General features: G+C 72.0%; 49 protein-coding genes and 2 tRNA genes (1 of these 51 only partly in view). 12 read left to right on the top strand and 39 right to left on the bottom strand.

Annotated features, from left to right (window positions below; all coding sequences use genetic code 11):
* Positions 1-678: 678 nt before the first annotated feature.
* The 9 genes from ACVUH9_RS14695 to ACVUH9_RS14655 form a co-directional block, all read right to left on the bottom strand.
* Entirely contained in the window at positions 679-3,741 is a 3,063-nt protein-coding gene (locus ACVUH9_RS14695; protein WP_475758174.1) for a hypothetical protein, read from the bottom strand.
* 61 nt (positions 3,742-3,802) lie between these two features.
* Positions 3,803-6,232 carry a TolB family protein gene (locus ACVUH9_RS14690; RefSeq protein WP_475758169.1) on the bottom strand — a complete coding sequence of 810 codons (2,430 nt, stop codon included), beginning with the start codon at positions 6,230-6,232 and terminating at the stop codon, positions 3,803-3,805.
* Positions 6,233-6,355: 123 nt separating this feature from the next.
* On the bottom strand, positions 6,356-6,913 hold the full coding sequence (locus ACVUH9_RS14685; RefSeq protein ID WP_475758167.1) for a hypothetical protein: 558 nt from the start codon (positions 6,911-6,913) through the stop codon (positions 6,356-6,358).
* Positions 6,914-7,064: 151 nt separating this feature from the next.
* Positions 7,065-7,625: a hypothetical protein gene (locus ACVUH9_RS14680; protein WP_475758165.1), complete on the bottom strand. Its 561-nt coding sequence runs from the start codon at positions 7,623-7,625 to the stop codon at positions 7,065-7,067.
* A gap of 675 nt (positions 7,626-8,300) precedes the next feature.
* On the bottom strand, positions 8,301-9,644 hold the full coding sequence (locus ACVUH9_RS14675; RefSeq protein ID WP_475758163.1) for a sulfate adenylyltransferase subunit 1: 1,344 nt from the start codon (positions 9,642-9,644) through the stop codon (positions 8,301-8,303).
* Positions 9,645-9,684: 40 nt separating this feature from the next.
* A complete protein-coding gene (cysD, locus tag ACVUH9_RS14670; RefSeq protein ID WP_475758162.1) occupies positions 9,685-10,626 on the bottom strand; it encodes a sulfate adenylyltransferase subunit CysD in 942 nt (313 codons plus the stop codon).
* Positions 10,623-11,318: a phosphoadenylyl-sulfate reductase gene (locus ACVUH9_RS14665; protein WP_475758160.1), complete on the bottom strand. Its 696-nt coding sequence runs from the start codon at positions 11,316-11,318 to the stop codon at positions 10,623-10,625. The genes cysD and ACVUH9_RS14665 overlap by 4 nt, the downstream gene beginning before the upstream one ends.
* An 89-nt stretch (positions 11,319-11,407) precedes the next feature.
* Positions 11,408-13,132, bottom strand: coding sequence for a nitrite/sulfite reductase (locus tag ACVUH9_RS14660; protein ID WP_475758158.1), 1,725 nt, complete (start codon positions 13,130-13,132; stop codon positions 11,408-11,410).
* Between the two features lie 251 nt (positions 13,133-13,383).
* Entirely contained in the window at positions 13,384-13,617 is a 234-nt protein-coding gene (locus tag ACVUH9_RS14655; RefSeq protein WP_475758156.1) for a DUF8022 family protein, read from the bottom strand.
* 159 nt (positions 13,618-13,776) lie between these two features.
* On the opposite strand from ACVUH9_RS14655, the gene ACVUH9_RS14650 reads away from it, so the two are divergent.
* Both ACVUH9_RS14650 and ACVUH9_RS14645 read left to right on the top strand, forming a co-directional pair.
* A complete protein-coding gene (locus ACVUH9_RS14650) occupies positions 13,777-14,874 on the top strand; it encodes a glycosyltransferase family protein (protein WP_475758154.1) in 1,098 nt (365 codons plus the stop codon).
* 74 nt (positions 14,875-14,948) lie between these two features.
* Positions 14,949-15,902 carry an ornithine cyclodeaminase family protein gene (locus ACVUH9_RS14645; RefSeq protein ID WP_475758152.1) on the top strand — a complete coding sequence of 318 codons (954 nt, stop codon included), beginning with the start codon at positions 14,949-14,951 and terminating at the stop codon, positions 15,900-15,902.
* Between the two features lie 63 nt (positions 15,903-15,965).
* On the opposite strand, the gene metX is transcribed toward ACVUH9_RS14645, so the two are convergent.
* Together metX and ACVUH9_RS14635 are read right to left on the bottom strand one after the other, a co-directional pair.
* The gene (gene metX / locus ACVUH9_RS14640; protein WP_475758150.1) at positions 15,966-17,147 is read right to left on the bottom strand and encodes a homoserine O-acetyltransferase MetX; all 1,182 of its coding nucleotides are present in this window, start codon (positions 17,145-17,147) and stop codon (positions 15,966-15,968) included.
* Positions 17,148-17,297: 150 nt separating this feature from the next.
* A complete protein-coding gene (locus ACVUH9_RS14635; RefSeq protein WP_475758148.1) occupies positions 17,298-18,596 on the bottom strand; it encodes an O-acetylhomoserine aminocarboxypropyltransferase/cysteine synthase family protein in 1,299 nt (432 codons plus the stop codon).
* Positions 18,597-19,153: 557 nt separating this feature from the next.
* On the opposite strand from ACVUH9_RS14635, the gene ACVUH9_RS14630 reads away from it, so the two are divergent.
* Positions 19,154-20,095: a type IV toxin-antitoxin system AbiEi family antitoxin domain-containing protein gene (locus ACVUH9_RS14630; RefSeq protein WP_475758146.1), complete on the top strand. Its 942-nt coding sequence runs from the start codon at positions 19,154-19,156 to the stop codon at positions 20,093-20,095.
* Between the two features lie 156 nt (positions 20,096-20,251).
* On the opposite strand, the gene ACVUH9_RS14625 is transcribed toward ACVUH9_RS14630, so the two are convergent.
* The 4 genes from ACVUH9_RS14625 to ACVUH9_RS14610 all read right to left on the bottom strand — a co-directional run bounded on the left by ACVUH9_RS14625 (position 20,252) and on the right by ACVUH9_RS14610 (position 24,745).
* Entirely contained in the window at positions 20,252-21,826 is a 1,575-nt protein-coding gene (locus tag ACVUH9_RS14625) for an acyl-CoA carboxylase subunit beta (protein WP_475758144.1), read from the bottom strand.
* 230 nt (positions 21,827-22,056) lie between these two features.
* The gene (locus ACVUH9_RS14620) at positions 22,057-22,524 is read right to left on the bottom strand and encodes a DUF2269 family protein (protein WP_475758142.1); all 468 of its coding nucleotides are present in this window, start codon (positions 22,522-22,524) and stop codon (positions 22,057-22,059) included.
* A 32-nt stretch (positions 22,525-22,556) separates the two neighbouring features.
* Positions 22,557-24,179: a hypothetical protein gene (locus ACVUH9_RS14615; RefSeq protein WP_475758140.1), complete on the bottom strand. Its 1,623-nt coding sequence runs from the start codon at positions 24,177-24,179 to the stop codon at positions 22,557-22,559.
* Between the two features lie 29 nt (positions 24,180-24,208).
* Positions 24,209-24,745 (bottom strand): ferritin, encoded by a 537-nt coding sequence (locus ACVUH9_RS14610; protein ID WP_475758138.1) that lies wholly within the window; start codon positions 24,743-24,745, stop codon positions 24,209-24,211.
* Between the two features lie 431 nt (positions 24,746-25,176).
* Between ACVUH9_RS14610 and ACVUH9_RS14605 the strand changes: the two genes are divergently transcribed.
* From ACVUH9_RS14605 to ACVUH9_RS14595, 3 genes are all read left to right on the top strand, one after another.
* Positions 25,177-25,353, top strand: a complete 177-nt coding sequence (locus tag ACVUH9_RS14605; protein WP_475758136.1) for a hypothetical protein — start codon at positions 25,177-25,179, stop codon at positions 25,351-25,353.
* 139 nt (positions 25,354-25,492) lie between these two features.
* Positions 25,493-26,440 carry a UDP-glucuronic acid decarboxylase family protein gene (locus tag ACVUH9_RS14600; protein ID WP_475758135.1) on the top strand — a complete coding sequence of 316 codons (948 nt, stop codon included), beginning with the start codon at positions 25,493-25,495 and terminating at the stop codon, positions 26,438-26,440.
* Between the two features lie 159 nt (positions 26,441-26,599).
* Positions 26,600-28,108: a sugar transferase gene (locus ACVUH9_RS14595; protein WP_475758133.1), complete on the top strand. Its 1,509-nt coding sequence runs from the start codon at positions 26,600-26,602 to the stop codon at positions 28,106-28,108.
* 587 nt (positions 28,109-28,695) lie between these two features.
* Here ACVUH9_RS14595 and ACVUH9_RS14590 read toward each other — a convergent pair.
* The 11 genes from ACVUH9_RS14590 to ahbA form a co-directional block, all read right to left on the bottom strand.
* A tRNA-Lys gene (locus ACVUH9_RS14590) sits at positions 28,696-28,769 on the bottom strand.
* Between the two features lie 83 nt (positions 28,770-28,852).
* Positions 28,853-29,593 (bottom strand): hypothetical protein, encoded by a 741-nt coding sequence (locus tag ACVUH9_RS14585; RefSeq protein WP_475758131.1) that lies wholly within the window; start codon positions 29,591-29,593, stop codon positions 28,853-28,855.
* A gap of 69 nt (positions 29,594-29,662) precedes the next feature.
* A complete protein-coding gene (tatC, locus tag ACVUH9_RS14580) occupies positions 29,663-31,174 on the bottom strand; it encodes a twin-arginine translocase subunit TatC (RefSeq protein ID WP_475758129.1) in 1,512 nt (503 codons plus the stop codon).
* Positions 31,175-31,180: 6 nt separating this feature from the next.
* The gene (locus ACVUH9_RS14575) at positions 31,181-31,477 is read right to left on the bottom strand and encodes a Sec-independent protein translocase subunit TatA/TatB (protein WP_475758127.1); all 297 of its coding nucleotides are present in this window, start codon (positions 31,475-31,477) and stop codon (positions 31,181-31,183) included.
* Positions 31,478-31,688: 211 nt separating this feature from the next.
* The gene (locus ACVUH9_RS14570) at positions 31,689-32,663 is read right to left on the bottom strand and encodes a polyprenyl synthetase family protein (RefSeq protein ID WP_475758125.1); all 975 of its coding nucleotides are present in this window, start codon (positions 32,661-32,663) and stop codon (positions 31,689-31,691) included.
* Between the two features lie 55 nt (positions 32,664-32,718).
* Positions 32,719-33,546: a c-type cytochrome gene (locus ACVUH9_RS14565; RefSeq protein WP_475758123.1), complete on the bottom strand. Its 828-nt coding sequence runs from the start codon at positions 33,544-33,546 to the stop codon at positions 32,719-32,721.
* Positions 33,543-34,340 carry a cytochrome b gene (locus ACVUH9_RS14560; protein WP_475758121.1) on the bottom strand — a complete coding sequence of 266 codons (798 nt, stop codon included), beginning with the start codon at positions 34,338-34,340 and terminating at the stop codon, positions 33,543-33,545. The genes ACVUH9_RS14565 and ACVUH9_RS14560 overlap by 4 nt, the downstream gene beginning before the upstream one ends.
* 14 nt (positions 34,341-34,354) lie before the next feature.
* On the bottom strand, positions 34,355-35,041 hold the full coding sequence (locus tag ACVUH9_RS14555) for a Rieske (2Fe-2S) protein (protein ID WP_475758119.1): 687 nt from the start codon (positions 35,039-35,041) through the stop codon (positions 34,355-34,357).
* Positions 35,042-35,164: 123 nt separating this feature from the next.
* Entirely contained in the window at positions 35,165-35,752 is a 588-nt protein-coding gene (locus tag ACVUH9_RS14550) for a hypothetical protein (RefSeq protein ID WP_475758117.1), read from the bottom strand.
* A gap of 40 nt (positions 35,753-35,792) precedes the next feature.
* The gene (gene hemL, locus ACVUH9_RS14545) at positions 35,793-37,076 is read right to left on the bottom strand and encodes a glutamate-1-semialdehyde 2,1-aminomutase (protein ID WP_475758115.1); all 1,284 of its coding nucleotides are present in this window, start codon (positions 37,074-37,076) and stop codon (positions 35,793-35,795) included.
* 206 nt (positions 37,077-37,282) lie between these two features.
* Complete coding sequence (gene ahbA / locus ACVUH9_RS14540) at positions 37,283-38,374, bottom strand: siroheme decarboxylase subunit alpha (protein ID WP_475758114.1); 1,092 nt, start codon at positions 38,372-38,374, stop codon at positions 37,283-37,285.
* A gap of 326 nt (positions 38,375-38,700) precedes the next feature.
* Here ahbA and ACVUH9_RS14535 point away from each other — a divergent pair, with 326 nt between their 5' ends.
* Positions 38,701-39,840: a LuxR C-terminal-related transcriptional regulator gene (locus ACVUH9_RS14535; protein WP_475758112.1), complete on the top strand. Its 1,140-nt coding sequence runs from the start codon at positions 38,701-38,703 to the stop codon at positions 39,838-39,840.
* Between the two features lie 6 nt (positions 39,841-39,846).
* Here the strand turns inward: ACVUH9_RS14535 and hemB are convergent, their stop codons facing one another.
* From hemB to ACVUH9_RS14520, 3 genes are all read right to left on the bottom strand, one after another.
* On the bottom strand, positions 39,847-40,824 hold the full coding sequence (hemB, locus tag ACVUH9_RS14530; protein ID WP_475758110.1) for a porphobilinogen synthase: 978 nt from the start codon (positions 40,822-40,824) through the stop codon (positions 39,847-39,849).
* A gap of 144 nt (positions 40,825-40,968) precedes the next feature.
* Positions 40,969-42,354, bottom strand: coding sequence for an ABC transporter permease (locus ACVUH9_RS14525; protein ID WP_475758108.1), 1,386 nt, complete (start codon positions 42,352-42,354; stop codon positions 40,969-40,971).
* On the bottom strand, positions 42,351-43,073 hold the full coding sequence (locus tag ACVUH9_RS14520) for an ABC transporter ATP-binding protein (RefSeq protein WP_475758106.1): 723 nt from the start codon (positions 43,071-43,073) through the stop codon (positions 42,351-42,353). Before ACVUH9_RS14520 ends, ACVUH9_RS14525 begins: the two co-directional genes overlap by 4 nt.
* A gap of 53 nt (positions 43,074-43,126) precedes the next feature.
* Between ACVUH9_RS14520 and ACVUH9_RS14515 the strand changes: the two genes are divergently transcribed.
* Together ACVUH9_RS14515 and ACVUH9_RS14510 are read left to right on the top strand one after the other, a co-directional pair.
* On the top strand, positions 43,127-43,591 hold the full coding sequence (locus ACVUH9_RS14515; protein WP_475758104.1) for a hypothetical protein: 465 nt from the start codon (positions 43,127-43,129) through the stop codon (positions 43,589-43,591).
* A 22-nt stretch (positions 43,592-43,613) separates the two neighbouring features.
* The gene (locus tag ACVUH9_RS14510; RefSeq protein WP_475758102.1) at positions 43,614-44,417 is read left to right on the top strand and encodes a TIGR00282 family metallophosphoesterase; all 804 of its coding nucleotides are present in this window, start codon (positions 43,614-43,616) and stop codon (positions 44,415-44,417) included.
* 58 nt (positions 44,418-44,475) lie between these two features.
* On the opposite strand, the gene ACVUH9_RS14505 is transcribed toward ACVUH9_RS14510, so the two are convergent.
* The 4 genes from ACVUH9_RS14505 to ACVUH9_RS14490 form a co-directional block, all read right to left on the bottom strand.
* Complete coding sequence (locus ACVUH9_RS14505) at positions 44,476-46,350, bottom strand: hypothetical protein (protein ID WP_475758100.1); 1,875 nt, start codon at positions 46,348-46,350, stop codon at positions 44,476-44,478.
* Between the two features lie 62 nt (positions 46,351-46,412).
* A complete protein-coding gene (locus ACVUH9_RS14500; protein WP_475758098.1) occupies positions 46,413-46,880 on the bottom strand; it encodes a GtrA family protein in 468 nt (155 codons plus the stop codon).
* Positions 46,877-48,388 carry an alkaline phosphatase family protein gene (locus ACVUH9_RS14495; protein ID WP_475758096.1) on the bottom strand — a complete coding sequence of 504 codons (1,512 nt, stop codon included), beginning with the start codon at positions 48,386-48,388 and terminating at the stop codon, positions 46,877-46,879. The genes ACVUH9_RS14500 and ACVUH9_RS14495 overlap by 4 nt, the downstream gene beginning before the upstream one ends.
* 23 nt (positions 48,389-48,411) lie before the next feature.
* Complete coding sequence (locus ACVUH9_RS14490; RefSeq protein WP_475758094.1) at positions 48,412-48,987, bottom strand: DUF4126 family protein; 576 nt, start codon at positions 48,985-48,987, stop codon at positions 48,412-48,414.
* A 200-nt stretch (positions 48,988-49,187) separates the two neighbouring features.
* Here ACVUH9_RS14490 and ACVUH9_RS14485 point away from each other — a divergent pair, with 200 nt between their 5' ends.
* Positions 49,188-50,525 carry an aminotransferase-like domain-containing protein gene (locus tag ACVUH9_RS14485; protein ID WP_475758092.1) on the top strand — a complete coding sequence of 446 codons (1,338 nt, stop codon included), beginning with the start codon at positions 49,188-49,190 and terminating at the stop codon, positions 50,523-50,525.
* Positions 50,525-51,466, top strand: a complete 942-nt coding sequence (locus tag ACVUH9_RS14480) for a D-alanine--D-alanine ligase family protein (protein WP_475758090.1) — start codon at positions 50,525-50,527, stop codon at positions 51,464-51,466. The genes ACVUH9_RS14485 and ACVUH9_RS14480 overlap by 1 nt, the downstream gene beginning before the upstream one ends.
* Positions 51,467-51,488: 22 nt before the next feature.
* Here the strand turns inward: ACVUH9_RS14480 and ACVUH9_RS14475 are convergent, their stop codons facing one another.
* The 4 genes from ACVUH9_RS14475 to ACVUH9_RS14460 form a co-directional block, all read right to left on the bottom strand.
* Positions 51,489-51,968 (bottom strand): bifunctional nuclease family protein, encoded by a 480-nt coding sequence (locus tag ACVUH9_RS14475; RefSeq protein ID WP_475758088.1) that lies wholly within the window; start codon positions 51,966-51,968, stop codon positions 51,489-51,491.
* A 239-nt stretch (positions 51,969-52,207) separates the two neighbouring features.
* Positions 52,208-52,281, bottom strand: a tRNA-Ile gene (locus tag ACVUH9_RS14470).
* A 190-nt stretch (positions 52,282-52,471) separates the two neighbouring features.
* On the bottom strand, positions 52,472-53,320 hold the full coding sequence (locus ACVUH9_RS14465) for a ParB/RepB/Spo0J family partition protein (protein ID WP_475758086.1): 849 nt from the start codon (positions 53,318-53,320) through the stop codon (positions 52,472-52,474).
* A gap of 16 nt (positions 53,321-53,336) precedes the next feature.
* Positions 53,337-54,095 (bottom strand): ParA family protein, encoded by a 759-nt coding sequence (locus ACVUH9_RS14460; protein ID WP_475758085.1) that lies wholly within the window; start codon positions 54,093-54,095, stop codon positions 53,337-53,339.
* A gap of 998 nt (positions 54,096-55,093) precedes the next feature.
* On the opposite strand from ACVUH9_RS14460, the gene ACVUH9_RS14455 reads away from it, so the two are divergent.
* Entirely contained in the window at positions 55,094-55,519 is a 426-nt protein-coding gene (locus ACVUH9_RS14455; RefSeq protein ID WP_475758083.1) for a protein-tyrosine phosphatase family protein, read from the top strand.
* 274 nt (positions 55,520-55,793) lie between these two features.
* On the opposite strand, the gene ACVUH9_RS14450 is transcribed toward ACVUH9_RS14455, so the two are convergent.
* Both ACVUH9_RS14450 and ACVUH9_RS14445 read right to left on the bottom strand, forming a co-directional pair.
* The gene (locus ACVUH9_RS14450; protein WP_475758081.1) at positions 55,794-56,516 is read right to left on the bottom strand and encodes a 16S rRNA (guanine(527)-N(7))-methyltransferase RsmG; all 723 of its coding nucleotides are present in this window, start codon (positions 56,514-56,516) and stop codon (positions 55,794-55,796) included.
* Positions 56,513-56,980, bottom strand: partial view of a Jag family protein gene (locus ACVUH9_RS14445; RefSeq protein WP_475758079.1) — the 3' portion only. The gene runs 12 nt beyond the window's last position; 468 of the gene's 480 nt are visible here — the last part of the coding sequence; its start codon lies off the right edge, out of view — the gene reads right to left on this strand; its stop codon occupies positions 56,513-56,515. The genes ACVUH9_RS14450 and ACVUH9_RS14445 overlap by 4 nt, the downstream gene beginning before the upstream one ends.

Here is a 56,980-nt window from a genome sequence, read left to right as displayed (position 1 = left end):
GCATCACCTTCGACCAGCGAGCTACCGCCGCGGGCCAGACCCCGTCGACCGCATGGCGTATATCCGGCTTGCAGACGCGGTATACAAGACGCGCTGTGAGGATCGCCTTCTTGCGCGAACGGCCTGATCCAGAGACGCACCGGGACGCCACGCCCCCGCCGGGCCAACCGACCGTTCGGCAGGAGCTCTGGTGCGGACGGCGCCCGGGTCAGGTCGCGGCGAGCCGCTACTCCACGCCGACAGCTCCCGCGTGAACAGCGTTCACCCTCCCGTCCGAGCCGTCCGACCCGCCCCAGCAATCGTTCGTCGAGCGAAGGAGATCGGTGGTGCGCAACCCCGAGAGCCAAGGACCGCCGTGACTGGCGGAGGTCGGTCTTCGCCCCCGCGCGTCTCGCACGACGACCTTGACACTTGCCGTACGCGTGTCCGGCTACACCCCGACGCAGGCCGGGAGGGCGCAGAGCCGGCGAGGCGCTCCCGACCGCAGCGATTCGCGTGGCAATCCCGGCAGCGCGACCGCCGCCGGGCCTCCGGTACGCAAAACGGGGCCGGAGCGCAAACCTCGCGCTCCGGCCCCGTTGGTCCCGCGGTGACTCGAGCCCTGTGGGCCCTGAGTTTCCTACCCGCCGCTACGACAGCGCCCCGGTCCAGGGCAGCGCGTAGCGGCGGGAACTGCGGCTAGCGCCGGGCGCGCGCCTTCTTCACCGTCACCGTGCGCGTGATCTTCTGCGCCGCCTTCGCCCCCTTAGGCGTGAAGGACGCCGTCAGGCGGATGCGGACGGCGCGGCCGCGGGCGACGTCACGACGGGCGCTCGCGGTCAGGCGGGCCCCGATCGAGGCGACCGTCGCGCTGCTGATGTTGCGGCTCGAACGGCTGACGCCCTTGCCGGTGAGGGTCAGGCGGCCCGGGCCGTTCAGACCCGAGATGCGGAGGGCCGTACGGCTGGGCGTCTGGGTCGTCTTGACGACCCGCATCGCGCAGGAGTCGGCACCGATCGCGATGCTCCGGCGGACTCGCGCACCGTTCTGGCCGTCGAACGTGACCCCGGCCGCCCGGCTGACGTCACAGACGTTCGCCGTTGCACCCAGGATCCCGTGCTTGCCGCCGTCGATCTCCAGCCGGAAGGCCGCGATCGGGGCGTCCGGCACCGAGCGGAACGTCGTCGTCAGACGACGCGCCGTGACGTCGCTGTCGGCCCAGAGGTCGAGCGGCACGCCCTGCCCCTCGAGCTTCAGCCACAGCTTCGGCAGCGTCTTGATCGTCTTGCCCGTCTCCGACAGACGCGTGCCCTCGACGAAGTACACCGGGCCGCTCAGCGGCTGGTGCAGCGCCGGGGTGCGCGCCGTAGCGCGGCCGACGATCGAGGACTCCGGGCAGGCTCGTGCTGCGGCCTGGGCCGGGGTGCACAGTCCCTGAGCGTTGTCGGCCTCGAGGGCCACCGCCAGCGGCAGGTCGACCTTGACGCCCTTCAGGCCGGCCTGGCCGAAGGTCTGCGAGAGCTCGGCGACGACACCGGGGTGCCCACCCTTCTTCATCTCGGACTTGCCGGTGAAGCTCATCTTCAGGGTCGGATCGAGCTTGAGGCTCGAGCAGCCCTGCGCCTGGTAGCGCGACGCCACGTTGACCGCGGTGCCGGCCGTGCTGGTCAGCGTCCCGCCGATCGACTGCGGAGCGCAGCTCGTCGCGTTGAACATGAAGTTCGGGCGATCGAGGGCGATGTTGATCGTGCGGATCTTCAGCGGGATCCCGCCGAGGATCGTCGGCAGCGGATCGGCCGGAGCCGCGACCTTCGCGTTCGCCGCATCGACGTTCAGCGGCGAGCGGACCACGACCAGGCCGAGGTCGATCGGGCCGGCCTTGGCCCGGACCACGATCGAGAGCGAGAACGGGGCGCCCTTGTACGGGCCGCCCATGTAGACCGCACCGCCGAGGCTGTACGGGTTCGCGCCGGGACCGGCCGAGACCGTGGTCGACCCAACGCGGGACTCCTCACCGCAGCTGCCAGCCGCAGCCTGCGCCTCGGCGCAGAGCGGGACCGTGCTCAGCGTCGCCAGCAGACCCGACGGCAGCGCCAGCGAGATCGCCTTGAGCTCCTGGTCCGCGTCGGTCCGGCTGACCGTCATCGTGAAGGGCGAGAACGCGCCCGCCATCGGGTTGACCGTGCCGGCCGAGAAGGTCGGCGCGAACGCGCCGGTCGGGCAGGCCTGGTCGATCGTGAAGTCGCTCGTCCGCGTCACCTGCTGCCCCGCCCACGACTTCAGGGTGGTGCTGGAGGTCTTCGTCCCACAGCTGGTCGGGTTGACGAGCGGCGCGCGAGCCCCGCCCTTGAGCTGGACCCGCATCCGGCTGAACGGCATCTGCGGGGTGTCGAGGAAGCGCGTCGTCAGCTGGCCCGTCTCCGGGTTCGCCGTGATCGCGCCGCGGAGCTTGATCCGCACGCCCTGACCCTCCGCGACCATGAACATCCGGTACATGTCGCCGGACATCGGGTCGTTCGACTCCTGCGTCCCGAGGTAGACCGAGCCGGTGAGGGGCTCGGACAGCAGCGGGGTGTCGATCGTCAGCGAGCCGATCCGGGAGCTCCCGGGGCAGCTCTCCTCGGCATCGGACCTGAGGCCGAGCTGCGCGTCGGTGCAGGCACCGAGGCCGTCCGCGGCCGACGGCGAGATCGCCATGCCCTCGGGCAGCGCGACCTCGACGTTCTTCAGCGGCGGCGTCGCGAGGCTCTCGGGAACGTCGCTGAACGGCACGCCGATGTCGACCGACAGGCCGGCCGGCGCTCCCGCACGCTGGTTGTCCGGCTCGACGTCGACCGTCGGCTCGAAGGGCAGCCGGTCGCAGCCGGTCGTACCCGGGGCGCCGTCGTAAGCGTCGCGAGAGACACGGTCATGCTGCCACGGCGTGACCGCGATGTCGGTGACCGGGTTCGGTCCGTCGCAGCGGGACGGGTTGGTCAGCAGGGCGCGCCGCGGAGCGTCCACCGTGCAATTGGTCTCGCCGGTTTCGAGGCACATGCCGCGCTCGGCGTTATGGCGCGGATCTGCAGGAACGCCCCAGAGCGTCAGCGACGTGTCAAGAATCGGAAGCGCGTTCGACACGTAGTTCAAGCGAGCGCTCATCCGGTAGCCGCCATCGGAAGCTGCGGCGTTGGTCACGCCGCCGCTGACGATCACCGCGGTGGTCGAGACCGTGAAGCCGAACTCCGCGGGCTTCCCGGGGGCGGGGGTCAGGTTGTACAGCGGCCGCGTGAGCGGAAGCCCGGGGCCCCCGAACATCACGGTGGGAATCACGACCCCAATCTGGGTGTTGCTCGGGCACGGCCGCGTCGCGTCGACGATCGACTCGAACAGCGTGCCGCGATCGCAGGTCGGGGTCGCCTTCGGGTTCACCACCATGCCGGGCGGGAGGTCGACATCGATCTGCCGGACGTTGCCCTCCGGGGTCAGGTCTCCGGTATCGCTCTCGGTCGAGTTGAACGCCAGACGGGTGGTCAGGTACGACGGGTGCGAGCCTGCCTGCGTCGCCGGGTCACCCGGGTTCGCGTTGTGGATGAAGTTCGGATCGACGGTGTTCGACGCGACCGCGTCGAAGCTCCCCGGCACCAGGCCGAAGTTGTCGCCGAACGCTGCCGAGGCCGTCGGCGCGCCGACGAGGCCGGCGGCCAACAGGCCGACGAGCATCGTCGCCCAGCGGCCGCCGCGCTGGCTGCGCCTGCGCCCCATCTGCTCTGCGTTGGTCACGTGCGTCTTCCTCTGCGTGGTGCGGTCGCCACCGACCGCCTGAACGTTCACGAAGGGCATCTCAGGCCCCCCGACCGTTGCGAGCGGCGGAGCGGACGATGGTCTCCGTCCGCGTCACCGACCGCGTCACCTGCGAACTGGCCGCCCGGAAGCGAATCCGCAGGCGCTTCCCCTGCGCGAGCTGCTTCCGCGCGGTGCTCGACAGCCGCACTGCGAGGTTGACCGTCACCGGACCTGTCTGGCGAACCGTTCGGGTCGCGGTCGCCACAGTCCGTTGGTGCCCACCGATGGATGCGGTAGCCCGAACGCTGACCTTGCCGCCACCGACGAGCTTGATCGGCAGCTGCACTCGGCTCCCGCTAGCCAGGCGGCGACGCACGCTGCTCGACAGCGCCCCGACCTTCAGCGACGCCTTGGGAGCAGCCTTCTCCTCCTTCTCCGGAGGGAGATTTCCGCCAGCCTCACCGGTGCTGCCCGAACCGAGCAACGTCGGCGGGTCGCTCTGCCGGCCCTGGCAGGCGTCGCCCGTGCACGGCGCCGCGCCCGGGTCGGGTTCCGCGAACCCTCCCCCGACCCGTGCCGTGTAGACGTCGATGCTCTCGTCGACATCGGCCGGGACGAGCCTGGCTCGGCTGCTGAAGAACACATCGTCGCCCGAGGGCGTCGTACCGAACAGGAAGGCATGGCCACGATCACGGCCGCTGCTGATCATCGAGAGCTTGCCGTCCTCGAGCATGTAGACGTTGCTCTGCCCGTTGCTGGCGCCCGGCAGGACCGCGTCCCTGGTGTAGAAGAACACTCGGCGCCCGTCGGCGCTCATCGTCCGCGACCGGAACGGAGCGGGATTGCCGAGGCTCAGGGTCGACGCGTAGGGCGCGGCCAGGTTCGCGGCGAAGCTCGGCTTGGAGCCGTCGGGGCGGCAGGAGACGCAGGAGACAACGTCGTCGGCGGCGCTGTACTTGTAGATCACGTCCTTGCCGTCGTTGTCGTAGTCGGCGAGGACGGGGGCCCTCGAGCTGAACGCCAACGTCTGTCCGTCGGGCGTCACCTGGACGTCCTCTGGAGACGGACCGACTGCTGCGACGTAGGCACCGGTGTACTTGGCGATGTAGTGCGCTTCGCCACCCCGGAGGAGATACAGGTTGTCCGGGCCATCGTTGCTCTGGCTCGCGTCGTTGAGTCGACGACGGGTCGAGACGTAGACCGATTTCCCGTCGTCCGAGACTCCGACGACCCTACGGACCGCCGGTGCCTGGTCGCCCGCCAGGGACTGCGGCGTGAGGTTCTTCAGTTGCCCCGTCCCGACGTCGAACATGTAGAGGTCACCTTCCGTCGGGGAGGTTCCGTACGCGCCCGAGGAGTACGTGTTCGCGTCAGGGGTCAGCGAAGCAGCGCTCGTGAAGAAGACCTTCGAGCCGTCCGCCGACATCGCCTGGTAAGCGGCCATCCGGTCGTGGTCGCCCGAGCTCCCGCCCTGGGAAGCGGAGGCCTGAACCGGAGCGCCCCCGTCGGCCGTCACGTAGACCTGCGGGATGTTCGTCAGCGGCGCCGAGTAGGCGATCCGGCGACCGTCCGCGCTGATCGACCGCTGGTTGGGAAGACCATTCATGTTGCCCGAGGTCGGCCCGGCAGCTCCCATTCCGGCGTCCGCGTCCGGCGCGACAAGGCGCAGAACCCCGTTGTTCCACGCGTAGAGGTTCCCGTTCCCGTCCACCGGATCCCCCGGCAACAGCGCATCGCGGGCGACGAAGACCCCCTGGGACAGGTCGTCCGATACGCCTCGCACCAACGGCACCAGGGCACTGGGGGCGAAGATCGGACCGTACATCTCGGCCATGACGCCCAGGTTCGGCGTCAGCAGGGTATCCACGCCTCCCTTACGAACGAACACGTTGGCCTGCCCGGTATGGGTGCCTTCCGCCAACGGCTGATTCGATACGAGCACCGTGTCCGAGAGGTCTGCGGTAGCCGCCATCACCTCGCCCGTGCCCAGGGCGGCAGCCGGGCTGCCCACGGCTCGCGGCGTCACCGACGTCGTCTGCCAACCGTCGGTGCCACGAACCGCCTTGTAACTCGTGTACCCGAACGAACCGATCGACGTCGCTCCCGCGAAGCCTCCCGCAGCAACGAACAAGGCCCCTGAACCGTCTGGCCTGACCTGGAAGCCCGTACTCCCGACTTGGGTCTTCCCGTTCGAGAACAGCACCGGCTGGGCGACATCCACGCCGTTCTTCTCAGGCGGCGAAACCATCTCCAGCGCGCGGCCGTTGGGCAGTCCCGGCGCGCCGGCCTGCGGAAGCGGCCCTGGGGTCGCGGCCACTGCCGTGCTCGCCAGCCCGATGCCCGCAACCCCAGCTACGCCGAGCGCTGCGGCGGCCCGCAGCAGACGCTGCCGCGAGCGGCGCCCTCCCACAGACTCACCGTCGCCAACGGCGCGTGCGCCGTTGCTACGCCCCCCACCAAACCCTCGTGTCATGCGCTGCTCCTTCACGTTGCTCTCTCCCCTGTCAACCGCGACCACCTCAGCGGCCGTCGCGTCCTACATCGCGCTTACGGCGGCGAGAAGACCAGGCATACCCACCCGGTCGTGGTCACCGCCCCGCCGCCCTCTCGGTCAGGTGACCGTCACTCCCGGCACCGAGAAGTTTGCAGAGACCGTGCTGGCGGTGCCGATCCCGGGACAAAATCCGGTCGTCGAAATCCGTAGCGGCTGGTTTACCAGTTGCAGCGACGACGGGCTGCCGTTCGCCCACGTAGCGCCAATCGTTGTCGGCGCCGTCGGGGCGAACGTGACCGTGCAGAGGCCGCTCAGGTAAGAGATGTGGATTCCCGCCATGGGGAACGCGATCGTTGCCGTGCCGCTGGCCCCGAACTCGACGTTCCAAGGTGCCGGCGAGGTGACGTTGTAGTGCCCGAGCGCTGAGCTGCAGGTCGTGAACGCCGGCGCCGCCAGGGTGAGACTCGCAGCGGAGCCCCCAGCCGGCGTCACCCCCGTCGACGTTACCGCGTTGCAGGTCAACGTCTGGGTACCCATCACGAACTGCCAGTTGATCGCCGTCGCGGTGAACGCGGTACTCGGCGGACTCACGCTGAGCGCCGAGGCGGTGCTCGCCCCTAGCGCTGCCGCCAGGATCGTCGCCGTGGTCGCTGCGGCCATCATGCTCTTGCGCAAGATTGTCCTGTCATCTCGAATGGTCTCTCGCCCCGACGACATGCCCGCCGGGACCCGTTTGTCGCGGAAGACGAGCTGTCCGCGTGAACGGGCCGGGGGCCGCTCGTGCGAGCGGCCCCCGATTCCTACTGGTACTGCGGTGCTGAGTGGACTAGCTGACCGTGACGGTCGGCGAGACCGAGTACGTGGCCGTGAACTGGCTCGTGGTACCAACGCCGGGGCAGATGCCCGACGTCGTGATCGGGATCGACTGGTTGGTGATCGTGATGCTCGACGTGGCGTTGTCCCAGGTCCCGCCAATGGTCGTCGGGCCGGCCGGCGAGACGTTGATCGTGCAGAGACCGCCGAGGTACGTGACCTTCACCCCGGCCTTCGGGATCGTCAGCGTGCCGGTCGTGGTCGACGTCGCCGTCAGCGCCCAGGAGCCGTTGGTGGCGTTGGACGTCACGTTGAAGCTGCCCAGCGCCGAGCTGCAGGTGTTGAAGCTCGGGGGCGAGAGCGGAACGACGCCGCCGGAGGCGGGCGTGGTGCCGTTCGTCACCGAGGTGACGCAGGTGAGGGTCTGGCTACCCGCAACGAGCTGCGAGTTCGTGGACGTGCCGACAACGGCGGTGTTCGCCGGGGTGATGGTGACCGCGGCCGCGCTGCTCGCGCCGACGCCCAGGGCCAGAACTGCTGCAGCGGACACGGCCGCCGTCATTGCCTTACGCATGTGTTTCTCCTCGTACTCGGGTTTGAGTCACGAGCATCAAGTCGATGCCGGACCCTCTGACTGGTGCTGCGTTCCGCGGAATGGAGCTACTCAAACACCGGACGGATCCCCATGTCAACCGAAGTTGTCCAGAAAATTTCAGAGCACGGCCTGAATCGCGCACAAAGCCCTGCAAAACGGCATCTTTACATTTTGAATCTTTCCGTCCGTGTACACCGCTCGATCGGCGCCATCGCTGTTTGCTTACAGTGTCTCGCGTCAGCGCGGCGCCGACGAGCGCTTACGGCACAGCGTGTTTCAGATGGATTCTGGCGGCCCCGGCGGCACCCGAAGCGGCCCCCGTGGGGCCCTGCTCCCGAGCCACGCGCAGCTTCACGAGGCCCGCAGACCGGCGGCGCGACCGCCCGAAACCCCAGACGCCAACGTCCATACTGGATGGTCAGAGCCGTCCGGGTGACCCGCGAACGATCGGCGCGCTCGAGATTGCGCGCCACCGGGACCGGAGACGGCTCCGTACGATGCCGGACTCGTTCGGGCGGAATCCACCGTGTCTCAACGGACGCGCGACGCCTGCAGCTGAGCAGGCTGCCGCCGAACCCCCGCCACCACTGCGGCTACTCCGGTACGGCCGCCACCGGCCTCCGCCAGAGCGACGTGCGGGCGCCCCTGTGTCCGCTAGCGGATCATCCCGCCGGCCACCGTGTCGTTCGTTCCCTCGTCGATGAGGATGAACGCCCCGGTGGCGCGGTCGCGACGGTAGGGGTCCGCGACCAGCGGGCGCTTGACCCGCAGCCGGATCCGGCCGATGTCGTTGAGGGCCAAGCTGGCCGCACCGTCGACCGTCTCGCGCTCGAGGGTGCGGAGGTCGAGCCGATCGACGATCGCCTCGACACGAGCCGGCGTGGTCACGGTCGTGTGCTTCAACAGCAGCCGCTGTCCCGGCTGGAGCGGCCGGTCGGACATCCAGCAGATGTCCGCCTCGAGCTCGCGCAGGACCAGGCCGTCGGTGTCCTCGTGGGCCCCGACGATCGTGTCGCCGCGGCTGACGTCGACGTCGTCCTCGAGGTGCACGACGACCGACTGGGGCGCAGTCGCCTGCTCGAGGTCGCCGTCGAAGGTCTCGATCCGCGCGATCCGGGAGCGGACGCCGGAGGGCAGGACCTGGACCTCATCACCCGGGCGCAGGACGCCGCCGGCGACCTGGCCCGCGTAGCCGCGGTAGTCGTGCAGCTCGTGCGAGGCGGCGACATCGGTTCCGCCCACCACCCCACCTGGCCGGATCACCCACTGGACCGGGAAGCGCAGGTCCGTCAGGTTCCGGTCGCTGGAGACCTCGACCGTCTGGAGGTGGCCCAGCAGCGTCGGATGGTCGACGTCGTCCGGGTACCAGTCGGGCGTGTCGCCGCGATCGACGACGTTGGTGCCCTCCAGCGCGCTGATCGGGATCACGTGGATGTCCGGGATCCCCAGCTGGGCGGAGATCCGCGTCGTCTCGGCCTCGATCTCCGCGAAGCGCTCCTGCGACCAGTCGACCAGGTCCATCTTGTTGACCGCGAAGGTCACGTGACGGACGCCGAGCAGCGAGGCGATGAAGGTGTGGCGGCGGGTCTGCTCGATCACGCCCTGGCGAGCGTCGACCAGCACGATCACCAGGTCGGCCGTCGAGGCCCCCGTGACCATGTTCCGCGTGTACTGCACGTGACCCGGGGTGTCGGCCAGGATGAACGACCGGTCGCCGGTGGTGAAGTAGCGGTAGGCGACGTCGATCGTGATGCCCTGCTCGCGCTCGGCGCGGAGGCCGTCGGTCAGCAGCGAGAGGTCGACGGTGCCGGCACCGTGACGACGGACCGAAGCCTCCTCGACCTGCTCGAGCTGGTCGACGAGGACCTGCTTCGAGTCGTAGAGCAGCCGGCCGATCAGGGTCGACTTGCCGTCGTCGACGGAGCCGGCGGTGGCGACGCGGAGCAGGTCCGCGGAATCCAGGTCACGGGGGACGGTCAGGATCTCGGGCGTGGCCATCAGCAGCTCCGGTCGGTGGGACGGTGGACGAGCGGGCGCACTAGAAGTACCCCTGGACCTTGCGGTCCTCCATCGCGGCCTCGGAGACCCGGTCGTCCGCGCGCGTCTCGCCGCGCTCGGTGACCCGGGTCGCGGCGATCTCGGTCACGACGTCCTCGAGCGTCGCCGCGGTCGACTCGACCGCGCCGGTGATCGTCAGGTCGCCGACCGTCCGGTAGCGGACGCTGAGCGTCTCGACCTGCTCGCCGTCGTGCGGCGGCAGGAACGGGGAGACGGCGTAGAGCATCCCGTTGCGGCGGACGACCTCGCGCTCGTGCGCGAAGTAGATCGACGGCAGCTCCAGCCGCTCCTCGGCGATGTACTGCCAGACGTCGAGCTCGGTCCAGTTCGAGATCGGGAAGACGCGGACGTTCTCGCCCGAGCGCAGCCGGCCGTTGTAGAGGTTCCACAGCTCCGGGCGCTGGTTCTTCGGGTCCCAGCCGCCGAAGTCGTCGCGGAAGCTCATGATCCGCTCCTTGGCCCGGGCGCGCTCCTCGTCGCGGCGGGCGCCGCCGAAGCAGGCGTCGAAGCGGTGCTCCTCGATGCAGTCCAGCAGCGTCTGCGTCTGCTGCTGGTTGCGCGAGCCGTTCGGCCCGCCGACCTCGGCCACGCGGCCGGCGTCGATCGTGTCCTGGACCTTCGCCACGATCAGCCGCTCACCGAGCTCCGCCACGCGGCGGTCGCGGAACTCGAGGACCTCGGGGAAGTTGTGCCCGGTGTCGACGTGGACGAGCGGGAACGGGAAGCGGCCGGGCCGGAAGGCCTTCTCGGCCAGGCGCAGCAGGACGATCGAGTCCTTGCCGCCGGAGAACAGCAGCGCCGGCCGCTCGAGCTCGGCGGCGACCTCGCGCATCACGTGGATCGCCTCGGCCTCGAGGGCACGGAGCTTGGTCAGGCCGCCGGGGAGCTCTTCCTCGGCGGTCGGGATCGCGGTGGTGCTCATGCGTCCTCCTGGTGCAGTCCGCACTCGGTCTTCTCGCTCATCGCCCAGCGGCCCTCACGGCCCTCGCCGACCTTCGTGCAGGGCACGCAGCCGATCGAGGCGTAGCCGCGGTCGTGGAGCGGGTTGTACGGCAGCTTGCGCTCGGCGATCCGGGCCCAGACGTCCTTGTCCGTCCAGTCCGCCAGCGGGTTGACCTTGACCAGGCCGAAAGCGTCGTCCCACTCGACCTTGGCCGCGCCGGCGCGGGCCGGCGACTGGTCGCGGCGGATCCCGGTGACCCAGGCGTCGAGCGTCTGCAGGCCCGCCTTGAGCGGCGCCACCTTGCGGATCGCGCAGCACTGCGACGGGTCGCGCTCCCACAGCTTCTCGCCGTGCTCGGCGGCCTGCTCGGCCAGCGTCGGGCCGGTCCAGCGCTCGATCTTGGTGTCGTAGCGCTGCTCGGTCTCCCGCCAGAGGTCGTAGGTCTCGTCGAACAGGACCCCGGTGTCGAGCGCGAAGACCCGCGCGTCGGGCCGGGCCTCGAACAGCAGGTCGAGGAGGACCGCCTCCTCCTTCTGGAACGAGCAGGCCAGCGCGATCTGCGGGTGGTACTGCTCCAGCGCCCAGGCCACGACCTCCGCGGCCGACGACGCCTCCAGGTCCGGCAGCGCCGTGGCGCCGGGGGTGTCGTCGGGGGAGGAGGTACGGGTCATGCGGCGGCTTCCGGAGGGGTCGGGATCGACGTCCGTCGCGCGCTGCCCGCGGTGGGCGGGCGCGTTCGGCGAGCAGTCGGGTCGTGGGGCTAGTCGGCCACCGGGGTCGCGGCCTTCTTGACCGGTCCGCGCTTCGGCGGGTTGCGGAGCAGGTCGAGCTCCTCCGCGGTCAGCAGGTGCTCCTGCCACCAGTCCACGTCGACCCGGTCGCTGAAGGCGCGGAAGCTCTCGTCCTCGCCCTGACGGTGATCGCGGTAGAGGTCGAAGACCTTGACGAGCTTGTCCTCGAGCTCGAAGTGCGGGATCTTCGGCAGCACGACGGTGTTGAACTGCGGCGTCTCGGAGTTCAGGCCGCTGACGCGCCCGCCGATCCGCAGGTCCATCGCCTCGATCATCTCGCCGTCGACCCGCTTGAGCGTGCCCTCGATGCCGACGTCGCCGATCTGGTGCTGGGCGCAGCTGGAGTTGCAGCCGGCGAAGTGGAAGCGGAAGTCGTGGCCGAGGTCGACCGTGACCCGCTCGTCGAGGTGGTCGACGAGCTCGCGGACGCGGTCCTTCGTGTGGACCTTCGCGAGTCCGCAGAACTCCTTGCCGGTGCAGGTCTGCGTGTTGCGGACGAACGGCTTCGGCTCGACCGGCAGCTGCTTGGCGAGCGGCTCCTCGAGCAGCGCCGCGACCTGGTCGTTCGGGACCCACGGCAGCAGCACGTTCTGCTGGTGGGTCAGGCGCACCTCCTGCTTGGAGGAGTACTTGCGCGAGAGCCGCGCGAACTCGCGCAGCTGCTCGGCGGTCAGGCGACCGACCGGGACCGTGAAGCCGACGCAGCTGTGCTCGCCGTCGGCCTGCGGGGTCACGCCGATGTGGTCGTGGTAGGGCGCCTCCTCGACCGCGGGCGCGGCGTGGCGCGGGTCGCGGCCCATCGCCTCGACGACCTTGGCGCGGAAGGCCTCGGGGCCCTCGTCCTCGATCAGGAACTTGAGGCGCGCGCGACCACGCTTGCGGCGCAGCTCGTCGCTGTCGCGGAAGACGGTCAGGATCCCCTCGATCACGCTGGGGACCTCGTCCTTCTCGGCGAAGACGTCGATGTCCTTGGCGAACATCGGGTCGGTCGAGAGGCCACCGCCGACGCGGAAGTTGAAGCCCTTGCTGCCGTCCTCGTGGATCGCGCCGACGAGCGAGAGGCAGTTGATCAGGCCGCGGCCCTGGCCGGTCGGGCGACCGTTGATCGAGATCTTGAACTTGCGCGGCAGGTTCGAGAAGCGGTGGTCGCCGAGGAAGTGCTGGTGGACGAGCTCCGACGTGCCGAGGCCGTCGGCGATCTCGTCGGCGGCGATCCCGGCGAGCGTGTTGCCGACGATGTTGCGGGTGACGTCGCCGCAGGCGCCGACGCTGGTCATCCCGACCGCGCCGAGGCGGGCGAAGATGTCCGGGATGTTCTCCACGCGGATCCAGTGGATCTGCACGCACTGGCGCGTGGTGCAGTCGATGACCCCGCGACCGTAGTCCTCGGTGATGTCCGCGAGCACGTCGGTCTGGTCGGCGGTCAGCGCGCCCTGCACGACCTTGGACCGGAGCATGAAGTGCCCGTCCTTGGTGTTGTGCGCGTAGAGGCCGTACCACTTGAGCCGCATGATGTCGTCGGCCGTGAGGATCTCCCAACCCTCGGTCGACGCGCGGATCAGGTCCTCGTAGACGTCTAGGCCGTCCTTCTCGAACTTGGCGGCCTCGGCCTTGTTGCGCTTGACGGGCTTGGCGGCGGCTTCGGGCTGGTTCATCGGTAGGCCCCCGGGGAAGACGAAAGAGGTCGGGTCCACAAAGGTAGCAAAGCGCACAGGGATTAATGCAATATCGGGAATCCGGGTTTATGTCGTAGGGCGCCCGAAGCCGACACGGAACGGGACGAGCCCGCGACGGGTCGCGACGGAGCGCGGTCGGACGCTGCGACCCAGACCTCCCGACGCGCAGGGGTGGTCGACGACGCACACGGAAGGCCCGTGACGAAGATCCGGCGACCTCGGTGATGAACGCGCGGCGACGCCGGCCGCGCGGGAGCGGAGCGCTCGGGCTACGAGGCCCAGGCCGCGAGGCCGTCACCGGCCGTCGCGTCCCAGCTCGCGCCGCGACCGACCGCCTCGAGCCGCGCGGTGCGCGTCCAGGCGTCCGGAGCAGCGGCGGCCCCGTCGACCGCGACCGTGGTCTCCCGCAGGAACTGCTCGACGGCCGCGACCAGCGCCGCGGCCTCCTCCGGGGAGGCGGACGCCGGGATCTCGATGCGCACGGGAGCGGGCTCGGCGGACATGCCGGAAGCGTAGCGGGCAACGCCCGCTCGGCTGGGCCGACGGCGGCACCGCCCCGACGACGAGGGGGATGGACGGGCGATCGGGCCTCGCCGCCGACCGGCCTGCCTAGGCGTCCAGAGCCCCCGCTGGACCGATGTTGACGGCATATAGTGCCGCCGATGCGCGTCGGCGCCCTGATCGACCTCGCCGATTCCGGACCGTCGTACCGCAGCGCCGAGCCGCTCCAGGCGCTGGCCCGCCGGGGCCACCAGATCGTCCCCGTCGAGGTGATCGGCGGGCGCGTCGACATCACCGCGCTCGAGACCTGCGACGTCGTCCACGTCTACCGCCAGATCGCCCCCTCGACCCTGGAGATCGCCAGCCGCCTGGCCGGCCGCGGGATCGGCGTGGTCTGGGACAACGACAGCGACGACTCCGTCGCCCGGCCCGCCGTGAGCGCCCGGACCGTGGCCCGGTCGCGCGCCGAGCAGGCCGCCCGCTTCAAGCTCTCGGTCGAGATCGCCCGCTGGGCCAGCGGCGTGACCGTCACCACCGAGCCGCTCGCGCAGCTCTACCGCGAGGCCGGCGTGCGCCGGGTCGACGTGGTCCCGGAGGCCATCCGCGGCGGCGATCGGACGCCCCGCCCGCACACCGGACTGGTCGTGGGTTGGGTCGCCAGCCCCGAGGAGTGGGCCGACGCCAGCCGACTCGGGATCGGGGAAGCCCTGCAGCGCCTGATGGACGCGCACCCCCACGTGCGGACGGAGTGCATCGGGGCCGACCTGGAGCTGACCGGGCGCTACCGGCACGACGCCGCGCCACCGGTCGACGACGAGCCCGGACGGATCGCCGCGTTCGACATCGGGATCGCCCCGCTGGCGGACGTCCCCTTCAACCACTCGCGGTCGAGCATCCGGGTCAAGGAGTACGCCGCCTCGGGCGTCCCGTGGCTGGCCTCCGACCTCACGCCGTACACCTCGCTCGGGGCCGAGCAGGGCGGGGCGCTGGTCGGGCCCGGGGAGTGGCTCGGCGCCCTCGACCGGCTCGTGCGCGACGAGCAGCAGCGCCAACGGCTGGCCCGCAACGGGCGCGCCTGGGGCGCCCGGCAGACGATCCAGGCGACCGCCGATCACTGGGAGCGGGCCTTCCACGACGCGGCGACGGCGATCGGCCCGCGGACGACCCTCCGCCCGACCGCCGTTCATGCGTTCCGGCGTCCCGCCGGCGGCTTCACCAGCGGCGGCGCGGTCCGGCGGGCGGTGCGGCGACGGAGCTGAGGGGGGACGGGGGGGCGTGTCCCCGAGCGGGATCGGCAGGCGAGGTCGGCCGGTACGCCCCGTACGCTCGGCCGATGCCGTCGATCCCCGTCCTCGACCACGACGCGGTGCTCGCCGCGGTCTCGCCCGCCGAGGCGGTCGCCCGGACGCGCGAGGCGTTCGTCCGCCACGCCGAGGGCGCCTGGCGGATGCCGTCGAAGGTCTACCTCGACAGCCCGCCGTTCGGCGACTTCCGGGCGATGCCCGCGCTCGGCGACGGGGTCGCGATGCTGAAGTGGATCTCGTCGTTCCCGGGCAACCCCACCCGCGGCCTCGCCACCGTCCAGGGCGTGGTCGTGCTCTCCGACGCCGAGACCTCCGTCCCGCTCGCCCTGCTCGACGCACGAGCCGTCACCGCGCTCCGGACCGGGGCGATCGCCGCCGTCGCGGCCGAGGCGCTGGGCGTCCCCGGCGCGCGGACGGTCGGGATCATCGGGGCCGGGCTCCACGGCCAGTGGGCGGCGCGCTGCCTCGCCGCCGTCGGCTACGGGCCAGGGGTGGCCTGCGACCCCCGGCCCGAGGCGGCCGAGGCCCTCGCCGCCGAGCTCGGCGCGGGCTGGCGGGCCGGCACCCGCGAGGAGGCGCTGGCGCAGGACGTCGTCTGCTGCGTGACGCCCGGGACGACCCCCGTCGTCGAGCGTCGCGACCTCCGGCCGGGCCAGCACCTCAACATGCTCGGCGCCGACGGACCGGGCAAGCAGGAGGCGACCGTCGAGGCCGTCGACGCCTGCTCGCTCTTCTGCGACGAGTGGGCCCAGGCCAGCCACGGCGGCGAGCTGACCGCCGGCGTCGCGGCGGGCGTCGTCACCCGTGAGCGGGTCACGGACCTCGGCGCGGTCCTGACCGGCGCCGCGCCCGGTCGCCCCGACGCCGCCGCGACGACCCTCTTCGACTCGACCGGGCTGGCGATCCAGGACCTCGCGATCAGCCTCGCCGCGTTCGCCGCCTGGCGCGAGGAGCGGATCGACGCGCCCGGCGTCCCGCTGTAGCGGCGGCCTCGCGACGAACCCGGCCGGCGGTCCGGACGGACGGGCCGGTCCGAGCGGCCAGGGTCAGTCGACCAGGAACGCCCGGACCTGGTCGAGGTGCTCCGGGATCGCGAGCAGGAACGAGTCGTGCCCCCACGGCGACTCGACGTTGCGCCGGGTGACGGTCGCCCCGCGGTCCTGCAGCTCGGCCTCGATGTGGTCGGAGTGCTCCGGCCCGAACCGCCAGTCGCTGGTGAAGCTCTCGACGAAGAACCGCGTCCCCGCTGCCGCGGCCGCCGCGACCCGGGCGTCGGCGTCGTCGCGCGCGAACGGCTCGAAGGCGTCCATCACCCGCGTCAGGTACAGGTAGCTGAGCGCGTCGAACCGCTCCAGGAAGCTGGCCGCCTGGTAGTCGAGGTAGTGCTCGATCTCGAAGTCCGGGCGGAACCACTCGTGCCCGTCCCGGGCCAACGGCGCGTCGGGATCGCGGCGGGCGCGGTCGAACTTCCAGCGCAGCGCGTCCTCCGACACGTAGGTCACGTGACCGAGCATCCGGGCTGCGGACAGGCCCGCCGCCGGCAGCCGTCCCGTCCCCGGGTAGCGGCCGCCCTGGAAGTCCGGATCGCGCAGGATCCCGGCGCGGGCCGCCGTCGAGAGCGCGATGTTCTGGGCGCTCAGGCGGGCCGACGCGCAGGCGATGACCGCCCGCTCGACCTCCTCCGGGGCCTGCAGCGCCCACTCCAGCACCTGCATCCCACCGAGCGAGCCACCGACCACGGCGTGGAGCCGGCGGATCCCCAACCGCGCGACCAGCGCCCGCTGCACGCGGACGAGGTCCGCCACGGTGAAGGCCGGGAAGTCGAGCCCGTAGGTCTCGCCGGTCGCCGGGTCCTCCGACAGCGGCCCGGTCGTCCCCCGGCATCCGCCGAGCAGGTTCGCGCAGACGACGAAGTAGCGATCGGTGTCGACCGCGCGGCCCGGACCGACGAGCACGTCCCACCAGCCACGCCGGGCCGGATCGCCGTGGTGCCCGGCCGCGTGCGCGTCACCGGTCAGCGCGTGGCAGATCACGACCGCGTTGCTCGCTTGCGCGTCGAGCGTCCCGTAGGTCTCGTAGGCGACCTCGACCGGCGCGAGCGTCGTTCCGTTGTCGAGACGCAGCGGATCCCCGTCGTCGAAGAGGACGACCCGCTCGGTGGTGACCAGGCCGAGGCCGGGTCCCAGATCGAGGTCCGGACGGTCGGGTTCGATGGTGCTGTGGGTCATACGCTGCCCCCTACTACACCGGTTCGGGGGGTTCCGAGGCGTTGGCGGTGGTCGGCGGGGCGGCCGAACGGTTGGTCGAGGTCGGCACTCGGGACGGCCGTTCGCCCGTGTGGGGCGGGAGAACGGCCGTCTGGAGCTGGCGGCTGGGTGCTAGCCCTGCGAGGCCGCGAGCGCCTGGTCGAGGTCGGCCAGGATGTCGTCGATGTGCTCGATGCCGACCGACAGGCGGACCGTGTCGGGCGTGACGCCGGCGGCGGCGAGCTCCTCCGCGTTCAGCTGCGAGTGGGTCGTCGAGGCGTTGTGGATCGCCAGCGACTTCGCGTCGCCGATGTTCGCCAGGTGGCTGAAGACGTTCAGCCCCTCGATGAACGTCCGGCCGGCGTCGAAGCCGCCCTTGACGCCGAAGGTGACCAGCGCGCTGGCGCCACCCTTGAGGACCCGCTGGGCGACCTCGTAGTAGTCGCTCGACTCGAGCCCGGGGTAGCTGACCCACTCGACGGCGGGGTGCGCCTCGAGGTGCTTCGCGACGGCCAGCGCGTTCGCGTTGTGGCGCTCCATCCGTAGGGCGAGCGTCTCGACGCCCTGGAGGATCAGGAACGCGTTGAACGGCGAGAGCGCCGCGCCGGTGTTGCGCAGCAGGACCGTCCGGGCCCGCAGGACGTAGGCGACCGCGCCGGCCGCTTCCGTCCAGACCACGCCGTGGTAGGAGGGATCCGGCTTCGCCAGGGTCGGGAAGCGGTCGGGGTGGGCCGACCAGTCGAAGTTGCCGCTGTCGACGATCGCCCCGCCGATCGAGGTCCCGTGACCGCCGAGGAACTTCGTCAGCGCGTGGACGGCGATGTCGGCGCCCTGCTCGAAGATGCTCGCGCCGATCGGGGTCGCGACGGTGTTGTCGATGACCAGCGGCAGCCCGGCGGCGTGGGCGGCCTCGGCCCACTTGGGGATGTCGAGGACGTTCAGCTTCGGGTTGCCGATCGTCTCACCGAAGACCAGCTTGGTCTTCTCGTCCGCCACCCGCGCGACCGCGTCGGGATCGTCGGCGTCGACGAAGCGGACCTCGATGCCGTACTGCGGCAGCGTGTGCGCGAAGAGGTTGTAGGTCCCGCCGTAGAGCTGCGAGACGGAGATGATGTTGTCGCCCGCGCCGGCGATGTTGAGGACCGCGTAGGTCGTCGCGGCCATCCCGGAGGCGGTCACCAGCGAGGCCGCACCGCCCTCGAGCAGCGCGAGCCGCTGCTCGAGCACGTCCCAGGTCGGGTTCATGATCCGCGTGTAGATGTTGCCCGGCTTGGCCAGGGCGAACAGGTCCGCACCGTGCTGGACGTCGTCGAACACGTACGACGTCGTCTGGTAGATCGGCACCGCCAGCGCGTTCGTGGTCGGATCCGGCTTCTGCCCGCCGTGCAGGGCGATCGTCTCGGGGCGGTAGTTCGGCTGCTGGTCGGTCATCGGGGCTCCGTGGCGGGGTGGTTCGGCGGTTCGGGTGGGTGGTTCGGTCGGCGGGCCTAGCTGCGCTCCGGAGGGCGAGCGGGGATCGAGCTCGATCCGCCTTCGCCACCGGTGGGCACCCTGTCCGACCTGACGCGGCCGCCGCGAAATATCCTAAACCAAATCGGGTTTAGAACTATTCACGTTGGCGCTGGACCCGGAGGCTATCCGGGGCGGGCGGGGCGCGGGGGTTGGGCGAGACGAGGGGCCATCGCCGCCCCTCCTCCGGGGGTGGCGGGGGCCCGGAGGTGGCGGGGGCCCGGAGGTGGCGGGGCGGGCGGGGCGGAGCGGCCCGAGGTGGCGGCGACCCGAGGGTGGCGGGGCGGGCGGCAGGCACCGTTGCATCGTTCTCATTGAGCTTTGCCACCCATACGGTGGCGAACCTCAAAGAGAACCGACGGGACCGGCCATGCCCGGCGAACGTGCTGGCGACGGGACGGAATCGAGGCAGTCCTGGCACGGGATCGGCACGCTTGACCGGTTGAATCGCCACCGGGCCCGGGCGCATCATCGCCGACATGCCACCGCTCGCCGCCCGCGCCGCCAGGCTTGCCACCAAGCAACACGGAGTGGTGACCCGGCAACAGCTGCTCGCCCTCGGCTTCACACGGCGCAACCTCGATCGCCAGATCGCCGCGGGAAGGTTGCTGCGGTTGCACCGCGGGGTGTACGCGGTCGGGCATGTGGCGATCGAACCCCACGGAATCTGGATGGGCGCGGCGCTGGCCGGCGGGGAGGGCGCCGCGATCAGTCACCGCGCCGCCGCCGCGCTCCACGGACTGCTGCCTGTCCCGCACGGCCGCACCGACATCACCGTGACCGGGCCCCGGGGCGCCCGAACGGGTCTCGTGATCCACACCGGCGCGCGGCCGGACAACGTCACCGTCGTGCGCCAGATTCCGTGCACGACCATCGCCCGCACGCTGGTCGACATCGCCTCCACAGGCAACGTCCCCGCCACCGAACGCGCCTGGAGGACGGCCGCATCGCGGCGGCTGATCCACGCGATCTCGATCGACCGGGAGCTGGCCCGCGGACGGGCAGGCTCGGCCCAGATCCGTCGCCTCCTGGATGAGCACGGCGCCCAGCTCGGCCAGCGAACGCGCGAGGAGCTCGAGCGCCGCGCGCTCTCCGCGATCCATCGCGCCGGCGTCTCGCCGCCCGCGTCGAACCAGCTCCTCCACCTTCGCGATCGCCGCATCGAGGCCGACCTGCTCTGGAGTCAGCCGCGACTCATCGTCGAGCTCGACGGGTGGTCCACCCACGGAGACCCGGACGCCTTCCAGGCCGACCGGCAGCGAGACATCGATCTCCAACTCGCCGGCTGGCGGGTCGCCCGACTCACCTGGAGCGACATCACCGTGCGCGAGCAGACGACGATGCGTCGACTCCGTGCCCTGCTCGCCCAGCCGCCGCTGCCCGCTGCTCCAGGGTGGAGCGGAGGACCGGTACGCCGATGAGGCATCCGCCCCCGGCGAAGGCCGTGGCGCCCAGCGGCCGGTCCCGAGCTCGGGAGCGTCGACGTCGACGGACCCGCGCAGCCAACGCCGCAACCGTTCTCTTTGAGGTTTGCCCCCTATGCGGTGGTCAACCTCAAGGAGAACGGCGAGCCGCTCCTACAGCGGGATGTTCCCGTGCTTGCGCTTCGGGACCGCGACGCGCTTGGTGCGGAGGACGCGGAGGGCGCCGGCGACCTTGGCGCGGGTCTCGGAGGGCTCGATCACGTCGTCGATGTAGCCGCGCTCGGCCGCCACGTACGGGTTGGCGAAGCGCGCCTTGTAGTCGTCCATCAGGACCTTGCGGCGCTCTTCCGGCGTCGGCGAGGCGGCGATGTCGCGGCGGTAGATGATGTTGACCGCGCCCTCCGCACCCATCACGGCGACCTCGGCCTGGGGCCAGGCGAAGTTGAAGTCCGCGCCGAGGTGCTTGGACGCCATCACGTCGTAGGCGCCGCCGTAGGACTTGCGGGTGATCACCGCGACCTGCGGGACCGTCGCCTCGGCGTAGGCGTAGAGCAGCTTGGCGCCGTGGCGGATGATGCCGTTCCACTCCTGCGAGGTGCCCGGCAGGAAGCCCGGGACGTCGCAGAACGTGACCAGCGGGATGTTGAAGGCGTCGCAGGTGCGGATGAACCGGGCGGCCTTCTCGGACGCCTCGATGTCGAGCACGCCGGCCATCTGGTTCGGCTGGTTGCCGACCAGGCCGATCGCGTGGCCCTCGATCCGGGCGAAGCCGACCAGGATGTTGCGGGCGAAGTGCTCGTGGACCTCGAAGAACTCGCCGTCGTCGACGACGAGCTTGATGACCTCGCGCATGTCGTACGGCTTGTTCGGGTTCGCCGGGACCGCGTCGTTCAGCTCCGGGATGTCGCGATCGACCGGGTCGTCGGTCGCCACGACCGGCGAGGTCTCGAGGTTGTTCTGCGGCAGGAACGAGAGCAGGTAGCGCGTCTCCTCCAGCGCGTGGTCCTCGTCCTCGTACGCGAAGTGGGCGACGCCCGACTTCGTGTTGTGGCTCATCGCGCCACCGAGCTCCTCCATCCCGACCTCTTCGCCCGTGACCGTCTTGATCACATCGGGGCCGGTGATGAACATGTGGGAGGTCTCCTTGACCATCCCGATGAAGTCGGTGATCGCCGGCGAGTAGACCGCGCCACCGGCGCACGGCCCCATGATCAGCGAGATCTGCGGGATCACGCCGGAGGAGTCGACGTTGCGCTGGAAGACGTCGCCGTAGGCGCCGAGCGAGACGACGCCCTCCTGGATCCGCGCGCCACCGGAATCGTTGATGCCGATCACCGGGCAGCCGATCTTGCCGGCCAGGTCCATGACCTTGCACATCTTCTCGCTCATGACCTCGCCGAGCGAGCCGCCGAAGACGGTGAAGTCCTGCGAGAAGACCGCGACCGGACGGCCGTCGATCGTGCCGTGGCCGGTCACGACGGCGTCGCCCCAGGCCCGCGACTTCTGCATGTCGAAGTCGTGCGTGCGGTGCCGGACGAAGGTGTCGAGCTCCTGGAAGCTGCCCTCGTCGAGCAGCTTCTCGATTCGCTCGCGCGCCGTGTACTTGCCCTTGGCGTGCTGCTTCTCGACGGCCGTCTCGGACGCGGAGTGGATCGCTTGATGCCGAAGGTCCCGGAGGAGCGCGAGCTTCTCCTCGAACGTCTCGGGCGATTGCAGACGCTGGCTCATGGGCGGCGGATGCTATCCGCGCGCGGCCCGTCGGCGCCGTCTGCCGCGGTCCTTCCCCGACCGACGGGGGACCTGCGCCGGTTCTGGGCCGCGTCGCCCGGCCGCCCGGAGGCGTTGCCCGAGGCGCTCCGCCCCGGCAGCGGCGGCTGGAGCGACCGGCGGCCAAATGCGACCGCCGGTAGGGAACCACGCCGGTCGACGTCGGCGGGGAGCGGCCGGGGCCGCGGGCGCTAGGCGCCGGGCTTGAGCGTCATCACCAGGACGGCGAGCACGGCCAGGCCGGCGGCAAGCAGATGCAGGCGCGCGAGCAGGGCGGTCGCGTCGGTCACCGCGACCGTGCCGTCGCCGGCCGGGCCCGTGCCCTTCGCCAGCTCCTCGGCCCGCGGGACGATCAGCGCGCCGTAGAGCCCGAAGAGGACGATCAGGATCAGGAACGGGATCGCGACCCACATCTCGGACATCACGTCGGCCTTCAGGCCGAGGTAGATCCCCGCCGCCAGGACGACGACCATCGCCGGCGTGACGATCGTCCGGCCGATGTGGGCGACCGCACCGTAGAACGGCCGCACGGCGTCCGGGTGCTGGCGCTCGAGGTAGGCCACGATCGGCGGCACCGCCAGCGTCCCACCGAAGGCGAAGATGGCGCCGATGATGTGGATCGCCTTCGCGACGGAGTAGAGCGTGACGACCGCAAGCATGCCCGCGAGGGTACCGGCAACGCGCCTCTCGCTCAGCGCAGGACGAGCGACGAGCGGAGGCCGCTGCCCGGAAGCAGGTCCCGGATCGCGACCGGGTGGACCATCACCGGGCGGTCGGAGCGCCAGACGAAGACCCGGTACTGCCCGTTGCGCTCGGCCCGGACGAGCTGCATCCCGGCGGCGGGGGGCGGCGGAGCGGCGACCGGCGGCGGCGCATCGTCGCCAGCCTCCGCGGGGCGGTCGATCAGCGCGACCGAGCGGACCCGGACCGGAACCCCCGGGTCGATGAAGCGCAGGCGCGGCTCGTAGAAGCTCCCGGCGAGCGGCTGGTAGCGGGCGATCGACAACAGCTCCGGCCGATCCGCCGCGACGTCGGCGACCGCCGCCTCGAGCGCGCCCCGCCAGTCGTCCCGCTGGTAGCTCGGGTTGACCGCTACGACGACGACCACCACCAGCTGGACGACCGCGACCGCGAGCAACGCGACGACGGCACGGCGGCCGAGCCGCCAGGCGCCGAGCGCCGCCAGGACCGCGAGCGGCGGCAGCAGCAGGACCCAGTTGCGGGTCAGGGCGACGTCGAAGCCGACCACCAGGGCGACCAGCGGCACGATCCAGACCGCAACGACCATCGCGGCCAGGCCGGTGGCGCGGGTCGCGCGGCCGTCACGCGGCCAGGCCCCGGCGAGCACGAACGCCCCCAGGATCACCGCGAGCACCCCGCCCAGCAGGACCTCGGCCGGGGCGTCGTAGCCGACGGCGAACTGCTTCGGCGTCTCGATGATCCGCGAGCCGAGGCCCTTGACCCCGGCGATCGCCTCGTACATCGAGGTCGACTGCTGCTTGACCGCGATCGGCAGCAGCGCCGCGGCACCGACCGCCGAGGCCAGCAGCGGCGCGACCAGCGGCCGGATCGCCCGGGCGCCGGCGGGACGGGCGGCCGGCGCGTCGGCGTCGCTCGGAGCCGCGGCATCCCCCGGAGCGGAGGCATCGTCCCCAGCGGAGATCGCGCCCCACGCCGCACCGGCGCCGGCGCCGAGCCCAAGGAAGCCCGGCCCCCGCCAGGCGACCAGCACCAGCGCCGCGCCCCCGACCAGCAGCAGGATCCCGCCGAAGTAGTGGGTCCAGGTCGCCGCGACCGCCGCCAGCGCCCACAGCCACAGCCGGCCCGGGGTCGGACGGACCAGCGCCGCCGACAGCGCCGCCCAGGCCAGGGCGGCGACGAGGATGAAGAGCCCGTAGGTGCGGGCCTCCTGCGAGAACCACTGGGCCAGCGGGTTGACCGCCAGCAGCAGCCCGGCGACCAGCAGGATCCGCGTCGGGACCCCGCGCTCGCCGGTCGACCGCGCCAGCCAGACGGTCGGCACGACCGCCAGTGCCCCCGCGATCGCGGACAGCGAGCGCAGGCCGAGCTCGCCCTGGCCGAAGAGATGGACCCACGCCCAGCCGAGCAGGTAGTAGAGCGGCGGGGTGTTCTCGGTCCGCTGGATCGTCGACCAGGCGTGGCCGAGCGATCCGTCGGTGATCCGGGCGGAGTAGATCTCGTCGAGCCAGAAGCTCTGCTCGCCCGCCGTCGGCAGGCGCAGCACGAGCGCGAACAGGACCAGCAGCCCGAGGGCGACGGTGCCGCCCGAGGGACGGCGGAGGACGACGGGCATCGGGCGGTGCCGCGACTCCCCTGAAGCTCCTACAGATCGCCGCCGGCCGTCGGCGGAGCGCCGACCTCGGCGTCGCCGCCGCCACCGATGCCCTCGCGGGCGAGGAACTCCTCGGCCCAGAGCGGGTTCTGGCGCGAGCGGGTGACGGTGGCCAGCAGGTCGGACATCGTCGCGACCTCCTCGACCTGCTCCTTCAGGAACCACTGGACGAACTGCTCGGACTGGTAGTCGCCGGCGTCGCGGGCGACCTTCGCCAGGTGCTCGATCTGGCCCGTGACCTGCTTCTCCTGCTCGAGCGCCAGCTGGACGGGCTCGACGATGTCGGCGAAGCCGTTCTTGGGGGCGGCGACGGCCGGGATCACGACCTCGACGTCCTGGTCCATCAGGTACTGGACCATCTTCAGCGCGTGGCCCCGCTCCTCGACGGCCTGCTGGTAGAAGAACGCAGCGAGCCGCGGCAGGGTCTCGCCGTCGTAGTAGACCGCCACGGCGACGTACTGCTGACTGGCGGCGAACTCGTTGGCCACCTGCTCGTTGAGCGCGGTGACGAAAGCGGGCGCGGGCATGGCGGGCACTTTACCCGGGACCCTTCCGCCGGGACCCGCCGGACGCCGCCGACGTGGCCCCGGCCCTGGGCCGCCTCGTTCTCGAGACCGCCTCCATCCTCGGGCCATCTCGATCTGGAAGCCGCCTCCGCCCTCGGGCCATCTCGATCTGGAGACCGCCTCCACCCTGGGGCCGTCTCGTTCTGGGGACCGCCTCCATCCGGGGCCCTCCGATCGGGGGACCACCTCCGTCCTGGGGCCGTCTCGATCTCGAGACCGCCTTCTTCCTACGCGCGATGGGCCGAGCCCATCGTTGATGCGATCCGCCCCATGCGGGCGGGAGAGACGGCCGAGTCGAGATCGTCCCCGGGCCATCGGCTACGGCTCTCGGCTTCGGCTCCCCTGACCAATTCCATTCGCCGAAGTCGGATATCGCTACGCTGAAGGAGCGCATGGCGGACACCGTCTCCACGAAGAAGAAGTGCTGCAAGAGCAGCCCCCGCTGCAAGAAGTGCCCCGTGGTCTGGAAGCGGCTGGAGGCCGAGGACCTGGCCGAACGCCTCAGCCGGCGCAAGTACCGCCCCGCCAAGAAGATCCCCGGCAAGGCGTTCAAGGCCGCGCGCAAGTAGACCGGCCGGCGGACGTACCGGATCGAATCACGACCGCGGCACCTTCCGCCCACCCTGAGCCCGAGCGAACCGCGCCTCCAGGCGCCGCGCCTCCGGCCAGCCCCCGCCGAACGGGTCCCGCCGGATACCCTGGGCACCAATGGCTACCTGTCTCGTCACCGGCGGCGCCGGGTTCCTGGGTTCGCACCTCTGCGACGAGTTGCTGCGGCGGGGCAACCGCGTGATCTGCGTCGACAACCTCGAGACCGGGTCGTTGCGCAACATCGAGCACATCCGCGAGGACCGCTTCCGGTTCCTGCAGGCCGACATCGTCGACCCGTACTTCGTCGAAGAACCGATCGACTTCGTCTACCACGCGGCCTCCCCGGCCTCGCCGATCGACTACCTGCGGCTGCCGCTGCACACCCTCAAGGTCGGCTCGCACGGCACCCACCACTCGCTCGGGCTGGCCAAGAGGCACCGCGCCCGGTTCCTGCTCTTCTCCACCAGCGAGGTCTACGGCGACCCGCTCGTGCACCCGCAGGTCGAGTCGTACTGGGGCCACGTCAACCCGATCGGCCCGCGCGGCGTCTACGACGAGGCCAAGCGCTACGCCGAGGCGCTGACGATGGCGTACCACCGCCAGCAGGGCGTCGACACCGCGATCGTCCGGATCTTCAACACCTACGGCGCGCGCATGCGTCCGCACGATGGTCGTGCGATCCCGACCTTCCTCCGCCAGGCGCTCGAGCACCGGCCGATCACGATCTTCGGAGACGGGACCCAGACCCGCTCCTTCTGTTACGTCGACGATCTCGTCCGCGGCCTGATCGCGCTCGCCGAGTCCGGCGCGCACGAGCCGATCAACATCGGCAACCCGCAGGAGTTCTCGCTGCTGGAGCTGGCCGAGACGATCATCGACCTGACCGGCTCCAACAGCGAGGTCCTGCACCAGCCGCTGCCCGCCGACGACCCGAAGCAGCGCCGCCCGGACATCGCGCTGGCCAAGATGGCCCTGAGCTGGGAGCCGACCGTCGAGCTGCGCGAAGGGCTCCAGAAGACGATCGAGATCGCCGGCCGCAACGGCCTGCTCGGCTACCCGGTCTGACCGGCCGCCCGGTGCACGCCCACCCCCTACGGGTGAGCGTGCACCGCGAGGCGTCGCCCCGGTGCACGGGCGAGTGCGACCTTCGCCCCCCGTATCTGCCAGGCTTCATCGTTGGTGCATCCTGCGAGGCGATCCCCCGATGCGGTACCGGGCAGCTCAGTGACCTCTGAGCGCGAGCCCGATAGCGGCTCGGTCACCCCCCTTCGGGTCGCCACCGACATCCGGGCCAAGCGCCCTCCAGCTCTGCTCTTCCTGCTGCGGCTCGAGACGCTCCGCCGGATCATGCGGCTGGTCACGCTGCTCGCGATCGACGCGGTCAGCGTCTGGGCCGCGATCTTCACCGCCCTCGCCCTCAAGGCCGCCTGGTACGACCAGCTCAACGTCGGCTACCACGCGCACCAAGCCCGCGAGATCGCCCCGTTCGCGATCCTCGTCGTGCTCTTCAACTTCGCGCGGATGGGCCTCTACGGCCGCCGCACCGAGAGACCGGGCCTGGGCAAGATCGTCACCGGCCTCTTCCAGGCGATGGTCGTGGCGATGGTCTTCGTGCTGATCGACGGCAAGCGCGGCGAGTTCTCGAGCTACTACATCTTCTACGGGACCCTGGCCGTCGGGATCGTCTACATCGGCGTCCTGCGGGTGGTCTACGAGAGCCTCAGCGGCCGCGTGCTGCAGCGGACCGGCCAGCAGCGGCGGGCCGTCCTGATCGGGCCCGCCCACCACACCGACGCCGTCGCGGGCGCCCTCTCCGACGACGTCGACTCGGCGATCCGGGTGACCGGGATGCTCGCCGTCGATCCCGATGCCGCACGCCCGACCCGCTCCGAGGCGCTGGGCCTCGTCGGCGACCTGCCGGCGCTGCTCGACGCCGGTCAGGTCGACGAGGTGATCATCGCCGACCCCGCCTTCCCGCAGGATCTGGCGCTGGAGGTCATCGACCAGGCCCACAGCCGCGGCGTCCACGTCCGCGTGGCCCCCTCGACGATGGAGATCCTCGTCCACCGGGCCGAGTTCCTGCCCGGGCAGACGGTGCCGCTGTTCGATCTGCGGCCGCCGGTCTCCGAGGGGATCGACTTCGCGATCAAGCGGACGTTCGACCTGCTGGTCAGCACGATCCTGCTGCTGGTGATGAGCCCGGTCCTGGTCGCGATCGCGATCGCGATCCGGCTCTCGAGCCCCGGCCCCGTCATCTACCGCTCGCGACGCCCCGGCGTCGGCGGGTTGCCGTTCGACTGCCTCAAGTTCCGGACGATGTACCAGGACGCCGAGCACCGCCAGGACGAGCTCGAGGACCTCAACGAGGCCGACGGCGCGATCTTCAAGATCCGCGACGACCCGCGCGTGACCCCGGTCGGCCGGCTGCTGCGGCGCCTGTCGCTGGACGAGCTGCCGCAGCTCGGCAACGTCCTCCGTGGCGAGATGTCGCTCGTCGGCCCGCGTCCGCTGCCCCAGCGCGACTACGACCGGCTCGAGGAGTGGCACAAGAAGCGCTACCACGTGCTGCCCGGCGTGACCGGCCTGTGGCAGGTCTCCGGCCGCTCCGACCTCGACTTCGACGACATGGTCCGGCTCGACTTCCTCTACCTCGAGCGCTGGTCGGTCTCGCTCGACCTCTCGATCCTCGTCAAGACGATCCCCGCCGTCTTCGGACGCCACGGGGCGTTCTGAACCAGCCCTCTCGGGGCTGAGCCCCGGGGAGATGCGGGGCCGGGCCGCGGCCGCGCCGGGGCGGGGTGGGGTGGGGCCAGGGTCGCGGCGGGATGGGGCGGGGCGAGGCCTGGGGTCGCGGCCGCGGCGGGCCGGGGTGGGGCGGGGCCGGGGTCGCGGCGGGACGGGACCGCGCGGGACGGACGGGCGCCGGACGGACGGGCGCGTCCCGCGCGCGGCAGCGGGGTGGGGCCCGGCACGCCCGGGGTGCAGGAGGCCGTCCAGCGCCCCAGGAGGCACGGCGCCCGCGGCATGGGCGCAAGACGCCGTAGGGGCCCCCAGGAGGGCGCGGTGCCGGCGGCCCGTCGATTCGCCTCGGCGTGCGGGCTCCGCGTCCGGGTCCTGCGCTTCGCGATGCGTTTGCCACCCCCACGGTGGACAACCACCCAGCGTGCCTCGTCAGCGGCGTGGCGGGGCCCTGCGCCAGGCCGGCGCGGCCCGCGCCGGCGGCGCCGTACCAGCCCCAGAACGAGACGAGGCCGGTGCGTTGGCACCGGCCTCGTGGAGTCTCCATGCTGTCGCGGTCTACCGCACCTGCGACAGCGAGGTGCCCCGGGAGGGACTCGAACCCTCAACCTTCGGATTAAGAGTCCGCTGCTCTAACCAGTTGAGCTACCAGGGCTCGAGCATCGTACCCAATTCCTGCTTCTGCTCGTCGGCTGACCCTCAGCGGGCCGGCGCGACGAGCGGAGCGGCCGCTGCGGACTAGCTTTCCGGGACCGTGACGGTCCGCTGGGACTCCGCCGACCCGCCGCCCTGAGCGGCCTTCTCGGCGGCCTTCGGATCCTGCGCCGTCTTGATCGCGTCCTCGACGGCCTTGCGCTGGTCCTTCGGCGCGACGCTGCGGGCCGCCTCCGCGGTGATCTTCGCCTGGCGCTTGCGCCCCGCAGCGGACTGGGCGGTCAGCAGCTGGAGGTAGACGTTGACGGCGGGCTTCTGCCCACGCTTCTTCGCGTCCGCGACGGCCGCCTCGGTGACGATCGCCTGGGCGTTGGCCCAGTTGTCGGGCTGCTTCAGCGAGTCGGGAGAGAAGACCGCGACCATCTTGTTGGCGAGGCCCGGATCGATCGGATCCGGGTTGGTGTCGAGGTACCGCTGCCAGGCGTCGGCGGCCTTGAGCAGCTCGGCCCGGGCCTTGGGCGGCAGCGTCATCGTGTTGCTGTCACCGATCTGGCTGACGCCGGCGGCGTACCGCAGCGACGCCAGCTGCGCCAGCAGCTCGGAGTCGTTCGGGCGCTGGGCGACCTTCTTCTCGACCTTCTCCAGCTGCTCCTGCTGCTGCTTGGCGAGATCGATGCCGCCGCTGTCGTTGTTCCCACCGAAGATCCCCGGTAGCCCGGTCCCGACCCCGAACAGGATGGTGCCTCCAACGAGCACCACGGCCAGGACCAGGTAGATGGCTTGGATCAGGCGCTTGCGGCCGGGCGCACGCACATCGAAGAGCATGTCCCGCAGAATAGACGGCCGAGAGCGTTAACCCGCCACCGGTGTGGTAAGCCGTTGCTCACCGACCCCCTACGACGACCCCTTGGAGCCGTCGTTGTCCCTGCTAGACGACGGATTCTCGGCGTAGGGATCGGCCGCGTCGAGCGCGTCCGCGTCCCTCTGCCATTCGTCCTCTCCGGGCGGCGCGACCTCGGCGGTGCCGCCGATCGACGGCTCCGCATAGGGATCGGCGGCGTCGAACGCATCCGCCTCGACCTGCCACACCGCCTGGGGTGCGGACCCGGTCCGGGCGCCTTCGGCGGTCGACGAACGAGCCACGTCCGGACCGCTGCCGAGCACGCGCGGACCGGCCGGATCGCCGAGCAGCTCGGGGTCCGGCTGCTCGCCGGGCGGGCCGAAGGCGGTGTCCTGCGGCGCGACGCCGTCCTCATCGTCCCAGGGGTCGTCCCAGCGCTCGTCGGGCTCGTCCTCGCCGCCGTAGCCGACGCCGTAGTCGGGCGGACCGTCCGGCTCGGGGCCGGGACCACCGGCGGGGCCGCCGCCGGCACCGGATCCGTCGTCGGCACCGAAGTCGTCGTCGACCAGCGAGGCGGGACGCTCGCCCTCGTCCTCGTCGTCGTCCCAACGGGCCGGGGCGGCGGCGCGACGCCGTTCGAGCACCGAGGCGATGAAGACGCTGCCCTCGAAGAGCACGAGCAGCGGGACCATCATCAGCAGCATCGTGACCGCGTCGGGGGTGGGCGTCACGAGCGCCGCGATCACCGCGGCGCCGAGCGCCACCATCCCCCGCTGCTTGCGCATCTGGCGGGCGGACAGGATCCCCATCCGGCTGATCCCGAGCACGACGACCGGGACCTGGAAGACGATCCCGGTCCCGGCCAGGAAGAGGGCGACGAACTTGTAGTAGTCCTTGGCCTGGACCAGGATGTCGAACGACTCGTCGTTGAAGTTCTGGAGGAAGTCGACGGCCCGTGGCAGCGCGAGGAAGTAGCCGAACGCCACGCCCCCGTAGAAGAGGAACGGCACCCCGATCAGCAGGGGGACGATCGCCTGCTTCTCCCTGCGCGTGAAGGCGGGGATCAGGAACGCGTAGAGCTGGTAGAGGATCAGCGGCAGCGTGATCACCAGCGCCGCGTACATCGCGACGTTGAGCGTCTGGAAGAACGGCTCGGCGACGCCCAACGTGACCGGACGTCGACTGGTCGACGTCGGCGCCAGCTTCTGGGCGCGCCCGAGCGACTCCACGGCCTGTTGGGCCTTGCGGGCCGCAGCCGGGTCCCGGTCCTGGCCCGCCGCCGTCTCGAGCACTGGGGCGACGTCGGCGAGGGCCTGCGCCACCGCCCGGTCGAAGCAGGCACCCGCCTCGAGCGGATCCCCCGCCCGCGCGCAGTCCTTCTTGACCGAGACCGCGCTCTCCAGCGGCTGGTTGACGATCTTCAGGACGTTCTTGTTCTGCCAGTAGGTGAACGCGAACGCCACGGCGAAGATCGCCAGCGACACGATCAGGCGCGTCCGGAGCTCGCTCAGGTGCTCGACCAGGGTCAGTCGGGCCTCGGCGGAGACCGGTCGCAGGGCGGGCATCGGGGGCTAGTCCCGGGGCTTGCGGCGGGGTGCGTCGACCGGCTCGGCCGTGACGGTCTCCTCGTCGGCGGCGCGGCGATCGGCGACCGGATCGGCCGGGGCCCGCTCGACGGGCTTCGGCGAAGCCGCCTTGGTCTCCTCGGCCTCGTCCTCGTCGCCGCCGACCGAGGCGCGGAGCTGGCGGATCCCGTTTCCGATCTGCCGACCGAGCGCGGGCAACCGCTTCGGACCGAAGACGATCAGCACCACGACCAGGACGATGAGGAGCTGGGGAATACCCGGCGTCAGGAGGGCGAGGGTCATAGATGGATCCTTCCAGGTCATCTCACGAAAGGGAACGCCCCGCAGGACCGATCGGATGCCGTGCCGGCCCGCCGACGCACCCGTTCGGCGCCGCGCCGCTCGCCCTGGTCGCCACGAGCCGGACGGGAGCCGGGTGAGACACAGTCCCTCCCGCCTCGCGGGCGCCCCGTCAGCAGCCGGACCGGTGCTGACGCCCCGCCGCAGACGCGGTTCAGAGCCGCCGGTCGACCACGCCGCGGGCCATCAGGGTGAACGCCTGACGACGAGCGGGATCGAGGTCGGGCGGGAGTGCCGCGAGCCCTTCCTCGACCAGCGTGCGCGCGCGCCGTTCGGTGTCGGCGGTGGCGCCGGTCGCCGCGATCCGATCGCAGACCTGGGCCGCCGCCTCCGCCGTCGTGACGGTCCGGACGTCGAGCTCGGCCAGGATCGGGTCCCGCTCACGGGCCAGCAGCAGCGGCAGGGTGACCGTGCCGTCGAGCAGGTCGCTGCCGCGAGGCTTGCCGGTCTGCTCCGGCGGCGCCACCACGTCGAGCACGTCGTCGAAGAGCTGGAAGGCGACGCCGATCGCCGACGCGAAGCCGGCCAGGGTCTCCGCGTCGTCCCCCGCGGCATGGGCCCCGAGCCGGGCCGCGGCCTCGAACAGGGCACCCGTCTTGAGCCCGCAGCGGTACAGGTACCGCGCCTCGTCGATCTCGCCGCTCCACGCGTCCTCCCGCTGGAGCAGCTCGCCCTGGGCCAGCGCACGGCTGGCCGCGGCGAGGATCTGGAGCGGAAGCGCGTCGCCACCCGCTGCCAACTCGGCGAACGCTGCGGCGAACAGGGCGTCGCCGAGGGTCGTCGCCGCCGCCCGCCCGTGACGGGCGAAGGTCGTCGGCGCCCCGCGGCGGAGCATGCCGCCGTCGAGCACGTCGTCGTGGATCAGCGTCGCGGTGTGCGTCAGCTCGACCGCGACACCGGCACGGACCACTGCCGCCCGCGCCGGACCGGACCGGTCGGCGACCGCGGGGCCACCGGCGATGATCGCCAGCAGCGGCCGCAACCGCTTGCCGCCCGCGGCGACGGTGGTCGCCGCCGCCTCGTCGAGGGCCAGCTGACCCGGGCTGGTGACGCGCCGCAGGTCGGCCTCGACCTGCGCCAGCGTTTCGGGCACATGCCCGCCCGCGGCCGCCACGATCGGAACGATCACGGCGGGAACGCGGGGGGCCGCCTCCGGACTCACGGAGCCGACGGAGTCGGGGGAGCTAGCCGGCGGAGGACGGCGAGTGCGACTCGCCACCCGCCGGCGCCTCCTCGGCGGCGGGAGCGGCACCGTGGCCACCCTCGACCTCCGAGGTGCTCTTCAGCGTCGAGAGGAAGAACGCCATCCGGTCCAGCGACTCGGGACCGAGGCCCGAGAACGACGGCATCGGCTGCGTCGGGTTGATCAGCGTCTCGCGGATCGCGTCCGCCTTCAACCGGTCACCGATGTGGGTCAACTGCGGCCCGGGGCCGTCGTTGCCGTTGGGACCGATCTTGTGGCAACCGCCGCAGCCGCTCTGGGCGACGAGCTTGCGCCCGACGTTCCACTGCACGAGCACGGCACCGCCGGCCTCGGTCACGGCCGGGGGCGGGGCGATGTTGACCTGCGACGGCGGCTCGGCCTCAGCACCGAGGTACGAGAGCATGAACATCGCGAAGACGACGAAGATGCCTGCCGTCGTGGCGACCGGGCGCCGGAGCGGATGCCGCTCCGGGTTGCGGTCGTAGAACGGCAGCAGGAACAGCAGCAGCATCGCGATCGTCGGCACGCCGACGGTCGCCAGACCCACGAGGTACGGCGGCTTGATGACGCGCAGCAGCTCGAAGGCCCAGAAGTAGTACCACTCGGGGCGCGGCGCGTAGGTCGTCGTGGTGGCGTCTGCCTTGGCCGTCAGCTCGCCACCGAGCAGGATCGACATCAGCATGATCGTCCCGACGACGACGATCATCATCACGCCGTCCTTGACGATGATGTAGGGGAAGAACGGCTTCCCCTGCGCCTTCAGGACGGAGTATTCGCGGAGGTACTCCTCCTTCTCGCGCTGATTCATGCGTCGTGCTCCTTCAGATCAGCGCTGACCTTGTCGGCGCGGACCCACGGCGGAGCCGTCGTGCCGAGCTTGACAACCAGGTAGAGGTGGGCTCCGATCAACCCGATGATCAAGCCGGGGATGATCATCATGTGGATCGCGTAGAACCGCGACAGGGTGACCGTCGTGACGTCTGGCCCACCGAGGGCCACGTCAGGCGTGAACGGCCCGAGCAGCGGGGCGTTGCCGGCGATGTTCATGGCCACGACCGAGGCCCAGTAGGCCCGCTGGTCGAACGGCAGCAGGTAGCCGGTCACCGACATCGTGAGCGTCAGCACCAGCAGGGCGACGCCGACGACCCAGTTCAGCTCGCGCGGGTACTTGTACGCGCCGAAGAAGAACGTCCTCGCCATGTGGAGGAAGATCAGGACGACCATCACCGTCGAGCCCCACTTGTGCATGCCGTGGAGGAACTCGCCGAGGAAGACCTCGTTGTTGATGTACTTCATCGACTCGTAGGCGTTCGTCACCGACGGGTCGTAGTACATGGCCATGACCATGCCGGTGATGACCTGGTTGATGAAGGCGACCATGGTGGCCGTCCCCAACGTGTAGAACCAGTTCGTCCCCTTGGGGATCGGCCGGAACATCACCCAGCGGGCGGTCCCGGAGAGCGACGTGCGCTCGTCGACCCAATCGGCGGCGCTGATCGCCGCCTCCTTCGCCAGGCCAGCGGGACGCTGGTCGACGTTCGGATCGTCGGGGCGCTTGGGCTGCGGACGCAGACCGGCGGGCACTGACGGAGTGAGCTTCATCTTCGCCATCAGGATCAGGTGCCCGGCAGCTTGCGCTGGGTCGGACGCGATGGGTACATGTACTGGCCGACGCCGTCGAGCGGCTGGCCGGGGGGCCGCGGCGAGAAGCGCTTCAGCTGCGAGTTGACCGAGAAGCGTCGGCCGACCTGCACGCGGCCCTCGACGAGGCGGGTGTAGAAGCGATCGAGCGGACGGACCGGGGGACCGCCGGCGACCTCGCCCTTGAAGTCGTAGACCCCGCCGTGGCAGGGGCAGATGAAGTGCTGCGCGGCCTGCACGTAGCGGGCGGGGCAGCCCATGTGCATGCAGCGGGACGAGATCGCGATGACCTTGTTCCACTCATCGGCACGCTCGGCGGTGTCCTTCGATCCGTCGACCGCGTCGTTCCAACGGCGGATGTAGATCGTGGTCTTGCCGACCTGGCCGGTCTTCGGGTCGAGGGTGATCACCCGCGGCACGTAGGTGTCGTCGGGCACCTCCTCGAGAGGGCCGACGTCGTGCCAGCCGGTATCCACCTCCACGAAGGACTGCCCGACGGCGAAACCGGTGGCGGAGAGCGCGATGCCGCCAATGGCCACGCCTCCGGTCACGTTCGCCGCGAGCACCATCAGGCGCCGCCGCGTAACGGTCTCGCCCTCAAACGCCCCGGGGATTCCGCGGTCGAGGGTGTACTTGCTCTTCTCTGGGCGTCGATCGGACACGGGGTGAGGCTCCTGCGTGACCCCACGGGGACCGCGTGGGACTGCCGGATCGTACCGGCCTTCAGCCGGCGACGATCCGCGCTCGACCGGACGGCGCCCGGTCGGGTCAAGAATAAGGTCCTCTTAAGCTACTGCTGCGGCGACGATCATGCTGTCGTCAGCGGGTCGCTCGCCCGCTCGCACGACCCGCAGCACGGCCGCGGCCGCCGACTCCGAGCCCTGGCCCAAGGCCGCCGCGGCGCAGGTCCAGAGCGCAGCGGAGCGGGCCACGACGGCGTCTGGAGCACCGGTTCCGGCGGGCACCGAGCCGGGCGCGGAGGGGCCGATCGCCCACGCCGGATCGGCGTGCAAGCGCGCGACCACCGCGACGATGTCGGCGAGGATCGCGACCTCGTCGGTCCAGCCTCCGGCCGCCAGCCGCTCCAGCCCGAGGGCGTAGAGCCGGTCGCCGGCGAGCAGCGCGAGGTCGCGGTCGTCGGTCCGCAGCACCCGCGCCCGCTCGGGGGCGTGGTGGAGCAGCTCGGCCTCGCGCGTCGCCTCGGCGGCCAACGCGAGGTCCGCCCCGACGACGACGGCACGCGGGCCGGCCGCGACCGCGACCGCGAGCGAGCGGTCGGCGTCCGGGGCCGGATCGACCACGACGGCGCCCAGGAGGCCACCCTCGGCCCGCAGCGCGGTCGCGATCGCCGCCAACGGGTCGGGCGCGGTCACCGACGGAGCCCGTCGGTGTGGGGAGCCGCCGGTGTCGGGCTCACCACGCGACCTCGAAGGCGGCGGCCGCCGCCTCGACGGTCTTGGCGACGTGCTCGGGCTCGTGGGCCAGCGAGACGAACCAGGCCTCGTACTGCGACGGCGGCGCGTAGATCCCGCGACCGAGCAGCCCGCGGCACCAGCGCGAGAACGCCTCGTGGTCGCAGGCACGGGCGTCGGCGTAGTTCCGGACCGGGGTCGCGCTGAAGAAGACGGTCACGAGCCCGTTGACGCTGACGACCTGGACCGGGCGGTCGCCGGCCGCCTCGCGGAGTCCGGCGACCAGCGCGTCGGTGGTGTCGGAGAGCCGCAGGTAGGCCTCGTCGTCGAGCATCCGCAGGCTCTGGAGGCCAGCGGCGACCGCCAGCGGGTTCCCGCTGAGCGTGCCTGCCTGGTAGACGTCGCCGACCGGGGCCAGGCGCTCCATCAGCGCGCGACTGCCCCCGAAGGCGGCGGCGGGGAGCCCGCCGCCGAGGACCTTGCCCATCACGCTGAGGTCGGGCGTGACCCCGGCCAGGTCCTGTGCGCCACCGGGAGCGACCCGGAAGCCGCTGATGACCTCGTCGAAGATCAGCAGCGCCTCGTGACGCTCGGTCACGTCGCGGAGGTGCTGGAGGAAGCCGGCGTCGGGACGGACCAGGCCCATGTTGGCCGGGTACGGCTCCGCGATCAGGGCGGCGACGTCGTGCTCCTCGAACGCCTGATCGACGGCTTCGCGGTCGTTCCAGGGGATGATCACCGTCGCTGCGGCCGCCGAGGCGAGGACCCCGGGGGAGGCGGGGATGCCCTGGGTGGCGAGACCGGAGCCGGCGTCGGCCAGCAGCCCGTCGACGTGGCCGTGGTAGGCGCCGGCGAACTTGACGATCACCTCGCGGCCGGTGGCAGCGCGAGCGAGCCGGATCGCGCTCATCGAGGCTTCGGTGCCCGACGAGGTCATCCGCAGCATCTCGACCGAGGGCACCCGCCGGACGATCTCCTCGGCCAGCTCGACCTCGATCGCGGTCGGGGCCCCGAAGGTCGTGCCCGCGGTCGCGGCGGCGTTGATCGCCTCGAGGATCTGGGGGTGGGCGTGGCCGTGGATCAGCGGCCCCCACGAGCACATCCAGTCGATGAAGCGGTTGCCGTCGACGTCGACCAGGTCGACGCCCGAGGCACGCTCGACGAAGAGCGGATCGCGGCCGATCGCGCGCATCGCGCGGACGGGGGAGTTGACCCCGCCCGGGAGGACCCTGCGGGCACGGGCGAAGAGGTCGGCGGACTTGGCGTCAGTAAGCGAGATCGGCACGATGATCGATTCCGAGGGTAGGGCGTCGGGCGGCGGGTCGGGCAGCCGGGACGGGGGGAGACGGTGGGGTGGGACGGCGGCCTACGGCCGGACGGGAGCGGCTCCGATAGAGCCGGCTCGGGACGGTCGGTCGAGGTTGCGTGCGCCTGACGCACGCCACCTCGACCGATCAGGGCCGGCGTGCGGCCACGGCCCGGCGCTCGGGTTCAGACGCCGGCGTTGCGGCGCTCCCACTCACGGAACTCGTCGGTGAAGTAGAGCAACCGGATCTTCTTGAACTCGGTCGAGCTGTAGAGCGTCGAGCGGTCCTCGATGCCCTCGACCTCGTCGTTGATCGCGTCGAGGATCGCGTCGCACTCCTCCTTGGAGCGCCCGTGGGCCATCGTGAAGACCTGGTACTTCCAGTCCGCGTAGGTCGGCCGCTGGTAGCAGTGCGAGATCCCGCGGTAGGCGGCCATCTTGATCCCGATCTCCTCGATCCGGTCGGGATCGACCTGCCAGACGCCCATCCCGTTCGCGGAGAAGCCGGCCCGGCGGTGGAAGAGGATCGCGGCGACCCGGCGCAGCAGTCGGCGCTCGGTCATCCCCTCGAGGTGCTCCAGCAGCTTGGCGACGGGGATTCCCAGCGCGTCGGCGGCCGGCTGGAACGGCTCGGCGACGATCGGCAGCGAGCCCTGGGTGGCGCGGACGACCTTGCGATCGAACTCGTCGTAGGGCTGACGCTCGGTCTCGGCCGGCGGGACCGCGATCCCGGGGGAGGCGAGCGACTTGGTGTCGCCGTCCATCTCCAGGTCCATCCGGATCTTGAACAGCTGCAGCGTCGGCAGCTGCCGGATCGATTCGGCGCCGGTCAGCTCCTGGAGCACGTCGAGGGTGCCCTGCATGCCGAGCTTCGAGTCCTCCTCGACCGCCAGCGTGAACCACATGTTGAACTCGTGGTTGCGCAGGTAGTTGTGGCTGACGCCGGGGTGGTCGTTGATGACCTTGGCCGGAGCCCAGGGGTTCTCCGGGTCGACCTTGGCGGCGACCAGCATCGAGCCGTATCCGAAGGCGCGGGTGTCGTAGATCGGCGTGACCTGACGGATGATCCGCTCCTTGACCAGCCGATCGGTCCGCCGGAGGACCTCGTCCTCCGTCAGTCCGGCAGCGGTCGCGATCTCCGCGTAGGGGCGGGGAACCAGCGGGAACGCACCCTGCAGCAGGTTCATCAGCTGCTTGTCCGTCGCGTCCAACGGGACGGCAGATCCGTCCTTACGACTGCGGATCTTCGGCACTGCCGTCTTGTCACTGGTGGCCATGGGGGCTCCTCAGGTCGATATCTCCATGGTAGGGATGCTCGATGTACGCCGAAGCGCGAGCCCGAAGGCGCCACGAAGGACCCCATCGCGGAGGCCGTCGCGGGACGACCGGCGACCGGCCGGAGCGGCCCGCACCGCGCCCGGGCTCGTAGGCCTCGTCCGGTGCCGTCCCGCCACGACGTCGACCCGAGCCCCTTCCGGCCCCTCGGAACTGGGAGGGGGGCACCGCGGAGAGCCCGGCGACGTCGACATGGCGAGCGACCACCGAGGCCACGGTCGACGGGACGCGCGGGCGTCCATCGCCGCCTTCCCTCCTGCGAGCCCCCATGCCCGATCCCCCCGAGCACCCCAACCGCGGCACGCCGTGGACCGGCAGCCAGCTCCGCAGCCTCGAGGCGCTCCAGCCCATCGTCGAGCTCGCATGCCGCACCACGACGACGCTGCCAGCGCTCAGCGGCGACGGCGATCCTGCGGCCGGTCTCTCGCCCCGCCAGCTCCAGGTCGCCCGGTTGCTGGCCGACGCGGCGACGAACGCCGAGATCGCCCGTGCGCTGCACATCAGCGACGAGACGGCCAAGGCGCACACGCACGCGGTGCTGACGAAGCTGCGCGTGCCCTCGCGCCGGCACGTGGTCGGCCTCTACGACCGTCGGCGCCGGACCAGCGGGCCGCTGGCGAACGCGACGGTCCCGTCGGACGAGAGCCCGGCCACCGGGTCCCGTGCCGATCCGGTGACGGCGACCGAGCTCCTCGCTCGCGTGCTCGACTGGGCCGGCGAAGCGGCGGGGGCGCTCGCCGGGGGAATGGCCGTGCTATCGCCCCGTCTCGACGTGGTCGCCAGCGCGGCGCTCGCCCAGCCGCACGCCCGCCGCGGCAACCCGTTGCTCGCCGCCCAGATCCACGACGAGATCCTGCCCCCGATCCGCCTCGACGGGTACCTGGCCCGGATCGTCCGGGACCCGGCGCAGCCTCGCGTCCTGCCCTTCGAGCCGCCGCCCGCCGAGCTCCGCCACGCCGGCCTCCCCGAGCTGCTCACGCTCGGTCGGCTGGCGCCGTCGCCGCTGCTGCTGGTGCTCCGCCTTCGTGGCCGGGTCGCCGCCCTGGCCTGGCTCGCCCACGACCGTCCATCCGCACTCGCCGGCCGCAAGGCGCTCGCCGTCGTTCGCGACATGCACCCGTTGCTGGAGCTGGCTGCGAGCTCGATCTGCCCCACCGGATCGTGCTCGCAGCACGCGTCACCGGGCAGCGTCGCGGTGGCTCCGCCGCACCTCACGCTGCGGCAGCTGGCGGTCGCCCGCCACGCGGTCACCGGCGCCAGCAACGCGGAGATCGCCCGGCGGCTGGGCGTCACCGAGGCCGCGACCAAAAGGCACATGACGCGGGTCCTCGCCAAGTACGGGGTCCGGTCACGCAGTCAGCTCATGACCCGCGTGGCCGCCGACCCCCATGACCCCTGCAACCCCTGACCCGGGCTACGCCTGCAGTGCCCGCGCCACGTCGAGCGCGAAGTAGCTGGCGATCACGTCGGCCCCGGCCCGACGGATCGCGATCAGCGACTCCATCGCGACCGCCTGCTCGTCGATGTAGCCAGCCGCACCGCCGGCCTTGATCATCGAGTACTCGCCGCTCACCTGGTAGGCCGCGATCGGCATCCGCGTCGCGTCCTTGGTCCGGCGGATCAGGTCGAGCGAGGGACCCGCCGGCTTGACCATGATCAGGTCCGCGCCCTCCTCGACGTCCTGGAGCGCCTCGCGGATCGCCTCGTCGCCGTTGGCCGGATCCATCTGGTAGCTGCGGCGATCGCCGAAGGCCGGCGTCGAACCCGCCGCCTCACGGAACGGGCCGTAGTAGGAGGAGGCCAGCTTGCCGCTGTGCGCGACGACGACGACGTCCTCGTGACCGGCCGCGTCGAGCGCGTCGCGGATCACGCCGATCCGGCCGTCCATCATGTCCGAGGGGTAGATGACCTCGGCGCCCGCGGCCGCCTGCGAGACCGCCGTCCGGGCCAGCAGCTCGACCGTCGCGTCGTTGACGACCGCGCCGTGGTCGTCGAGCAGCCCGCAGTGGCCGTGATCGGTGTACTCGCAGAGGCAGAGGTCGACGCCGACGGTGAGGCCCGGGACCTGCTCGCGGATCGCGCCGCTCGCCTGCTGGACGACGCCGGCTGGATCCCAGGCGCCGCTGCCCTCCGCGTCCTTCACGAGCGGGATCCCGAACAGCATCACGCCGCCGAGGCCGACCGCCGCCGCCTCACGGGCGATCGCGACCGCACCCGGCAGATCGTGCCGCGCGACCCCCGGCATCGCCCCGATCGGGACCGGCCCGTCCTGGCCCTCGCCGACGAAGACCGGCAGGACCAGCTGCTCGGGCCGCAGCGACGTCTCGCGGACCAGCGCCCGCAGGGCCGGGGTCCGCCGCAGACGACGGGGGCGGGAACGCGGAAAGGCCATCGCTCCATCGTAGGACCCGGGGGTTCGGGGCGGGTCGGATCGGATGGCGACGGGGACCTGCGGGCCGGTGGTGGCGGGGCGAGCGGAGCGGCCCGGGCCACCCACCATCGCCGGCCCGCCCACCGCGGCCGAGCCCGACGCGCCTCAAGCCGCGCGGTCGACCCGCCGCAACGCCAGCCAGCCGACGATCGACCAGCCCAGCGTCAGCGCGACGAGGTGCAGCAGCGGCCCGACGACCGCGCCGTGCTCGAGCGCGGCCGTGACCAGCTGCAGACCCGGGCGGAAGGGGAAGGCGCCCGAGACGACGTCGATCACGAGCTGTCCCCCGTCGGAGGCCGTCCCGTCGGGGATCAGCCCGACCACGGTCACCGGCACGATCAGCAGGATCGCCAGCAGGCTCGCCGCGCGCAGGTCGGAGCCCCCGGACCCCAGCGACCCGAGAGCGACCCCGAGCGCGCCGCAGGCCGCGCCGGTCGCCACCGCCGCCAGCAGCCAGAGCGGGATCCGCCCCGGGTCGAGGCCGAGGAAGAGCGCCAGCCCCGCCGAGACCACCAGCGCGACCGCCGCGCCAGCGGCCCCGGCCAAGGTCGCCTTCGCCCCGAGCAACGCCGGCGCCGCGACCGCCGAGCGGACGAGCCGGCCGAAGGTCCGCTCCTCCCGCTCCAGCGCCACCAGGCCGGCACCGAGCAGCACCGCCACCAGCAGCAGCGAGACCGTCGCCGCGACCGCCGCGGCGTAGACGTCGAGCGAGACCGCCGGCCCGGTCACGCTGCGCTGCTCGATCCGGATCGGGTCCGCGACCGACTGCAGCAGCGGGGCCGCGGAGGCCATGTTCTCGACCGCCAGCTGCGAGAAGTGACGGACCCGCTCGATCTCGTCGCGGGCCGGACCGGGGGGCAGGCTGCGCGCGGTCCGCTCGAGGATCTCGGTCGCCTGGCGAAGGCCGAGGATGTCGCCCGAGAGACCGAACAGCCGCAGGTTGCCGCCGTCGGTGAGGACCCCGAGGTACTGGCCGGCGACGTTGATCAGGCGCTTGCCGATCTCAGCGTTGGCGTCGGCGAGCCGGGCCTTGACCAGCTCGCGGAGCGCGGTCGCCCGGACCGGATCGGCGTCGTTGGTCAGGACCTCGATCGTCGGCAGGTTCTTCGATCCGCCGAGCGAGAGCACGCTGCGGAGCCGGTCGAGCGTGTCGGGCGGCAGCACGATCGCCCCGACCACCTCGCCCTCGCGGACCAGCCGGACCGCCTCCTCGCGGGTCCGGACCTCGACCGTGTCGGTCCCGGCCGCGAGCGACCGCACGTAGCTCTGCGCGTCGATCCGCTGGTCGCCGAGGTCGACCTTCGACGCGCTCGGCGGGACCTGGTTGACGAGCGCGATCCGGGGCTTCGCTGGACCGCCCGAGAGGGCGAGGCCGAGCAGCAGCGCCACCAACAGCGGGTAGACCACCAGCAGCCCGACCAGGACCGGCGAGCGGCGCAGGATTCGCGCGTCCTTGGCGACCAGGGTCGCGACCGTCCGGGGCCCGCTCACGGGCTGTGCTCCCGGCCGTCCGGGCCGTGCTCCTCGTCGGGCTCCAGCCGCTCGACGAGATCGACGAAGGCCCGCAGCAGGTCGCCCTCGGCGTCGGCGGCCAGCGCGGCGGGAGTCCCGGCGAAGGCCACGCGACCGCCGACCAGCACGATCAGGCGGTCGGCGTAGCGCTCGGCCTCGGAGACGTCGTGGGTCGAGAAGACCACCGCCCGTCCGGCGGCCGCCAGGCCGGTCAGGAACCGCCACATCCGCTCCCGCTGACGGGGATCGAGCGCGCTCGACGGTTCGTCGAGCAGGATCACCGGAGGATCCGCCACCAGCCCCGCGGCCACGTTGACCCGCTGCTGCCCCCCGCCCGAGAGCGAGCCGACGAGGTCGCCGGCCCGGTCAGCCAGCCCGGCCTCGGTGAGCATCTGGTCGACCCGGGCCGCGACGTCGGGGACCCGCTCCAGCCGGGCGAACAGGGCGAGGTTCTCGCGGACGCTCAGGCGGCGGTAGACGGCGGGCTGCTGCGGGACCCAGCCGACCTCGCGCGCGGGACGCCCGACCGAGCCGGCGTCCGGCCGCTGGAGCCCGGCCAGCAGCGACAGCAGCGTCGTCTTGCCCGCCCCGTTCGGCCCGAGGATCGCCACGACCTCGCCGCCGTCGGCGTGGACGTCGACGGCGTCCAGCACGGTGCGGTCGCCGTATCGGCGTACGAGGCCCTCGGCGCGCAACACGCGGCGGATGCTACCCATCGACCCGCCGCCGGCCGCTCGGCGATCATCCGTCCATGGCGCTGGACGACGACCCGATCATGCGCCGGGCCTTCGAGGCCCAGCAACGACTGATGCAGGGCGACCGCGAGGGCGCGCGCGAGCGCTACGCCGCGCTCTGGGCCGAGATCGGCGACGACGGTGCCGCGAAGCACCGGGTCTGGGTCGCGCACATCACCGCCGACGCCCAGGACGACCCGGCCGAGGAGGTCCGCTGGGACCTGATCGCGCTCGCGGCGGCCGACGAGATCGCCGAGGGCGCCGACCCGTTCGGGCTCGACGTGCGGACCTTCTACCCGTCGCTGCACCTGAACCTCGGCGAGGGCTACCGCAAGCTCGGCGACCGCGAGCGGGCCCGCCACCACCTGGAGCAGGCGGAGATCCACGCCGCCGGCCATCCCACGGACGACGAGCTGAGCGGGATCGCCGCCGCGATCCGCGCCCTGCGGACGAGGCTGGACGAGGACGACGCGCCCGGCTGACGGCGACTGCGACAGTACGTCGATGCCCGAAGCCCCCTCCGTGCTGTTCATCGGCGACGTGGTCGGTTCGTGTGGCCGCAAGGCCCTCCGAACGGCCCTTCCGGAGCTCCGCGAGGCCCACCGTCCGACCTTCGTCGTGGTCAACGGCGAGAACGCGGCCGGCGGGGTCGGGATCACCTCGCGAATCGCCGAGGAGATGTTCTCGATCGGCGTCGACGCGATCACGCTCGGCAACCACTCGTACCGGCAGCGTGAGGTCTGGCCCTACCTCGACGAGGTCAAGGAGATCGTCCGCCCGGCCAACTGCCTCCCATCGCAGCCCGGCCACGGCTCCTGCGTCGTCGAGGCCGGCGGGATCAAGCTCGGGGTGCTCAACATCATGGGCAACCTCTACCTCGATCCGGGCCGGCAGATGTTCACGATCGCCGAGGCGGAGGTCGGCAAGCTGCTCAAGCAGGGCTGCGACCACGTCCTGATCGACATCCACGCCGAGGCGACCAGCGAGAAGGTCGCGATGGGCTGGGAGTTCGACGGCCGCGTGACCGCCGTCGTCGGCACCCACACGCACGTCCCGACCGCCGACGCGCGGGTCCTGCCCGGCGGAACGGCCTACATCACCGACGTCGGCATGTGCGGCCCCCGCGACTCGGTGATCGGGGTCAAGAAGGAGCTGGCGATCGAGGCGATGCGGACCAAGATGCCCGTCCGCTTCGAGCCGGCCGACGGCGACCCGTGGCTGTGCGCGGTCCTGATCGAGCTCGGCGAGCGGCCGTGCAGCGCCCGCGCGATCACGCCGATCCAGGTCTCGCCGCGCTGGGCGGTCTAACGCTCCTCGGTCAAGGCCTGGGCGTCGGCCCAGGCTGCGCGCCGGCTCCCGCCGCTGGTCAGCGGCTGTCGGCCGCCTGCCGCGCCTGGGCCGCCCAGGGCGCGTCCTCCTCGGGCAGCGGCCCCAGCACCCGTGGCGTCACCGCCGGGCGCGCGATCCGGCGCGGAAGCGGCCACTGCAGCGCCCGGTCGCCGATCGCCGCGACCACCAGCAGCGGCACCAGCCAGGTCAGGTAGAGGTAGAACCAGTACTCGGTCGCGAGCTGGAGCCCGAGCACGACCGCCAGCACCAGCGCCGCCGTCCCGGTCAGGTCGTGGCGGCGGGGGACGAACGCGAGCGCGAGCGCGAAGACGATCGAGGCCGCGCGGGCGAGCGTCCGGCCGAGCGGCAGGTCGTAGTAGCCCCAGGGCATGAACGGCGCGTCGCGCCCCGCCTGGTAGCCGACGGTCCGGTCCCACAGCAGCCGGACCGGCTGGCCGTGGAGCACGATCACCGCCGTCACGCCGACGACGAGCAGCGCCCCGAGCGAGAAGGCGAGCAGCGCCCCCGGGCGCCACGACGCACGCCCGTACGCGACCGCCACCGTCGCCGCGACCCGGCGCCGGGTCGCCAGCACCGGCAGGACCGCGAACGGCGCGATCTTCGCCGCCCCGGCCGCGGCCGCCGCCGCACCGCGGGGGAACGGCCGCGCCCCGACCAGCAGCAGCAGGGCCATCGCCACGGCGACGAGCCCGTCGTTGGCGTTGCTGTTGAGCGCGTAGGCCGTCCAGGGGCAGGCGAGCCAGAGGTAGGCGTAGAGCACGCCGCGCCGCTGGCCGGCGGCGGGATCCTGCTCCTGCCGGCGACCGACGAGGTACAGCAGCCCGGTGGTGAGGACGTCGAAGCCGATCGCCGCGGCGTGGGCCGCCGGCAGGTCGTCCCAGCGTCCGCCCCACGGCCACAGCTGCTCGAACGGCAGGTAGGCGAGGTAGGTCAGCGGACCGTAGGTGTCGCCGCGCCCGACGTCGGAGGGGAACGCCCCGTAGAGCGAGTGCCCGTCTCCGATCCGGGAGGCACCGACGACGCTCGCGTAGCCGACGTCGATCACGTTGCCGTCGGTGACGTTGAGGACGATCCGGAACGCGAGCAGGCCGAGCCCCAGCAGCACGAGCGCCGCGACCGGGACCGACAGGCGGACCCCGGCTGGATCCCGGCGCGGTCGCCGGACCCCGCGCCAGGTCGCCCACAGGAACAGGCCCAGCAGCAGCCCGAACGAGAGCGGCACCGCCCAGTCGAGGCGGGCGTTGTTGAAGAAGGCCAGCGGCGCGGTGAACCCGGCCAGCAGCAGCAGCGCCAGCGGCGGTCCGCGCAACGGGCGCAGGCGCACGAACGGCAGGACGAACAGGACCAGCAGGCCGCCCCACAGCCACGGGTTGGTGATCGAGCGCCCGAACGCACCGTCGTAGCCGCGGGCCATCGTCCAGGCGACGTAGGGCCCGTCCCACGACTCGGTGACCTTGCCGGTCGCGTCGTCGACCAGGACCTGGCCGATCTCGCGCAGGGGCTTGCCCTTGGCGTAGATCGAGAGCTGCCAGCGGGTCTGGCCCTTGAGGAAGATCCGGTCGTAGCTGCCGGGGTTCTCGCGCAGGACCCGGGCCGCCTTCGGGTCGGCGCGGGCAATCCGCTGGGCCTGGTCGGCGGTCAGCCGATGCCCGGAGGGCGGGACGTCGGACCGCTCGGCGACGGTCACCCCGTTGGGATCGGTCGATCCCGCCAGCGGCGGCGGCTTCGCGCTCAACGGTCCGGTCGTGGTGGTGGTCGCACCCGTCGCCGCGGTCGTCGCACCGCCGATCCCACCCGGGATCGGGACGATCCCGGCGCTGGTCGCGGGCGCCGCGGCCGCGAGCGACGGCAGCAGCGAGGTCAGGAGCAGCAGCAGCCCGAGCAGGACCACGGCAGGGGCAGCCGACCGTCCTCGCCGGGCGCGGCCCCCAGGCCGTGCTCCGACGCCGCTGCTCATCGCTGCGCGAAGCTCCAGAGCTTGTTGCCGACGAAGCTCATCGGGGTCGCGGCGGCGATCGCGGCCGCCTGACCCAGCAGCTTGCCCGACCCGAAGCTGTCGACCAGCACGTGCAGGACGACCAGGTTGACCGCCAGCCCGGCAAGGCTGACCGCGACGAACCGTGCCGCCTGGAAGCCGGCGTGGCCGCTGGTGTCCTGGAACGTCCACCAGCGGTTGAGGACGAAGTTGTGACTGACGGCGACGACGAAGCCGAGCACGGCGGCGAGCCGGTAGTCGAGGCCGCCGGGGCCGGTCGCGAGCGCGTAGACGACCAGGTTGACGATCGTGCCCGAGGCCCCGACCGCCGCGAACCGCAGCAGCTGCATCCAGGCCGAGGGTCGCCGAGCCGCCGCGGCGAGGCGCGCGGGCAGCGGCGTCGGGACGGTCGTCCCCGGAGTCAGCTCGATCTCGGTGGTGCTCATCGACGGGACCCGCCGACACCGAAGTGCCGCAGGATGATCGGGGTCGCGTCCTCGATCGACCAGGCGTCCGGAGCGAGCTCGGGACGCCCGCGCGGATCGCCTGAATCCTCGAGGCCGCAACCGATGAGGATGCCAACCGCGTCGTCCGCCCGCAGTGACCCATGGCTGCCGCCGCCTACATGGTCCACGTCACCCCAGTCCGGGAACTCCGCTCCGGCGGCGGCCGAGAGCAGCAGATCGCCGGAGTTGACGCAGGTCAGCGCCGACCAGCAGCGCCCGAGCGGATCGGGGTGACTGGCGCTCCGGAGGACCCCGTCGACGACCTCCGCGCCGACGATCCCCAGCTCCCCGTCGACCGTCCACCAGCCGCCACGCTGGTCGGCGACGGCACCCGCGGTCCCGGCCTCGACGGGACGGAACCGCAGCTCGCCCGTGACCGCCGCATCGGCGCCGCTCGAGAGCACCCCGCGACCTTCGGCGTCGCGCCAGACGACCAGCTCGACCCCGTCGACGCCACGGCCCGCGGCGACCAGCTCGGGCAGCAGCGAGGGCCGGTCCGCCGGATCGAGCACGTAGACCATCGCCGCCCGCGAGGCCGGGCAGTAGGCGATCCGGTCGCCGCGCTTGGGACCCGAGGGCCCGACGATCCCGAACGGCTCGAAGGCCGGGCGCGGCTCGGACCGCCGCTCGACGAGCGCGTGGCCGTGATCGGAGGCGACGACGAGCGCCCACTCGGCGAAGAACCGGTCGATCCCGCCGGCCGCCTCGACGACCCGCGCGATCGACTGGTCGGCGAGCGCGATCGAGTCGATCTGGGCCTCGGGCCCGTGCTTGTGGCTGTGGGTGTCGTTGTCGGGCAGCGACAGCAGCAGGAAGTCGACCAGGTCGTGCTCGACGAGGTAGGCGCCGACGCAGGCCGCGTGCTGGTCGCGCATCCCGGGGCGCCCGAACTGCGAGCGGCAGCCGGTCTCACGCGTGGCGAAGAGGTCGGCGTAGAACAGCTCCTTCGGCCCCATCACCGGCGTCCGGAAGACCGTCGAGGCGACCCGGTTCAGCGCCGTGCCCTTGCGGTCGACGGTGTGGCGGTGACGTCCGCGGTAGATCAGGAAGGTGGTGCCGGCGGTCCGGACGCCGGCGTCGTCCAGCGACTCGAAGACCGTCTCGACCTCGGGCGCCAGGTGGCGACCGTTGAGGTGGTAGACGGTGTCGGTCAGCTGCCGGGCGATCCCGAGCCGCCGCGACGCCGCGAAGCTCGAGCCGTACTCGACGTAGCGCTGACGGGAGCGGTCCCACCAGTTGATCGAGGGGATCCGGTGCTGGTCCTGCCGGACGCCGGTGGCGAGCGCCGTCGCGCAGACCGGCGTGACCGACGGGAACGCCGCGACCGACTCGTGGAGCTCGCCTTCGGCGACCGCGCGCGCCAGGATCGGCGCGCGACCCTGCTCGATGGCCGTCCGCAGCTGCGCCGGGCCACACCCGTCGATGACGGCGAAGAGCAGACGGCGCATCGGACGAGCAGCAGGCGAGCGGGTCAGCGCAGGACCCGCAGCCCCGCGTGCTTGGCGTTGGCACGGCGCCGGCCCCCGACGAGCAGCCAGACCGCGGCGATCAGCGCGATCAGGCCGACCGGAGGCAGCAGGACCGCGAGGATCGCGACGATGGTCGCGCCGACCGCGTTGCCGATCGACAGCAGCGACCGCTGCTCCTCGTCGAGCCGCGCGCGGGTCCGGCGCATGAGCGATTGCACGGCGAGCCCGGAGATCAGGGCCGCGCCGGCGCCGGCGATCAGGCCGGGCCACCAGGTCGAGCTGTGGTCGGCGACCGTCGCCGCGGTGACCACGGCACCGAAGACCATCCCCAGGCCGAGCATCGCGCGTTCGCCGGTCTGGGTCTCCAACCGGCGTCGCAGGACGATCGCGACGACGGCGAGCACGATCGCCAGGACCAGCACCACCGGCGACTCGAGGACGCGGAAGGTGGTCCCCTCGTAGTCGGTGCTGATGTTGGCGAGACCAGCGAGCGCGGCTACCGCGAGCGGCAGGAAGGGGCTGGCGCCGGCGGCAGCGGCGATGCCGATGCCCTGAAGAATGTCGAGGAGATAGGTCATAGGGCGATACCGTTCGACGCATGACTGTAGAGGACCCGGACTCGACCGCCCCGCCAACCAGTCCCGCACGCACGATCGCTCCGGCGGCGGCAGCGGCTGGTTCCGGCGCAGTTGCGTCCCCCTCGGAGGCCGCGACGACGGCCCGTCCGTCGGGCGATCTCGAGCGCTACGCGGGTCTCTTCGCCCAGCGTACGCGAGTGATGAAGAGCTCGGCGATGCGGGACCTGATGGCGCTGACCGAGCGTCCCGAGGTGATCTCGCTGGCGGGCGGCCTCGCCGACACCAAGCTGTTCCCGGCCGAGGATCTGGCCAAGGTCCTCTCGCAGATGGCGGCGGCCGACTCGGCCCGGGCGCTCCAGTACGCGCCGACCGAGGGCATGGCGGAGATCCGTCCCTGCCTGGCCGAGGTGATGGCCGCCGAGGGCACGATCGTCGACCCCGACGAGATCCTGGTCACGACCGGCGGGCAGCAGGTGATCGACCTCGTCTGCAAGACCCTCGTCGATCCGGGCGACGTGATCATCGCCGAGGGCCCGACCTACCCGGGCGCGGTGCCGACGTTCAGCGCCTACGAGGCCGATCTCGTCCAGGTCGACATGGACGACGACGGGATGCGGATCGACCTGCTCGAGGAGACGCTCGACCGGCTGGAGGCCGAGGGCCGGCGTCCGAAGTTCATCTACACGATCCCGACCTTCCAGAACCCGGGCGGCGTGACGATGTCGCTGGAGCGCCGGCAGCGGCTGGTCCAGATCGCCCAGGAGCGCCAGCTGCTGGTGCTGGAGGACAACCCCTACGGGCTGCTGCGGTACGAGGGGCCCGCCCTTCCGTCGCTCTACTCGCTCGACGGCGGCCGCTTCGTGATCTACGGCGGCACGCTCTCGAAGATCCTCTCGCCGGGGATCCGCGTCGGCTGGGCGATCGCGCCCGCGCCGGTCCGGCAGAAGATGGTCGTCGGCAAGCAGGGCAGCGACCTCAACTCGCCGTCGCTCAGCCAGCTGTTCGTCGCCTACTACTTCAAGGAGCGGGACTGGCGCGACTACGTGCAGCGGCAGGCCGACGTCTACCAGGCGCGCCGTGACGTGATGCTGGACGCGCTCGAGCGGCACATGCCCGACGGCACGACCTGGACCCGCCCGCAGGGCGGGCTGTTCGTCTGGGTCACGCTGCCCGAGTACCTCGACACCACCGATCTGCTGGCCCGCGCGCTGCAGCACGACGTCGCCTTCGTGCCGGGCCGCGCGGCCTACCTCGACGGCCGCGGGGGCAACGCGATGCGCATCAACTTCTCCGGGGTCGCCGAGGAGGACATCCGCGAGGGGATCAGCCGGATCGGGACCGTGATCGCCGAGCAGCTGGAGCTCTACGCCTCGATTACTGGGACCGCTCGCCCGCGGGGCGGCGCAGCCGGCGGCGACCGCAGCGGCCGCAGCGACGTCGCCGGGCGCGGTGCGACCGGGGGACAGCGTGAGCAGGCCGACGACGGGGCGCCGATCGTGCCGCTGCGGACGGCTGGCCGCCGCCGGAGCAGCAACTGATGCGGGTCGCGGTGCTCCAGGGCGGTCGCTCGCTCGAACGGCAGGTCTCGCTCCAGTCCGGCCAGCGCGTCGAGGAGGCCCTCCGGCGGCTCGGGCACGAGGTCCACGGGGTCGACGTCGACCACGGCCTGGTGCGGACGCTGACCGGGCTCCGTCCCGACGTGGCGTTCGTCGCCCTCCACGGCGAGGACGGCGAGGACGGCACCGTCCAGGAGCTGCTCGAGGTCCTCGGCATTCCCTACACCGGGTCGGACCCCGGGTCGTGCGAGCGCTGCTGGGACAAGGTCGTCACCAAGCGGGCGCTCGCGGCGGCGGGGATCCCGACGCCTGACGCCGTCAGCGTCTCGGCCTCGGCGTTTAAGCAGCTCGGTGCTGCCGACGCGCTCGGGCGGGTCGGCGAGCGGCTCGGCTTCCCGCTGGTGGTCAAGCCGTCGCGTCAGGGCTCCGCCCTCGGCCTGCGGATGGTCCGCGGCCCGCAGGACGCCCCCAACGCGCTCGTGGCGGCCCTCTCGTACGGGGACCGGGTGCTGCTGGAGCACTACGTCGACGGACACGACCTGTCGGTCTCGATCGTCGGCGGCTCGACCCTGCCAATCGTGGAGGTCCATCCGCGCGATCTCGATCCCTACAGCGCCCGGTACACAATTGGACAGAGCACGTTCACCTGTCCTGCGGATCTGGACCCGGGGATCGTCGCCGCGGCCGAGGCACTGGCGCTGCGCGCGTTCAAGGCCCTCGACTGCCGGGGCTTCGCCCGGGTCGACCTGCTCGCCGACCGCACCAGCGGCGATCTGACCGTGCTCGAGGTCGACGCCGTCCCCGGCCTCACCCAGACCAGCTACCTACCGGTCGCCGCCGAGGCCGCCGGAATCAGCTTCGACGGGCTCGTGACCCGCCTGCTCGACCTCGCACTGACCGACCACCCCGCGCGCCCCGCCTGAGCGGCGCCGGGCGGGCCGGACGTCAGCCCTGCTGGCCGAAGTCGTCGGGCGAGACCTGGTCGAGGAAGCTGCGGAAGCGGTCGACGACGTCGTCGGCCTCTTCCGAGTTGCGATCGAACTCGATCGCGGACTCCTCGATCACGTCGTCGGCCGCGAAGATCTGGGCTCCGCAGCGGACGGCGAAGGCCAGCGCGTCGGAGGGCCGGGAGTCGATCTCGACCTCACGACCGTTCTGATCGAGCGTGATCGTCGCGTAGAAGGTGTTCTCGCGCAGCTCGGTGACCGTGACCTTCGTGCACTTGACCTCGAACTGCTCGAGGACGTCGACCATCAGGTCGTGGGTCATCGGCCGCGGGGTGGAGGCCCCCTGGAGCCGCATCAGGATCGCGGCCGCCTCGGGGTGACCGATCCAGATCGGCAAGAACCGGTTGGACTCGACGCACTTGAGCAGCACGATCGGCTGCTTGCCGACCATGTCGAAGCTCACGCCGTAAATCGTCATCTCCTGCATGGTCAGCTCCGAACAGGACGCTGCCGCGACCCACGTCGGTCTCGCGGCGGCCCTGCCCGCAGTGTATCGGTGCGTGCCCGCCCGGTCGCAGCACCGGCGTCATACGGCGCACCCGGGCGGGGTCGACCGATCGTCACGCCGGACGACGGAGCCCGGGAGCGGCACAGGCTCGACCGGGCGGGGCACGACCCCCGAAACGACGAACGGCCCGCAGTGCGGGCCGTTCCGAGTGGGCGATGGTGGATTCGAACCACCGACCTCTTCCTTATCAGAGAAGCGCTCTAACCGACTGAGCTAATCGCCCGAGGATCGAGAAGATTAGCGAACGGGCCACGACGCCGCATCGACGTCCGTAAAGCCGTTCTCCCGCTCGAAAACGTCGATCTGGACCGATACCCCTCGGACCCCCGCCGAAGGCCGCGTACGGCCCCTTTACGTGGGTCGAAATTCGGGCCGTTTCGGGCCTGAAACGGTGTCCACGCCCGGTCGGCCGATCAGCCGCTGAGACGGTCGGTCAACCGTCGGGCCTGCTCGACGTCGTCGAGCCGGATCTCGGCCACGAAGCCGTTGCCCTTCGCCCGCACGCGGACGTCGTGCCCGAGCGCGCGCCCGAGACGTTCCTCGAACTCCTCGGCCGCCGCGACCTGGTCCGCGGGCACCTCGACCGGCTTCTTCGAGCGGCTGCCGTCGTGCGCCGCACGAGCCCGCTGCTCGAGGACCCGCACCGACCAGCCCTCGATCGCCGCCTGCTGCGCCAGCGAGCGACGGACGTCGTGCCCGTCGGCGAGCAGCAGCGCGCGGCCGTGGCCGGCACTGAGCGTGCCCTCGCCGATCAGGTCGAGGACCTCGTCGGGCAGATCCAGGATGCGCAACAGGTTGGAGACCGCCACCCGCGAGCGGCCGACCATCTTGCCGACGGCCTCACGGGTGAGGCCGAGATCCTCCACGAGGGCCGAGATCGCTCGCGCCTCCTCGATCGGGTTCAGGTCCGCCCGGGCCATGTTCTCGACCAGGGCCGCCTGCAGCGAAGTCGCGTCGTCGCGCTCCTGGACCAGCGCGGGGATGTCGCTCAGGCCAGCGATCTGGGTCGCCCGCCAACGCCGCTCTCCGGCCACCAGCTCGTAGCGCCCGCCGGGCAGCGGGCGGACCAGGACCGGCTGGAGCACGCCGCGGTCGGCGATCGAGCCCGCGAGCGCCTGGAGCGCGTCGTCGTCGAAGACCCGCCGTGGCTGGTTCGGATTGGCGAGGATCAGCTCGACCGGGAGCGTCCGCAGCTCAGTCGCCCGCTCGACGCCTTCGGGCTGGCCGTCAGCGGCCAGGATCGCCGCGAGACCGCGACCCATGCCCCGCTGCTTGGCCTTAGCCACGAGCGACCATCTCCTTGGCGAGGTCGAAGTAGGCGGTCGCCCCGCTGGAGTGCGGGTCGTGGTGGATCACGGGAATCCCGTAGCTCGGGGCCTCGCTGATCCGGACGTTGCGCGGGATCACCGTCTGGAAGACGAGGTCGGGGAAGTGCTCGCGGACCTCGCGCTCGACGTCGTGCGCGAGCCGGGTGCGGGTGTCGTGCATCGTCAGCAGCATGCCGGCGATCGCGAGGCGCGGATTCAGGCGCCGCTGGATCAGGCCGAGCGTATCGAGCAGTCCGGCGAGACCCTCGAGCGCGAAGTACTCGGCCTGCACGGGGACGATGACCCGGTCTGCCGCCACCAGCGCGTTGATCGTCAACGGCCCGAGCGAGGGCGGGCAGTCGAGCAGGATGAACGTGTACTGCTCGCGGATGCCCTCGAGCGCGTCGCGCAGGCGCCCGTCACTTCCCGGCTCGCGCGCCAACTCGACCGTCGCGGCGGCCAGATCGGGCTGCGCCGGAAGCAGCGAGAGACCGTCGATGCCCGTCGGCACGACGGCGTCGGCCGCCGGCACGTCGCCCCGGAGCACGTCGTAGACGCTGGGCGTGCTGTGCTTGTCGATGCCCAGCGCGACCGTCGCGTTGGCCTGCGCGTCGATGTCGATCAGGAGCGTTGGGTAGCCCGCTTCGGCGATGCAAGCGGCAAGGTTGACGGCGGTCGTGGTCTTGCCCACTCCGCCCTTCTGATTCGCGATGGCGTAGATCGTGCCCAAGGGGCACCGAAGGTACCGGTCCGGAGAGGTCGAGGGCCAGCCGCCGGACGAATATGAGCCGATCTGAGCGAAACCGGCCCGCGAGGCGCCGGCCCTCGGAGACCAGATGCGCGGCCTATTTACCCCCGGCGAGCGTTTCACGTGAAACGCTCGCCGGCCAGCAGTGCCCCGGACGCGAGCGGGCCACCAGCCCGATCGTCGCCCTCGCCGCGACGGACCCGCTCAGGCGCACCGCCGGCGAGGACCGACACGTCGGACGAGGCCCACCTCCTCGTCCAGCGGCACCGACGACCACCGGGCGACCCGTCCCGGTCGGCCCAAGGGACCAGACCGGACCCCGAGCTCCAGCTCCCGCACGGGACCCGGGCCCGCTCGACCCGGACGGCCACAGACCGAGAAGCCACCCACCGTCCCGCTGCCGACACCCCAGCGCCGTGCCCTCCCCGCGCCGGCCCGACCTCCCGTGCTTGCCGGGCCGCGCACCGTCTGCCACGGGCCCGCCGTCACCCGCTCGCCGACCTCCTGGTCCGCCACACCGTCGGCCCCGCTCCTCGCCCCCTCGACACCGACGCGTCCGAGCCAGCACGCCCCCAGGACCCGAGCAACCGCCCTTCCTCCCGGTCCCGCCCCGATCCCCGGATGGCCACCGCCCGGCCGCCCCGCCGAGCCCCGGACATCGCCGCCGACGAGACCGGCGCCTTCGGGACTGCAACCGCCGGGAACCGCGCCAATGCCCCCGGTCGCACCCCGAGAGGCGGCCGACCACCGCCCGCCGACCCGCGGAGCTCCCGGCACGGCCCCACGCATCTCCTCGCCGAGCCGTCCGGGCCGCCAGCCTGCCGCGCCCCCAGGCCGACGATCCGCTCGAGCATCAACGCTGAAATCGCCGGCGTCCCAGATCCCGCCCGCACCGCTCTGGACATCGACGTGGTGCGTCCGCGTCGCCGGGGCGGACCTCCACGACCGCCAGCAACCCTCCGAGTCGTCACACTGGGCGCGTGCCGTGGGACCGTGGACCAGGCGTCGTCGAGCTTCCCGATGGGGCACGCCTTCGGGGCCGCGGCCTCCGCCGCGGCGCACTGCCCGAGCCCCCGCCCGACTGGGGGCTCTACCTCCTCGGCTCGCCCCCGCCGGCCGCAGCGTGGCCCGCCCGCTGGCTTCGCTGGCCCGACTTCCGGCTCCCGAGCGATGAGCAGGACGCGCGCGCGGCGCTCGCCGAAGCCCACCGTCGTGCGGCCCGCGGCGAGCGGATCGAGATCGCCTGCGGCGGCGGGCGCGGACGAACCGGCACGGCGCTCGCCTGCATCGCCCAGCTCGGCGGGGTCGCTCCGGAGGAGGCCACCGCCTGGGTCCGCGAACGCTACGACCACCGGGCCGTCGAGACCCCCTGGCAGCGACGCTACGTCCGCCGCTTCACCGCGTGACCCGCAGGACCCGGGCCGGCCTCGGCGGCGCCACTGCACCCCGCGGGCGGACCTCGCCGGCCGCCGGAGGACCCGGCACGCGCCGGCCCGGGTCATGAACCATCCGGACCCCTCTGGCCCCGGACAGGACCGTCAGGCCCCAGACGACACCCGCGACCGCGACGGGAAAGGCGAGCGGCCGACCCAGAGGCTGGCGACCGGCTGGCCCTCTACCCCACCCGGGCCCACCGCCTGCCGGCGTTTCACGTGAAACGCCGGCAGGTCCCACTGACGCTCAGGTCAGTGGGCGCTTCAGCGCCAGGCCCGGCCGCCGCGGGAAGCCCTTGGGCGTCGGCCCCAGCTTCTCCGTGACCACCAGGCAGCGCGCGCGGGCGTCGGCCCACGGCTTCATCGGCCGAACCTCGAGCGGCGACATCTTCAGCCGCTCGGCGACCGAGGAGGCGACACGGGACTCCTCGTCCTCCAGCACGCCCTTCCAGGCCACCAGCGTCCCGCCCTCACGCAGCAGCGGCGCGGCGTACTCGACCAGGACCCCGAGCTGCGCCACCGCGCGGGCGGTCACGACGTCGAACGCGCCGATCCCCTCGGGCCACGCCTCGGCCCGGGCGTGCACGCCTCGCAGGTTCGTCAGGCCCATCCGCTCGCCGCAGGCGAGCACCCAGCCGACCTTGCGGCCGACGGTGTCCATCGCCACGACCTCGCAATCGGGCAGCGCGGCCGCCAGGACCAGCGCCGGGATGCCGGCGCCGGTGCCGATGTCGGTCATCCGCGACGCCTCGCGGACCGCGGCGACCTCGAGCCCCGTCAGGCCGTCGGCCACGTGACGGTCGATGGTCTCCTCCGGCGCCCGCACGGTCGTGGCCGCGTGCTCGTCGGTCGCGAAGACCTCGATCAGGACCCGCAGCGCGGCGTGCGCGCGATCGTCCAGGCCGTACTGCGCAACCAGCTCCTCGAGCCGCCGCTCGACCGGCCCGGACTGCTCCCCCGGCCCGGTCACGCCGCGCGGCGGGTGACGACCAGGTGCCGCTCGGGCTCGTCGCCCTCGCTGTGCGTGTCGACCTCCCCGCGGTCCCGCAGCCGCTCGTGCACGTAGCGCCGCTCGCTCGCGGTCATCGGATCGAGCGCGACCTGCTCGCCGGTCCGCAACGCGCGCTCGGAGGCCTCGTCGGCGATCCGCTCCAGGATCGCCGCCCGCCGGGTCCGGTAGTCCCCGGCGTCGACGGTGACGACCCAGTCGCCACCCGGCGCGTGCTTGGCCGCGATCCGGGTGGCGAGGTGCTGGACGGCGTCGATCACGTGACCGTGCCGGCCGATGAACGGCGCCACCTGGTCGCCGTGCAGGGTCGCGGTGATCCGCACCCCCGACCGCGTGACCTCGACCTCGTCGCCGGCCTCGATCGCCGCGGCGACCTGACCGACGAGCGCGCCGACCTCGAGCGCGATCCGCTCCCCGATGACGTC

This window comes from Patulibacter ginsengiterrae (assembly GCF_056269115.1).
This window is presented reverse-complemented; position numbering and strand designations above follow the sequence as displayed.

Bases quoted from the DNA above. Each gene is read 5' to 3' on its own strand.
- ACVUH9_RS14475 (WP_475758088.1), bottom strand. From the start codon at position 51,968: ATGACGATTTACGGCGTGAGCTTCGACATGGTCGGCAAGCAGCCGATC.
- ACVUH9_RS14480 (WP_475758090.1), top strand. From the start codon at position 50,525: ATGCGGGTCGCGGTGCTCCAGGGCGGTCGCTCGCTCGAACGGCAGGTC.
- cysD (WP_475758162.1), bottom strand. From the start codon at position 10,626: ATGAGCACCACCGCGATCCCGACCGCCGAGGAAGAGCTCCCCGGCGGC.
- ACVUH9_RS14645 (WP_475758152.1), top strand. From the start codon at position 14,949: ATGCCGTCGATCCCCGTCCTCGACCACGACGCGGTGCTCGCCGCGGTC.
- ACVUH9_RS14625 (WP_475758144.1), bottom strand. From the start codon at position 21,826: ATGAGCCAGCGTCTGCAATCGCCCGAGACGTTCGAGGAGAAGCTCGCG.
- ACVUH9_RS14515 (WP_475758104.1), top strand. From the start codon at position 43,127: ATGGCGCTGGACGACGACCCGATCATGCGCCGGGCCTTCGAGGCCCAG.
- ACVUH9_RS14535 (WP_475758112.1), top strand. From the start codon at position 38,701: ATGCCCGATCCCCCCGAGCACCCCAACCGCGGCACGCCGTGGACCGGC.
- ACVUH9_RS14560 (WP_475758121.1), bottom strand. From the start codon at position 34,340: ATGAAGCTCACTCCGTCAGTGCCCGCCGGTCTGCGTCCGCAGCCCAAG.
- ACVUH9_RS14495 (WP_475758096.1), bottom strand. From the start codon at position 48,388: ATGCGCCGTCTGCTCTTCGCCGTCATCGACGGGTGTGGCCCGGCGCAG.
- ACVUH9_RS14680 (WP_475758165.1), bottom strand. From the start codon at position 7,625: ATGCGTAAGGCAATGACGGCGGCCGTGTCCGCTGCAGCAGTTCTGGCC.
- tatC (WP_475758129.1), bottom strand. From the start codon at position 31,174: ATGCCCGCCCTGCGACCGGTCTCCGCCGAGGCCCGACTGACCCTGGTC.
- ACVUH9_RS14465 (WP_475758086.1), bottom strand. From the start codon at position 53,320: ATGGGTCGCGGTCTCGCGGCGATCCTGGCCGCTGACGGCCAGCCCGAA.
- ACVUH9_RS14510 (WP_475758102.1), top strand. From the start codon at position 43,614: ATGCCCGAAGCCCCCTCCGTGCTGTTCATCGGCGACGTGGTCGGTTCG.
- ACVUH9_RS14675 (WP_475758163.1), bottom strand. From the start codon at position 9,644: ATGGCCACGCCCGAGATCCTGACCGTCCCCCGTGACCTGGATTCCGCG.
- ACVUH9_RS14605 (WP_475758136.1), top strand. From the start codon at position 25,177: ATGGCGGACACCGTCTCCACGAAGAAGAAGTGCTGCAAGAGCAGCCCC.
- ACVUH9_RS14500 (WP_475758098.1), bottom strand. From the start codon at position 46,880: ATGAGCACCACCGAGATCGAGCTGACTCCGGGGACGACCGTCCCGACG.
- ACVUH9_RS14620 (WP_475758142.1), bottom strand. From the start codon at position 22,524: ATGCTTGCGGTCGTCACGCTCTACTCCGTCGCGAAGGCGATCCACATC.
- ACVUH9_RS14490 (WP_475758094.1), bottom strand. From the start codon at position 48,987: ATGACCTATCTCCTCGACATTCTTCAGGGCATCGGCATCGCCGCTGCC.
- ACVUH9_RS14615 (WP_475758140.1), bottom strand. From the start codon at position 24,179: ATGCCCGTCGTCCTCCGCCGTCCCTCGGGCGGCACCGTCGCCCTCGGG.
- ACVUH9_RS14600 (WP_475758135.1), top strand. From the start codon at position 25,493: ATGGCTACCTGTCTCGTCACCGGCGGCGCCGGGTTCCTGGGTTCGCAC.
- ACVUH9_RS14565 (WP_475758123.1), bottom strand. From the start codon at position 33,546: ATGAATCAGCGCGAGAAGGAGGAGTACCTCCGCGAATACTCCGTCCTG.
- ACVUH9_RS14665 (WP_475758160.1), bottom strand. From the start codon at position 11,318: ATGACCCGTACCTCCTCCCCCGACGACACCCCCGGCGCCACGGCGCTG.
- ACVUH9_RS14655 (WP_475758156.1), bottom strand. From the start codon at position 13,617: ATGTCCGCCGAGCCCGCTCCCGTGCGCATCGAGATCCCGGCGTCCGCC.
- ACVUH9_RS14585 (WP_475758131.1), bottom strand. From the start codon at position 29,593: ATGCTCTTCGATGTGCGTGCGCCCGGCCGCAAGCGCCTGATCCAAGCC.
- ACVUH9_RS14485 (WP_475758092.1), top strand. From the start codon at position 49,188: ATGAAGAGCTCGGCGATGCGGGACCTGATGGCGCTGACCGAGCGTCCC.
- ACVUH9_RS14635 (WP_475758148.1), bottom strand. From the start codon at position 18,596: ATGACCGACCAGCAGCCGAACTACCGCCCCGAGACGATCGCCCTGCAC.
- ahbA (WP_475758114.1), bottom strand. From the start codon at position 38,374: ATGGCCACCAGTGACAAGACGGCAGTGCCGAAGATCCGCAGTCGTAAG.
- ACVUH9_RS14575 (WP_475758127.1), bottom strand. From the start codon at position 31,477: ATGACCCTCGCCCTCCTGACGCCGGGTATTCCCCAGCTCCTCATCGTC.
- ACVUH9_RS14650 (WP_475758154.1), top strand. From the start codon at position 13,777: ATGCGCGTCGGCGCCCTGATCGACCTCGCCGATTCCGGACCGTCGTAC.
- ACVUH9_RS14630 (WP_475758146.1), top strand. From the start codon at position 19,154: ATGCCACCGCTCGCCGCCCGCGCCGCCAGGCTTGCCACCAAGCAACAC.
- metX (WP_475758150.1), bottom strand. From the start codon at position 17,147: ATGACCCACAGCACCATCGAACCCGACCGTCCGGACCTCGATCTGGGA.
- hemB (WP_475758110.1), bottom strand. From the start codon at position 40,824: ATGGCCTTTCCGCGTTCCCGCCCCCGTCGTCTGCGGCGGACCCCGGCC.
- ACVUH9_RS14610 (WP_475758138.1), bottom strand. From the start codon at position 24,745: ATGCCCGCGCCCGCTTTCGTCACCGCGCTCAACGAGCAGGTGGCCAAC.